Origin of the sequence: Microseira sp. BLCC-F43, from assembly GCF_041929235.1 — a bacterium.
Classification (GTDB): domain Bacteria; phylum Cyanobacteriota; class Cyanobacteriia; order Cyanobacteriales; family Aerosakkonemataceae; genus Microseira.
Genome location: NZ_JBHFNP010000147.1, coordinates 57672 through 102867 on the forward strand (window position 1 = coordinate 57672; position 45196 = coordinate 102867).

Genomic DNA, 45196 nt, shown 5'->3' on the forward strand with positions numbered 1-45196 from the left:
ATCGCCTAACTGGATGGCTTGATTAGTAATATTGCGGTTACCCAATGTTATATTTGCTACAAACTGTGCTTGGGCGCGGTTGAGTTCTTCTGGGGTAACGCCTTTGGTTTGCAGGTCGGCGATCGCTTGTTGCAGGGTTTGGTCTATTTTCCTCAGTTTCTCACCCGGTACTGCCGTAGCATACAATTCATACCAACCCGCACCAATTAAGTTAGAGGTATAGCCTCCGGCGTCGCTAGTTAAACCCGACTCTACCAAAGCTTGGTATAAACGCGAATTGCGCCCCGAGGTCAAAACGTAATCCATTACTTGCAATGCCGGGATATCGGGATGATTTACGGGTGGCAATGGATACACTACATTTAATAGGGGAGCGCTGCCTTCTTCCCGCAATACAATAGGATTTTGGTTGATTGAACTAACCGGGGCGAGTTGAGTTAAATTGTCTGCTTTAGTTCTAAGGTTAACATCAGTAGAACCAGCCTCTGCTCCCCTGCTTACCTTGCTAATATTACCAAAAATTTCTTTAACTGCTTGCAGCGTCGCTGCGGTTTGGAAATCACCTACAACGATTAAAGTAGCATTGTCGGGGCTATAATACTTGCGGTAATATTGCCGCACCTGGTCAACCGTAAACTTTTGCACATCGGCTTTTGTGCCACCGACTGGCAAACCATAAGGACTGTTAGGAAATGCAGCTTGCATCACCCTGCGGCTAAGTCGGTAACCGGGGTCATTTTCGTAACCTTGTAACTCAGAAATAACCACGCGCTTTTCGCTTTCCAGTTGCGCCGGATCGATGAGAGAATTGTGCATCCGGTCGGCTTCTAAAGTTAGTAACGCGCGTAGTTTATGCCGTTCAACGGTGCCGTAATAAGCTGTTTGGTCGTAGCTAGTGAAAGCGTTGGACTCGCTTCCTAAGGCGCTGAACAAACGACCGAATTGGATCGGGCGATCGCTTGTACCCTTAAACAGCATATGTTCAAGTTGGTGGGCGATACCATTAACTCCCGGTTCTTCATTGCGCGACCCTATTTTGTACCACACTTGCACGCTGACTACAGGCGCAGTATGCACTTCTTTGGTAAGAACGGTTAACCCATTATCCAAGACAATTTTACCGACGTTTTCCGTCATTCCACCTGCTGGGATCGCCGATTGCTTTTCGTTAATAGCAGAATTTTCAGCCGCCACTACGGCAGAATTAACCCGATCTGGTTGGGTCGAATTCGCCTCCGGTGCGAATAGCAGCACGGCGATCAAACACAGGCTAAACAACAATGCGGCAAAACGGTATCGACGCCAGAAAGCTAACAAAGACATAACTTTTAGAGACAGGGAGAAGAATTATATCTCACCCAAGTTGCTAATTGCTAATTGCTAATTGCTAATTGGGATAGCTACGTAATATAGCATTTTTCTTCCATGAGCCATTAGCCGCTGTTTGAGAGATAACTAGCAACTTGAGTTATGTAGCGATGGCAAACAAACCGGGTTTCTCTGAAAAATCGTCGATTTACAAACTAGAAATCTAGGTCGAAACCCGGTTTCTGGCAACGCCCTTGCGGAAATCCTGACCCATATTTGACGCAGAAAAAATCCTCAGTCTCAAGCGCAGGTTTGGCAGCTTTGACCCTACCGCTGCGTTGAACCAGGAGTCATAAATATGGCGAACTGGTCAATTAATTGTTTTGACCATATTCTTCGACTAATTTCCTGAACCACAAATAAGCTTGTTCTGGTGTGAGGGGTTCGGATTCGTTTTCCCCCGGAACCAAGAATTGCCTGCTGTCAGGAAATACCCGCACAACCAAACTAGGAATCAGCCCTAATTTCATTGCTTGTTTTCCCAGTGCTTCGGCTGTTTCGGAAAGGGTGTATTGATCGTGGAATTTATACTTAACCATGTCGTTTGCTCTGCCTTTCAAAACTTGTGTAAACCTGTTGATTTCTTGGTTTGACCCAAGCACATCGCATCTCTTACGAGATGTATGCCCCGACGCGGGGAAGAGACCAGTATTACCTGGAGAGAGTCTCAAACAAAGACGGTTTTTCAACCGTTTGGGGCATTTCTGCCTCCACCAACGCCAATCAACGTTTTTTGATTCTATGGTTGTGGCGTCAACCCTTAACTTCCGTAGTTCGTCACGCTACGTTTGTCGGCAACTTGGTAGTGTTTGATGATGTTTGCCGAAAGAAGTGTTGGCGATCGCAATCTCCTTTACTTTAGCCGACTTGAGTTATGAACCCAAAAATCTACTCCCAGTATGCATTGCTGCTGTGGGAATTACCCTCGATCAATACAAATCTTCAGTATGTTTTAATAGGGCAAAACAAGTGCAGGTGTGCAGGTGTGCAGGTGGGCAGAAGGCGCTCCAGGCGCAGAGGGGGATTTGAATTTAAATTCTCCTGTAGCATCCCATCTCCTCTGCTCACCCGCTCACCCGCTCAAAACCCGAATAAATTCCAGGGGTAGTCCGTCGGCGTCGGCGATAAAGGCGACTTCGTAAACCCGCGAACCTATCATTTGTTGCGTCGGTTCTAATAATACTTTCAGCGTTTGAAATTGATCTGGTTGTTCGCGCGCCCTTTCCTCTAATTTTTCTTTTAAATAAGATAACCAGGAGGGCAGATCTGTGGTTGCTTGTGTCAGGTCAAACGATAAATGATAATATCCGACGTAGTGTTCGTCCCCGAAGGCGTCGGGGGCGGGGTGGGGTTCGGGAATTTGGATCAGTTCGATGCGTCCGTTTAACCCTTCCATCCAACAGGCGAGGGTATAGCCAGTAGTGAAGCGATCGCATACTGTAAAACCTAGTTGCTCGTAGAATGCGATCGCCCGATGAATATTTGCCGTGCGGATCGAAGCGTGGTGCATAAATTTGGTCATAGGTCACGGGTACAATTACCCATTACCAATTACCTATTATTCAAACAACCTGAAATAAGGATATCTTACGGGTACTCCCGGCTCTTTTTCCAAGTCAAAATTAATTACTTCCCAGCAAGGTGCTTCCGACGGATCGGGGCTAAATTCTACTGGTAACCCGTAAAGCCTGGGTTTATTGGCATCTGGTTGTCCCCGCCACGGCGTACTGCGTTCCAGGTAGCCGCTGATTAACTCCTGATAGCGTTTGGCGATAATAACGCGGGTTGCCCGGTATCCTTGGGTATAAAGACGATCCAGCGCTTCGTGGATTTCAAACCGAATTCCATCCGGATGGGTATGCTGACGATACCACTCATTGTTCCACCTGCGCCACTGACGACCGGACTGGAGATGGACGAGTTCGCCCGATTTCGGGTTCGCCTCAAATGCACCGTGGCGCGGACACAGATAGGTATCTGTCAGCGTCAAAGCCGGAATCGTTTGCCGACAGTGGGGACACTGTATTTCCGGACCAAAAATTGGGTATTGCAAGCCTGGATTGGTCATGTATTGTGTCACCGCATGTCCTCTCTGTGCCGATCTCAATGCCTTTATTTTGACATTCCTACACTTAAAAGGGTGAGATTCTTAGACTTCTACACAGAATTTATCAGTGTTGAGCTGATATTGATATTGTACCCCAGTCATGGGTTTTCTTTGCGATTCCCATACAATTGAGTACCCCATTCCCCTGCGCTTGCCTATATTCTAGGAAAGATTGTGTTACCGATTCGACATTCACCGTGAGCGATCTCAACCATCCATTCTATTGGCCTACCCCCGATCTTTCTGCTGCTGCTTTTATTGCCCCCACCGCCACGGTGATGGGTTGGGTAAAAGTGGCGACTGGCGTCAGTATCTGGTACGGTGCTGTCCTGCGCGGAGATGTGGAGCGCATTGAAATTGGCGAATACACCAATATTCAAGATGGTGCTATTTTACACGGCGATCCCGGTAAGCCGACGATTCTGGAAGACCACGTTACAGTGGGACATCGCGCGGTGATTCATTCGGCGCATATCGAACGCGGCTGTTTGATCGGCATTGGTGCGGTGATACTAGACGGCGTGCGCGTCGGTGCAGGGAGTATTATCGGCGCGGGGGCGATTGTAACGAAAGATGTACCGCGTTTATCATTAGTTGTCGGAGTTCCTGCCAAACGGTCACGCAATTTATCTGAGGAAGAAGCGGCAGAGTTGATCGAACATGCCCAGAAGTATGAGAAATTGGCACTCGTTCACGCGGGGAAGGGAACGGATCTAGGTTTTACGGGAGCATAGGGAGCAGGTCAGCAGGTGAGCAGGTGAGATGAGGAGAGTATACATTCAAATTCCCCCCTCCGCACCTCTGCCCCACCTGCCCACCTGCCCCCCCTGCCCCCCTGCCCACCTGCAAACTTGCTCAATTATGCCTGGGGGGCTGGAAATTTAGCGCAGTTGGTTGCAAAATATAAGCAAGATGAGAATCGATTCATAAATCTTTAAGAGAGGTAACTACATATGGATTGGCGTTTGTTAATCGTGTTGCTGCCATTGATCGCTGCTGGTGGTTGGGCTTTCTATCAAGTCGGCAAGATAGCGATCGCGCAAGCTCAAGCTTTCTTGAACAAGCAAGCCTAGTTTAGGCGCTTTGTAGCCATTACCCCAACTGCCCCCTACCCTGGGGGCAGTCTTTTTTTGGACAAAAGAAACCCGGTTTCTAGGAAAATCCTGGCTTTGCAACTAAAGAGCGACGCAGAAACCCGGTTTCTAGGAAAAATCGTGGGTTTGTAACTAAAGAGCGACGCAGAAACCCGGTTTCTAGGAAAAATCGTGGGTTTGTAACTAAAGAGCGACGCAGAAACAAAGGTGATGGGTTCGTCGTGGGTAAGTCCTGTAATCAACACCTACTACTAAAGGAGCAAGCCGAGATATTACCTCAGATGGAAGCTGAGCAATTGATAATTTTACAAAATTAAATCTGGAACCCATACATAGTTTTCCAACGCAAAAGTTTTGCGTCGTTCTGAGTTTAGCTGAGGAAAATATCATGTTTCAAGCTATAAGCATTCCCCTGGACTTGTCCAGCGGGAAATTTTGGATTTCTCAGTTCCCAGGTTATTCAGTTACAGACAACCCAGGAGATTTAGCACTAATCTTTTCAAGTCCTCAGTTTTTCGTGGCATTAATTGCGGGCGTGTTAATGGCCTTCGCTTTTCAATTAGTATTAACTAACTTGTCCGTAGCCGCTAAAATTTCAGACAGCGCCGATGTTATAGAACTCGATGCCGATGATGACGAAAGCTGGGGAAAGCAAGTCCGCAGCATTGAATCAAAAATAGGCGTCTGGAGTTTAGTAACGGTCAATATTGCCTTGTTTATCGCTTGTTTTCTGGCGGTAAAACTCAGCTTAACCAACAGCGTAATTTTAGGGGCAATTATTGGCGTTGTCATTTGGTCTGCTTACTTTTTATTGCTAGCTTGGCTAGGTTCTAATGCGATTGGTTCCTTGATCGGTTCGGCAGTAAAAACTGCCACTTCTTCAATGCAAGGGGTGATGGGAACAGCCGCCGCCGCACTGGGTGCAAATGCCGTAAACTCGCAAATTGTTAATACGGTAGAAGCATCAGTTGCGGCGGTGAGAAAAGAATTAACTTCAGCGGTAGATCCCAGCAGCGTAAGGGAAACATTAGAAGAATATTTGGGCGATCTGAAACTACCCAAATTTGATCTAAAAGACATTCGCAGTAACTTTGAAAAGTTGCTCAACGACTCGGACATAAAATCTCTGGCAGATAGCGATGTTTTGAAGAACGTTAATCGCCAGACTTTTATAGACTTGGTTAGCAATCGCACCGATTTATCTAAAAAAGATGTAGAGGGAATTGCCGACCAGTTGCAAGAGGTTTGGCGACAAGTAGTAGGGCGCGAGCAAAAAGATCCGCAAGAGGAATTAGTAAAATTCCTCAAATCTGCCAGTCCAGAAGATTTGAAATCTACCGACATCGCGACTAAGCTGGCTCAAGTAAATGGGGGCACAAGCGAACAGAAACAGTATAGCAACGGGCAGAAAAATAGCCTGTTGCAAATGGGCGTGAGTGCGGTGATGGGTGCAGTATTGGAACGAGTAGACCTCTCGGATTTAGATGTCGAAAGAATTTCCAATCAGTTGCAAAAACTGGCGGGCGAAACAACGGAACAAGCCAAAAAAGTTGGCAGTAAAGTTTCGGAAAATCTGCCGAAGTTGCAATTTAATCCGATTCGCGCTGACGTAGAAAACTACATTCTTAATTCCAAACCTTGGCATCTCAATCGCGAAACGATCAAGCAGGAGTTTCAACAAGTTATTTACGATCCAGAAGCAGCGCCGGGAGCAATTCGACGGCAATTAGAGCAATTGAACCGCGATTTTGTGGTACAATTGTTGAATCAGCGCGGCGATTTTGATGCGGATAAAGTAGCAGAAATTGCCGACCAGTTGGAAGAAATTCGGATGGAAGTTTTGAATACCGTCCAAACTGGGGAAGCTGAAGAACAAGCGCAAGATTTACGCAGTCGGATTGAAAATTATCTGCGTTCAACTGGGAAAGAGGAATTAAATCCAGAAGGAATTGAACGGGATTTCACAGCACTGTTGGAAGATCCGAATGTGGGATTTGAACAACTGCGAGATCGCTTATCCCAATTCGACCGCGATACCCTAGTCCAATTACTCGGACAGCGGGAAGATTTCAGTCCCGAAGAAGCAGATCGATTGATCGGTCAATTGGAAAGTACGCGCGATCGCGTCATCTCCCAAGCGCAAGAAATCCAAGCACAACTCAAATCCAAAGCTGACGAACTTCGCCAACGAGTAGAAGCTTACCTGCGCGATACCCACAAGGAAGAATTAAATCCCGAAGCAATTAAGCGGGATTTCCAAACGCTTCTAGAAGATCCCCAAGCAGGAATTACTGCGTTAAGAATGCGTCTCTCCCAATTCGATCGCGATACCCTCGTGCAATTACTCACCGCGAGGGGAGATCTCAGCGAAGAACAAATCAATCAAACTATCGACCAAATATTGTCGATAAGGGATAGCATTTTAAACGCACCCCAACAAATCAAAGAACAGTACGACGAAGTTAGCGCCAGAATTGCAGATTACCTGCGAAATACTAACCTGGAAGAACTCAATCCAGAAGGTATCAAGCGCGATTTTGCTACACTGTTTGAAAATCCCAAAGAAGGTGCTTTAGCATTGCGCGAAAGACTTTCTCAAGTCGATCGGGAAACATTGGTTAAATTGCTGAGTCAGCGGGGAGATTTGACTGAAGAGCAAGTTAATCGCATCATCGACCAAGTGCAAGAGCAAATTCGCAGCATTATTAAAACACCCCGTCGCTTAGCATCTCGCGCCAAAGAAAGGGTACAAGATTTCCAAGCAAGTTTGGAAACTTACCTGCGGAATACGAACAAGGAAGAACTCAATCCCGATGCGATTAAACGCGACTTGCAATTGTTGTTCAGCGATCCGAAAGCAGGGGTGGAAAGTTTAGGCGATCGCATCAAACATTTCGATCGTTCTACCTTAGTTTCTCTCCTATCCCAACGGGAAGATATTTCCGAAGAAGAAGCAAATCGCATTGCGGATCAAATCATCTCGGTGCGCGAGCAATTTGTCCAACAAGTTCAGCTTGTCCAAACGAAACTTCAATCAGCAATTGACTCGATTTTTGCCATAATTCGGGATTATCTCAACTCGTTAGAACGTCCCGAACTCAATTACGAAGGCATCAAACGCGACTTCCGCAAATTATTTGAATATCCGCAAGCGGGAGTTGACGCATTGAAGGAACGTTTGAGTCAATTTGACCGCGATACTTTAGTTGCAATTCTGAGTTCGCGCCCGGATATTTCCGAAGCAGATGCGAACCGCATTATCAACCAAATTGAAGCCGCACGGGATAGCGTTGTAACGCGCGCCGAACGCCTGCAAGAAGAAGCTAAGAAACGCATCAAAGATTTGAAGCGAAAAGCTAAAGAACAAGGCGAAGAAGCGAGAAAAACTGCTGCAACTGCTGCTTGGTGGTTATTTGGTACGGCGATTACTTCAGTTGCTATATCTGCGTTAGCTGGCGCGATCGCTGTGGCAGGTTTTGATCTGTTTGGTTAAAGGTTTCAGGGGGAGTAATTTAAAAATAGGCTAGGGAAATCTGGCCTATTTTTTTGAGTATTTTACACCTCTGGCAATACCTGGGGCGGGCAGGATGCCCACCCCACAAAACTAGGAACAAACTGGTTGTGGGTTGGGTGTAGCGGGCAGGATGCCCACCCCACAAAACTAGGAACAAACTGGTTGTGGGGTGGATTTAGCAGGCAGGATGCCCACCCCACAAAACTAGGAACAAACTGGTTGTGGGGTGGATTTAGCAGGCAGGATGCCCACCCCACAAAAATAGGAACAAACTGCTTGTGGGGTGGGCGTCCCGCCCGCCCTTCAAATAATCAACAATAGGTCTTTTACTATTTTTCATCCTAATAGCTCATCTACAGAAACGCTAAAACCTGGTAAAACAATTTGAGTGGTAACCGTTTTACCAGAAGTAAACACAAATTGGCGATCTTGAGTGATGACAATAATCCATTTATTTTCAGGGAATACTAACCAAACCTCCTCGCCACCTGACTGTAAATACTCTTGAGATCTGGCAATAACATCTTCAGCTAAATCGGTAGGGGAAACAATTTCCGCACTCAACGGGAAACTCTGAGGTAATACGGCAGCTTCGCCAAATTGTGCCACCAATTCTGGAGTAAGATAAGAAACATCCGGCCTGCGTCCTTGTTTATTAGTGCGACAGGGTGCATCTGTGTAAACTTCTCCTCCCTGTCCACTGGAATCTTTATAATTTCTCCAACCAGTCGCTAATCTGGATTGAACCCGACCATGCTTCAGTGTCATACCGTTTTTCTCCACTAATTGTCCGTCTATCCACTCCTTATTGTCGGGCGGGTTTTGCATCCAGTCTTCTAGTGTAATTTGGCGAGATTGGCTGACTTGATACTCTGTTAATTCTACGACTGAACTTACCATCTGAATTTCTCCTGGTTTTTTTCCAAGATAACTCGAATACTCCCCACTTGCTTTGGTTTTGGTACGTTACTATTGCATAATTCTATTAAAGAGCGATCGCATTCCCCAAAGTGACCATAGATTCTATTCTCCAACCCTTCCAACACTTCGGCGTTCACCTCGGACTCGAACGCATTCACAAGTTATTAGCCAACTTAGGAAACCCCCATCAGCAAGTCCCCGTTATCCACGTCGCGGGAACAAATGGCAAAGGTTCTGTTTGCGCCTATCTTTCTGCCGTATTAACAGCAGCAGGTTATCGCGTCGGACGCTATACTTCTCCCCATTTAATCGATTGGAACGAACGCATTTGCATCAACGAACAGCCTATTTCATTAACAGAATTAGAACAATTATTGCTGCAAGTGCAAGCTGCCATTAATCCGGATGAAGCATCACCGACTCAGTTTGAAGTTATCACCGCCGCCGCTTGGTTGTATTTTGCTCAACAACAAGTGGATATTGCTGTTATAGAAGTAGGTTTGGGGGGACGTTTGGATGCAACAAATGTATGCTCGCGTCCCCTAGTAACGGTGATTACTTCTATCAGTCGGGAACACTGGCAGGTTCTAGGGCCAACTTTAGCAGATATCGCTAACGAAAAAGCGGGTATCCTTAAACCTGGATGTCCTGCTGTGATTGGATTGTTACCGCCGGAAGCTTTAGCTGTGGTAGAAAAGCGGATTCAAGAGTTAGGTTGTCCGGCTATTTTTCCATCTCCAGCTATAGAAATAAAAACCGCAGAGACGCAGAGGACGCAGAGGTGGGTAGAATATGAAGGAATTAGATATCCCTTGGCTTTGTGGGGGGAATTTCAACTGATGAATTCGGCGTTAGCGATCGCATCCCTCCAGCTGCTACAACAACAGGGTTGGAAGATTTTAGAGGAAGCGATCGCATCGGGTATGGCAAACACAAAATGGCCTGGACGTATCCAATGGACGACTTGGAAAAACCATCAATTATTAATCGATGGCGCCCATAACCCCGCCGCCGCACAAGTCCTGCGTCAATATGTCGATTCTTTGGGAAATGGGGAAACTTTGGGAGCAGAGGAGCAGAAGAAAATTACCAATTACCCATTCCCAATTACCCATTACCCATACTCGATTTCCTGGGTGATGGGAATGCTTTCTACTAAAGACCATGCGGATATTTTTAAAGCATTGCTAAAAACGGGCGATCGCCTCTTCCTAGTTCCCGTCCCCGACAATAGTTCCGCCGATCCGCAACACCTGGCAACCCTAGCTCAAAATATATGCCCCGACTTGGCTTTTTGTCATGTCTATCCCAACTTAGAAACCGCCTTAGACGCCGCCTTCACCGACAAAGAAACCTTAACAGTTTTATGCGGTTCCCTCTATCTCATCGGTCACTTTTTAGCTTGTAAGGTGTGCTAACCCAGTCGCTCCCCCCAACTCCCCTTTGCATCCCCCTCCCGTCCCCCTTAAAAAGGGGGATGTGAGGGGGATCGCTTTTTTTCTCCGGGGTTGGGGGGATCGATGCCTAAGTCCTGGCAGTGTAATGCACCCTCTTTAAATCAAAACGGTGCGTGACAACAGTCACGCACCCTACATATCGTCGTTAGCCACAATCTTTCAATTTGAATCGAGCTTATATGGGCGCATCTTTTCCCATTATAAGAATAGCCCAAAAAACCGATAAAATCAAGGGGCAAAGCAAAGTTCGTAGTAAGCACTTAAGTGCTTACTACGAACGTTTATCCCACTCGGTTGCAGCATCTGCTACAGCTTGCTCCACAGTCTTTTCACCCAACATTGCCGCCTGCAAGTTCTCATAAATTGCTTTTTGCAACAAGTTGCGGTCTTTCATTGCCGGAATTAACACTGAAGCAAGCTTTAGTTGATTGGCACTGACAACGCGAGCTTTATCCATTGGTGTAGCATTGCCAGGGAGGGTTTTAAAGTAATTATCTTGCAGCGCTTTAACTGTAGAAGGGAGGACGTTAGCAGCTTTAGCAAAAGTTAGTTGATTTTCGTCGTTGGTAACAAATAAAGCAAACTTGACCGCCCCATCGGGGATATTTGTATCGCGGGGGACGAACAAATTCATTACCGCAACATTTCTTTTACCTGTTTTGCCGGTAACTTGGGGGGAGGTAGCGGAGACTTTGGCGATCGCGGGGGCGTTTTTAGCGATTGCACCCAAAAACTGCACTCCCGAATCTAAGATGGCAATTTCCCCAGCTTGGTATAGCTCAATTGCACGTTGGTGTCCTTGTGTCAAGGCTTCTTTCGGCAATAGCCCATTTTTATACAAATCCACCCAATACTGAAACGCCGCCTTACCTTCGGGAGTATTAAACGCCGCCTTCCCTTGGTCATCGACCAATTTAACCGCCATCTGGACGAAAGATTCCAAGACTTGCGCCGAATCTTCCGGAACAAAGCTAGCAAAAAAAGCGTACTTGCCCGTTTTTTCTTTAACTTGCTGCGCCACTTGCGCCAACTCTGCGTAAGTCGCAGGCGGAGATTTAATCCCAGCTTGCTCCAACAATGCGCTATTGTAAATCGTTATTCCGGAAGCAAGATACCAAGGAATGCCAAAACTTTTACCGTTGAGCGTTGTTGCTTGCCAAATATTGGGTAAATAGGAAGCACGCACCCCAGTTGGTACTTTAGCATCCAAATCTAACCAGGCATTGCGGGACGCCAATTGGGAAGCAAAATCGGGGTTTAAGTTTACCACATCGGGGGCTGTTTTCGCCGAAACCGCCGTCAGAATCTTGCTTTCCATCGCCGACCAAGGGACATCGGTCCAGCGGATCTTGACACCGGGATTTTTAGCTTCAAAACTAGCAATCAGCTGGTTGAAGTAATCGGTAAATTGCGGCTGTAGCTGCATCGTCCAGAACTCGACTTCCTGGGTGCTGGTTGCACCCCTGTTAGACCCAGGCGTACAACCGCCTACGGCTAAAATCCAACTCAGCAATAATCCCAGCAAAGCAAAAACGCTCAATCGCTTCCAGGTTTTAAATTCACGCATGTGAATCCTTGATGGCTTTTTCGATGATTGGGGGTATCCTATGTATGACTCCCAATTGTTTGGTCAAACAACCCAGGTGAGTTGTAGATAAAATTGGGTAGCAGATCCCTGGTTATCGATCTAGAGTACATTTTTTATCATTCTTTATCCTGGAAAAAAACGGGCTACAACAGTGGTTAATGCCTTAAAGAATCTATTTTCCAAGCGCAAACCTGGGGTGGGCATCGAATTAGCCCCAGAACGGATCAATATTGCCCAGTTACGCAAGCAAGGACCGGGTTATAAATTAGTCACCCTGCACTCGGTGGAAGTACCGGAAGGCGTATTTCAAGAAGGTCAAATCGTTGACCCGCCGCAGATGGCAGAACTAATTTCCACAGCAATGGCAGAAAAAAAGATTAAAGCGACCCGGGTCGCCACAGCAGTACCGGGGGCAGCGGGAGCGATCGTGCGGATTATACCAGTTCCGGCAGAACTAAACGAAACAGAACTGCGGGACATGGTGCTAAACCACGAAGCGGGGCTTTACTTGCCATTTCCGCGCGAAGAAGCCGATGTAGATTATCAGAAGCTCGGCTTTTTCACCGATGAAGATGGGATTGAAAAAACGAACGTACTGCTAGCCGCCGTCCGCAAAGAAGTCACCGATACCTACATCGAGACATTTAAGCAGGCGGGATTGCAAATCGACGTGGTGGAAATTAACAGTTTTTCCCTGATTCGGACGATTCGCGAGCAACTGCGGCAATTTTCATCCCAAGAAGCGGCGGTGCTGGTGGATATCGAGTTCGAGAGTACGGAAATTGCGATTGTAGTGGATGGAGTGCCGCAGTTTTCCCGTACCGTCCCCATCGGCATGTTCCAAATTCAAAGCGCCCTCAAGCGGGCGATGAACTTGCCTACGGACCGCAATACCGAAGTGCTAAAAGGAATTACGATTCCCACCGCACCAGTGGATACGGGAGTAAGAAGCGGTGCGACCGGGATTAATCCCGGCATGGCAGCTATGCTGAGAGTATTGGGAGAGCTAGCCGACGAATTGCGTCGCTCGATCGATTTTTATCTGAATCAGAGCAGCAATTTGGAAGTGGCGCAGCTGCTGCTGGCGGGACCCGGAGGCGGAATTGGACAGTTGGATGAATTTTTCACCCAAAGGTTGAGCTTGCCTACAACTCAGGTCGATCCGGTAGCGGCTTTAGGCTTGGAAGTTGGCGAAGATATTACCTCAGTGCAACGACCGGGATTGGGAGTAGTGCTGGGTTTAGGACTTAGAGAGGTTTGACGCGATGTATAACCTGGAAATTAATTTTCTCAATGACCCCCAGCGGAAGCCAGTAAAAGTTGAGACTGGCGGTGGGTCAAGACGACCAACACCCCTGAATGAAAGAATGGTAATGTATGCGGGGGTAGCGGCGGGGTTGCTGCCTTTGGCATTAGTGGGCGGTTTTTGGTTTTACCAGAGTAATGAAACCAATAGGCTGACGGCAGAACGCGACAAACTCAAGCAAGAAAACGCAGCAACACAAGCTCAGCAAAAGCAAATCGATAATGTCAAAAAACAAGTTAAAGACATTAAAGAGGAAACAACAGGCTTAGTGACGGTTTTCGACCAGCTCAAACCTTGGAGTGCAATGTTGCAGGATGTACGCGATCGCTTACCAGCCGGAGTCCAGCTGACCTGCGTAGGCCAAACCGTACCGACTTCATCAGATATCGCCAACTGCCAAAGCGTACAACCCGCATCGGCTGGCACGAGTTCCACCACCACCACCACGGGCGTGCCAGCAACGGACACCATCTTGATTAGCGGGTTGACCTACAACTTCGGCAGCATCAACGATTTCTTGCTGACCCTCCAGCAATCCCCCTTCTTTAAACCAGAAGAAACCAAACTCGTGATCTCCGAATTAAAAGACTACCCCGCTCAGTGGCAACAGAGTCAGTCGAGTAGCACCGCCAGCGGCGGTACTCAGCCAAAACTGAGAAAAGTGGTGGAATTCACGATTAGAACGAGTTTGAGCGATACTCCGGCTTCTAAGTTATTGCGAGAATTAGAGCGTAAGGGTGCATTGGGACTGGTAACTCGAATCGAAAACCTTCAGCAAAAAGGAGTGCTTCAAAATGGCTTACGCTGATGACGCCATGCTCGATGGCGCCGAGCAGAACGGTGGGGCGCAATATCCCAGTGCGTTTGGCATTGAATTCACCCCCAAGGTCACTGGTATCCTAATTGGCGTTGTCGGGTTGGCAGGCGCTGCTTATCTGTTTATGAACTTTGTGCAGCCGGTAATGCAAGCGAATCAAACGCTGATCGATGAAATTAACACAGAGAAAGCCAACGCCAAAAACAAAGAACAACTCCAGCAAGACCTGCAACAAGCGCAGGCAGATCTGGCAATTGCTAAGCAGCAACAAGCATCTGTCTTTACATTGTTTGCCAATCAACCCAGCTTAAAGACGTTGCTACTAGACCTGAACAAGCGCATTGAAAATAGAAATACCAACCTCAAACCCGATGATGTCAAGGCAAGACTGAAAAAGTTTCAGCCAGATCCCAAAGCTTCTGGTCCAGTCACCGACTCTTCTTTAGGTACGGCGGTCAACAACAAACTGTACCGCGAAGTATATATCGTCGAACTGGAAGGCACCTTCGCCCAGACAATGCTGTTCATGCTCGATCTCGAACGCCTCAAACCCCTGCTAGTGGTAAAAAATTTGAAATCCGAGTTGGAGACGACGGATAGATTTTACGTTTACCGCGAGCAAGGGAAACTGGTGCCGGTCAAGGTGAACGAGAGCGGAACCGGACAAGCGATCGCCCAATTCGACGAAAATGGCAAACCCATCGCCAACCCGGTGAGAAAGCTGAAAACATCCTTTCAGTTGCAGGCACTCAGACCCCTCACCGCCGAAGAAAAAGCCAAATTCGCACCCGCAACCCCCCCATCAGGGCAACAACAGCCAGCTAAGTAGTACTGCAACCCTACCTGCTACCCCGGTTTTAGGGGAGCAGGTGGGCAGGGGGGCAGGTGGGCAGCGGGGAAAATTAATTGACAAAAATAAGGATAGATGATATAATAATACGCTTTTTGATTAGCTATCCGAGAGTTAGCTCAACTCGCCGCGGTGCGGGCGATCGCAGGACTTGATCGCGAGGCAGTACCAAACCTGGTTTCAGACCAGTGTACAAGAGAAGATTTTACAATAGCCGTGCTACCAGCTGCCGCAGGATTAGGAGCTGAAGCGAGCGATCGGTTTCCAGTTTCCAATGTGTCCAAGAAAAAATAGAAATGGTATAAATAATCCCATGAAGAGGCGACCGTAAAAATAAAAAATAAATAAACGTATCTTGTAGGGCAACATCGCCCTCAAGTTTCCAGAAGATGCCAACCTGTTGGAGTGAGGAGGGAAAAGGTGAAACAGCATCAAGGACTGGGAGCATTATTGATCGGGGGAGGAGTCCTCCTAGCGACACAGCCAGTTTGGGCAGCAGCAACTCAGGTAACGGGTGTGCGGGTCAATCCCAATGGCAACGGGGTGCAGGTGGTTCTGGAAACGCGAGACGGCGATCGCCCGCAAATCTTTATGATCAATCGCCGCAACGACTTAGTTGCGGATATCACGAATACCCAGTTGCGCTTACCACAAGGCAACACTTTTCGTCAAGATAACCCAGCCCCCGGTATTGCTGCGGTGACGATAACTCAGATGAATGCCAACAGCATCAGGGTGACGGTCAGCGGCACGAATGGCGTCCCCAAAGGAGAGATAGTCGATCGCCCGGGCGGCGGGGGAATAGCCTTGAGCTTCAGCGGCGCCGGTGGAGGAGCGGCAGCTGCCCCTACCCAGACGACCCCGAATCAGGGGAACAGCCCCACAGCGCAAGTACCAACCGCACAGCAGCCTACCGGGCAAACCCCATTAGTTACCAACCCACAAATTACGATCAATGGGCAACCCGCACCGGCATCCGGGACAATTCAACCCGTTAGCCCAGCGCCGCCTTTCTTACCCAGAGCAGTTGCACCCCCAGTGGGCGATATTGCCGTTTCGGAAGCTGATACCTCTGCCAGCACGATCGATCTGGGAACTGCTGAGCGTATTCCTCGCCTGCTACTACGGGACGCTCCGGTGCGAGAAGTTTTATCTCTCCTTGCCCGCGCCGCTAATTTGAACATCGCTTTTGTCAAACCGACGCCAACGGGTGGGCAAGCTCAAGCTCAAGGACAAGGTCAGGGTTTGGGTTTGTTGGACTCTACGATTTCATTGGATATTGAAAATGAGTCAATTCAAGACGTGTTTAATTACGTCCTGCGAATTAGCAGACTGGAAGCTAATCGAGAGGGACGCACAATTTTCGTTGGTACTAGATTACCCGATCAAGCCCGTAATGTTATTAGTCGCACCCTACGTCTGAATCAAATTCTAGCTTTGGATGCAACTCGCTTTCTGATTGAACAGGGGGCAGAAAGGAATGAGGTACGAACTACGACGCAAATAGTAACTATTGGAGAAGGAGCAACTGCGCGAACCGTTACGACCACCCAAACCCAGGTTGAATTAGTGACAGCGGATGAGCTAAACGATCAGGGACAAACCTCTTACAAGGGAAATGCCAACTTACCACTCAGAGGGGTGTTGGTGACGCCTAATGAAAGACTCAATGCGATTACGGTTGTTGGAGATCCCCGCAAAATTGAGCTAGCTTCAGCTTTAATATCTCAGCTAGATGCTAGGCGTCGTCAGGTGGCGGTAAACGTCAAGATTATCGATGTCAACTTGTTAAACACCGATCTGGCGAATACGAGCTTTTCCTTTGGAGTGGGTCGAGCCTTCTTTTCAATTGACGGCGGAGCCGCGTACTTTAACTATGGTGGTTTCAGACCCCCCCAAGCTGCGGAAGCCTCTGGGAGTTTGGTCAGCCCAACGGTCATCCCCAATCCGATTCAAGGATCGCCTTTCTTTGATCCAAACAGCTTTATCAACGTCCCTGGAACCGTTCCGCGTACAATTACTGTCGATCCGAATACCGGGCAAGCTCGCGAAGTTCAAGGAACTGGAGTCGGTCAGTTCTTGGCACCTTCAGCTCCTGTTTCAGGGAATCCGTTAGGAGCTGGCATCACACAAATTCAACCAGCTACCAATACAGTGATCACGTTCCAAAGACAACAGAATCCGGATGGAACTGTAATTTTCACCCCCCAAGTATCGCAGGGTCAGCCCGGTAGTATTACAACTGCTCTGCCGTCTTTGTTCCAGTTCCCCACCCGTTTTCTATCTCTCCTACAAGCTCAAATTACCAATAACAACGCCAAGATTTTGACCGACCCGACTTTGCTCATCCAAGAAGGGGAGACTGCTAGTGTCAACCTCGGTCAAGAAGTGGTAACAAACCGAATCATTCAGCGGGAAAATACTAATGCCGGTCAAACTGTAACCGAAAGGGTAGAAAAAGGAAATGCCGGTTTAACTCTTCAGATTCAGGTGAGCCGGATTGACGATAACGGCTTTGTTACCATGACTGTGAATCCATCAATTACGGCGCCTTCAGGTGTAGCCAATATTGCTGGGGGCAGTCAAATTACATTGTTAGCAAGAAGGGATTTGCAATCCGGACAAATTCGCATACGAGACGGTCAGACGTTAATTCTATCGGGGATTATTCAGGACTCAGACCGCACAAGTATCACTAAAGTACCGATTTTAGGCGATATTCCGATTTTGGGGGCGCTGTTTAGAAGGACAGAGCGGCAAAACGCCCGACAAGAGGTGATTGTATTGCTGACGCCCCAGGTGCTGGATGACTCCTCTGGCGCTCCATTTGGCTATCGCTATCGCCCCAGTCCGGATGTGCAGCAAATGTTGCAACAGCGCGGTGGTATTCCGGGTGTCAACAATCGCTAGCTGGCAAAAAGTAGGTTGGGTGGAATGGGAGTGAAACCCAACCACCTCAGCAGTGACGCGCGACGATCGCAGAAACCGGGTTTCTTTCCTAGAAACCCGGTTTCTGTGGGGAACCGACTGACGCACGAAGCTCACAGAAACCGGGTTTCTTTTTCCTAGAAACCCGGTTTCTGTGGGTAAGTGCTGACTAACGCGGGACGCTGTGAGAAACCGGGTTTCTTTTTCCTAGAAACCCGGTTTCTGTGGGGGACGCTCTGAGAAACCGGGTTTCAAAGCTGGGATCTCTGGCAAGCAAAACGACTATTTTTCCTAGAAACCCGGTTTCTGTGGGGGACGCTGTGAGAAACCGGGTTTCAAAGCTGGCATCTCTGGCAACCAAAGCGACGATTTTTCCTAGAAACCCGGTTTCTGTGGGTAAGTGCTGACTAACGCGGGACGCTGTGAGAAACCGGGTTTCTTTTTCCTAGAAACCCGGTTTCTGTGGGGTAGTAACTGTTGGTTGATTTGTGGACATATCTGGACATTCCTTCCCGTTTGGCTAGTGTTTCACCCATAGCTGTAGCCATCTCTGCGATGAATTGCTTTGCAATATTTCAGGTTGATTGACCTGCGTTTTTTATTGATGACAAACTCACCTCGTCCATCTGACATCGGACAAACACGACCGATGAAAACGCCTTTATATTTGCCTTTGGGGACATCTGCTCTGACAATATCCCCAGTGCAAAACCCATGAATCGGACGCAACGGACGATGCTTGATGGAATAACCGTATTTATCGGTTTGACATCTTTGCCTCCCACCAAAACCTGTAGCTTTTACGTGCAGAATCTTTGTGGTTAAGAGCGAGAGATTATCCACAACTCCAACACAGGCAGCATCGAGCCAATGAGCTTTTGGTAGTCCTAACCTCGTGCGGTTGAACTTAGTCAACCCGCCGGAGCCAGTCAATATTGGTAGTCCTGTAACTTTGAGAATGGAAAGCAATTTCCATCGAGTAGTATTTACCGCAGTTGCATCTAGTAGCGGGTACTTCGCTTGTTTGAGAATTTGTGCTTGCAACTGTGGTTTATGCTTGAGGAACACCTCCAGTTTTTTTGTTCCTTTTTTGAGGTTGCATTTGCAGCAAGCCAGACAGAGATTGGAAATTCTGTCACTTCCTCCCTTTGCCTTGGCTACAATATGCTCAACCTGAAGCGGCACATTTTCTCTATCACAGTAAGCACATTTTCTTTGCCACTTTTCCAGAAGATATTCTCTGACCTCGTAGCCTTGTAAAGAGCCTTGCTGATACTCAATTCCGCTGATTTCAGGATTTTCCAGTTTTTGCAGGTCAAACTTCACCAGTTCAAGTCTGATTTCGGCTACAGGAGAAAATTTAATTAACCGCTTGACCCAGGTGTTAATGTTATGAACGCGACTCATTAGACTAGGTGCAATTTTTCCCGCTCTCATCGAGGAGGAACGATTGAGAAATCTAGCTTGGCGGTAGCGAGTATTGCGGGAACGACGCCCTAATCGCAGAGCAGCACGGGACTGTAGCGCCTGTTTAATCAGCTTCCCTCGGTGTTTTAATTCCATCGCCCAAACAATTTCGTCCCGATTGTTTACCAGGGATATTCCCGTGAATTTAGCCCCAGGGTCAATCCTGAGTGAAAGTGGATAGGTGACAATATTTTCAACGACTCGCTTGAGGATTAAGGTAAAAGGATATCTGCGAAATACAGCAGCTTTTCCTTGTGCTAAAAGTTTTCTTGCTTGGGCTGGATGAATTGGATTTATCGGTCTATGCAGAGTATCAATCAAAAAAACGTAGTTGCTCATTTTTTTGTGGTCGGTTTGACCAGTCCAAGTGTAATGTTTGCCTCGGCAAGGTTGAGGAAGCTTGTGAGGAACTAGGCACCGGCTTATAAACCTTTCGCCACTATTGTTTAACCTAGTTCGACAGAGCAGAGAACTGGCGTTCATTCTCCGGTGTCATGACTTCCCCAACGTAGACAGTGAAGTCTTAGCCTGCACGTTCGTTACTCTGGGGAGCTATTTCGAGCTTTGTACAGATTTGGGTAGGTTTTTCCGAACGGTAGGAGTCATCTGAGAAACCCGGTTTCTCTGGGTCAACCCAACCTACTTATCTCAGGGTTAAATCATAAAATAAATCAAATGTCAACCCGTATTAGAAGGAATTTTAAGGCGGGTTAACCATAAAATTACAGGGTTGAGAGTGGGTAGGGAGAAAAAAATCCCCAAATCCATATAACTTAAAGGTTTCATAGATCCATATTCGGCAAGTACACCTTAGAATAAGGCAGTAAAACTTCGAGCGGATGGGCATTTCAGAGATTTGAAGTTGAAATACCCCCGCTCATATAGCGCGACTGGGCGTTTTTGCCAAGACCCGGAAGCGTTGAAGACGCCCCACGCCCGCATTCGGGATGGGGCTTCCACATCGACAAAGCAGATTTCTCGAAGGAGATCGGAAAACAAAATGAATAAAGGCGAATTAGTGGATGTTGTAGCCGATAAGGCCAATGTCACCAAAAAACAAGCAGATGCAGTGTTGACAGCCGCCCTAGAGGCGATTGTGGAAGCGGTGTCCTCCGGGGATAAAGTGACTCTGGTGGGCTTTGGCTCGTTTGAGCCACGGGAACGTAAAGCGCGCGAAGGTCGCAATCCCAAAACGGGCGACAAAATGGAAATCCCGGCAACGAAAGTGCCTGCCTTTTCTCCTGGCAAGCTGTTTAAAGAAAAAGTCGCGCCCCCAAAATAGGGGACTTCAAAGGAAGAATAGAAGCTTGAATCGACCAAAGCACGGGGGGAACTTAGCTTGGGCAGCCGCAGTTGCAGGCTGTCCCCCCACCGCTATTGTTGATTTTTCTGCGAGTATCAGCCCGTTGGGACCACCGGAATCAGTGCTGGCGGCGATTGTTGCCCACCTACAAGACACTAGGGCATATCCCGATCCAGACTATTCCGAACTGCGGGCAATTCTCGCTGTGGCGCATCATCTACCATCTGACTGGATTTTGCCAGGGAACGGCTCTGCGGAACTGCTGACTTGGGCAGCAAGGGAGTTATCGGAACTCGAAGCCACTTACCTGGTAACGCCAGCCTTTGGCGACTATTTCAGGGCGCTCTTGGCGTTTAAGGCCAAGGTGTTTAAGTGGCCTTTGGCTAATGGATCGTGGGTAATGGGTAATAGGGCAGAAGCTAGCCAATTACCCATTACCAATTCCCGAACGGGTTTACTGCTGAATAACCCCCACAATCCGACGGGTCAGTTATTTTCACGGGAAACGATTCTGCCGTTGTTGGATCAATTCGCGTTGGTGGTGGTGGATGAAGCTTTTATGGACTTTGTACCGCCCCACCAACAGCAAAGCTTGATTCCGTTGGTGCAGGAGTATGGGAATTTGGTGATTCTGAGAAGTCTGACCAAGTTCTACAGCCTTCCAGGACTGCGATTGGGTTATGCGATCGCGCATCCAAATCGACTCCGGCAATGGCAACAGTGGCGCGATCCTTGGCCTGTAAACGTTTTAGCCGCCGCCGCCGCCGTTGCTGCCTTACAAGATCAAGCGTTTGAGCAGCTTTCTTGGGATTGGCTGAGTGGGGCCAGACCCCGGTTATTTCAAGGTCTTGCTGAATTACCGGGGTTACATCCCTACAGGAGTGCTGCCAATTTCTTACTTGTACGGTCGGAACAATCTAGCGTTTTGATTCAGGAGAAGTTACTCCAGCAGAGTCAGATTCTGATCCGCGATTGCGTTAGCTTTCCAGAACTAGGCGATCGCTTTTTCCGGGTAGCCGTTCGTTCCCCAGCCGATAACCAACGCCTGATTGAAGGATTGGCACAAATCCTCAATTAAAATCATTGCCAATTTCAGATTTCAGACTTGCAGATTTAAATATCAATCTGAAACCAAAAAGGGGCGTCATATTATGTTCGGTAGCAACGGTTGTGTAACTGCTAATTGCTAATCGCTAATGGCTGATCTGGAGACAAGCAATTAGCAAGCGAGCAATTCGCCATTTCTAAAAAACCGGGTTTCTGGACAGGTATAATTCTTCAATCCCAAATCTGAAATCTTAAATCTCAAATCTCAAATCCCTATGGTTGACTACGATCTAGTTGTAATTGGCGGTACTCCTGCGGGGATTTATGCTGCGATCAAAGCAACTTATTTGAAAGCCCGCGTTGCTTTGGTAGCTGCGCCGCTTTTAGGTTCAAGTTGGTCGGAATCTTTTGCTAAATACGGCAAAGCTTTAAACCAAGTTGGGCGGGTAGCCCATCAGATGCGGGGCGCGAAAGCGTTTGGCGTAAATTTGGAATTAGATGAAAAAATTGTCCTGCCAAAAGTGGCGGTGCAATTTACCGAAGCGCTGAAATGGGCTAAAGGTTCAGTTGCTGCTTTGGATGAACAACACTCACCAGCAGTTTTAGCGGCATTGGGGGTTGATGTTATTTTTGGGGCGGGGGAATTTTGTCGCCGCCCTTACTTGGGGTTTGTGGTTAACGAGCAAATCTTGCGATCGCGTACTTACCTAATCGCCACCGGATCTCGTCCCATTATTCCAGAAATTGACGGGTTGCAAAGTGCTGGCTATCTCACTCCCGATAGTATCTGGCAGCAAGCTAATATTAAACTCCCCAAAACCATAAGTATCATCGGCGGCGACCCGCAAGCAATTGAATTAGCTCAGACTTTTACCCGATTTGGTTCTAGCGTTACCCTAGTTGTCAGCAGTCCCCAAATTTTGCCTAAAGAAGATGCAGAGGCTAATCTGTTAATTCAAGCGCAATTAGAAGCCGAGGGGGTTCGCGTTCTCACAGATCGCCGAGTGACTCAAGTCAAGTGGATTCAAGATAAAAAGTGGATTCAAGCTGGCGAGCAAGCGATTGAAGCAGATGAAATTTTAGTTGCCATTGGTCAGCAGCCCCACGTCGATAATCTAAATTTAGAAGGGGTAAAAGTTGAGGTAGACGAGCGCGGCATTCGCGTCAACCCAAAATTGCAAACAACTAACTCTCGAATATATGCTTGCGGTGATGTTTTGGGGGGCTATCGGTTCGCCCACGTGGCTACTTATGAAGCAAAAATTGCTTTGAAAAATCTGCTATTTTTCCCTTTTTACAATGTCGATTATCGCTACATTCCCTGGGCAATCTTTTCCGATCCTGAATTGGCACGGGTGGGTTTAACCGAAGAACAAGCAATCCGCCGCTATGGGGATGATGTCATGGTTTTGCGCCGGTATTTTAAAGGTGTGGATCAAGCCCAAATGCGCGGGGAAACAACGGGTTTTTGTAAAATTTTAGTGCTGAAAAACGGTGAAATTATCGGTGCCCATTTGGTGGGACCAGAAGCTAGCGAGTTAATTGGTGCCATCGCTCTGGCTATGCAAAAGCGAATTAAAGTGGAGGCGATCGCTCATCTTCCCACTATTTTTCCCACCCTGGGTGACATTAATGCCCAAACTGCTTCCGACTGGAGTCAACAGCTTTTAAACCAAAATCTCTCAAAACAAAATTTCCTAGAAAGCTTTTTCAACATTCGCCGCTCTTGGTCTGCTTGATTTAACTTAGCTTATCATAGCTATAAATTTTGCTTATATCTTTGGAGAAAGAGGGTAAGTTGCTTTCTCCAGTTACCCATTACCTATTAGCCATTACCCTTCAGCGGCTTTAGCCGTTGTTTTTAGCAATAATTAAATTAACTTAATATTTTGTTAATATTGGTTCAAAGCCTTGATAGGTAAAGGTTTTGTCCTCCCATATCTCATAGTGAGATTAATATAAATTAACATTATGGGCTGATAGGACTGATTGATGTTGTAGTTTTGCAAAGATAGCTGTAAATGATCTCGAAAATGAGGTACAAAACCTCATAGCGAACTTATTCGTTTGTCGTTACAGTGCTTTGCAGCACAGCAAAAACCTAATAGCAAGCAAAAGTCGTAAAGATTAGTTGCAGGCTGTTGGGCTTTGACCAAGATAAAGTTAACCCGCCGCATCTGGCCTGGGAAACCGCTGCGACGGGGAACTTGTACTAACTCCGTAAGGAGCTATTAACTCATGATACACCATGAAGGTGAGATCCAGTCTCCAAAAGGAATTGGGGTATATGTTGATGGCAATTTTCTCCCCTTGGGAAGATGCTTGACAAAACACCCAAATTGGTGGGAAAAATGTTGTCAACAGGTCATCAGTCAGAAAGATGGGCTGAGATTAGGTGAGCGATTAAGAGCGATCGCGTGTGTTAAGGCTCCGATGGATTTACCAGAGGAGTGGGGAGAGTCTGTTTCCAGTTTTTTAGCCAGAAATAACGTAGTTTGTGCCGGAGTAGCGAAATCGATCGGCAGAAATTGGGTTGTTTCCGGGCATGAACGCCGGGGATTTTCCGACCCGACGCGGCGCGATCGCTTTGGCTCGGTCCTCACGTGAGCCTAAACCTTTCCACAGGAAAGCTTGGGTGAGGAAATACCTTCATGGGTTGTTTCATGTGCTTTTGTTATTAGTCAAAAGTTCTGAATTCATCAGTCATTCCCATGACAAAAGAGGAAAGAAAGATGACTAATAACTAATAACCCTCATAAAACGGGAGAGTGTGAATGACCATTAGTCCTCCAGAGCGGGAGGCGAAGGTCAGGGTCGTGGTTGATAAAGATCCGGTGCCAACTTCATTTGAAAAATGGGGACAACCGGGACACTTTGACCGCACTCTGGCACGGGGTCCAAAAACAACAACTTGGATTTGGAACCTGCACGCCAACGCTCACGATTTCGATAGCCACACCAGCGACTTAGAAGATGTTTCGCGCAAAATTTTCAGCGCCCACTTCGGTCACCTGGCAGTTATTTTTATCTGGCTTAGCGGCATGTATTTTCATGGCGCTAAGTTCTCCAACTACGAAGCTTGGCTAGCTAATCCCTTAGGAATTAAGCCTAGCGCGCAAGTAGTGTGGCCCATCGTGGGTCAAGAAATCCTTAACGCCGATGTCGGCGGCGGTTTCCACGGGATTCAGATCACATCGGGTCTGTTTTACTGGTGGCGCGCCAACGGCATCACGAACTCGTTCCAGCTCTATTGCACCGCGATCGGGGCATTAGTGATGGCAGGCTTAATGCTATTCGCTGGTTGGTTCCACTATCACAAACGCGCTCCCAAACTGGAATGGTTCCAGAATGTGGAGTCGATGATGAACCACCACCTGGCAGGATTGCTGGGATGCGGATGCTTGGGTTATGCCGGTCAGCAAATCCACGTCTCGATGCCGATTACGGCTTGCTTGGATGCGATCGATGCTGGAAAACCCTTGACGATTGGCGGTAAACTCATCAAGACGGCGGCAGATATCCCACTCCCCCACGAGTGGATTTTGAATCCCAGCTTGATGACGGATCTTTACCCCAGCTTTGCCAAGGGATTGACGCCGTTCTTCACGTTGAACTGGGGCGCTTATTCAGATTTCCTCACCTTCAAGGGAGGTTTGAACCCAGTTACAGGTAGCTTGTGGCTGTCGGATACGGCACACCACCACCTGGCATTAGCAGTTCTATTCATCATTGCCGGTCACTTCTATCGCACGAACTGGGGCATCGGTCACAGCTTCAAGGAAGTGCTGGAAGCTCACAAAGGTCCCTTTACTGGCGAAGGTCATAAAGGGATGTACGAAATCTTCACGACTTCTTGGCACTGCCAACTGTCGTGGAACCTGCAATGGATGGGTTCGCTGAGCATCATCGTGGCACACCACATGTATGCGATGCCGCCTTATCCGTATCAAGCGATCGATTACGCGACGCAGCTATCTTTATTCACTCACCACATGTGGATCGGCGGCTTCCTGATTGTAGGCGCTGCTGCCCACGCGGCAATCTTCATGGTGCGCGACTACGACCCAGCGGTTCACCAAAATAACCTGCTGGATCGGGTAATCCGTCACCGGGATGCCATTATTTCTCACCTCAACTGGGTATGTATTTTCCTGGGCTTCCACAGCTTTGGTTTATACATCCACAACGATACGATGCGTGCTTGGGGTCGTCCTCAAGACATGTTCTCGGATACGGCAATTCAACTGCAACCCGTATTCGCTCAGTGGGTACAAAATATCCACACCTTGGCTCCCGGAAATACAGCGCCCAATGCGCTGTCTACGGTTAGCTATGCCTTCGGTGGCGGTGTCGTCGCCGTGGGTGGCAAAGTGGCGATGATGCCGATTGCGTTGGGAACGGCGGACTTTATGGTTCACCACATCCACGCTTTCACCATCCACGTCACTGCTTTAATTCTGCTCAAAGGCGTGCTGTTTGCCCGCAGTTCGCGCCTGATTCCAGACAAAGCCAACTTGGGCTTCCGCTTCCCCTGCGATGGTCCGGGACGGGGCGGCACCTGCCAGGTTTCTGGTTGGGACCACGTGTTCCTGGGTCTGTTCTGGATGTATAACTGTCTGTCAGTTGTACTGTTCCACTTCAGCTGGAAGATGCAATCCGATGTGTGGGGAACTGTTGCCAGCGATGGTACAGTGTCTCACGTCACGGGCGGGAATTTCGCGGCTGGTGCCATCACAATTAATGGATGGCTGCGGGACTTCCTGTGGGCGCAAGCTTCTCAGGTAATCAACTCCTACGGCTCAGCTCTATCGGCTTATGGCTTGATGTTCCTGGGAGCGCACTTCGTTTGGGCGTTCAGCTTGATGTTCTTGTTCAGCGGTCGCGGCTACTGGCAAGAATTAATCGAATCCATCGTATGGGCGCACAACAAGCTGAAAGTGGCTCCGGCAATCCAACCTCGCGCTCTGAGCATCATTCAGGGACGTGCGGTGGGTGTAGCTCACTACCTCTTGGGAGGAATTGCCACAACCTGGGCATTCTTCCTAGCTCGCTCGCTGTCAATTGGTTAATAGGTAATGGGTAATGGGTAATGGGTAATGGGTCGTTTTGGATTTTGGATTGAATCGCAATTAGCGGTCTGAAATTTGAAATTCCTATTGCCAATTACCAATTACCAATTACCAACTACCAATTACCAAAAACAAACAAGTTGACAAGACTCAAAACAACATTCGAGTATGGCAACAAAATTCCCCAAGTTTAGCCAAGATTTGGCATCAGACCCGACAACAAGGCGGATCTGGTACGGGATTGCCACGGCTCACGATTTTGAAAGCCATGACGGAATGACGGAAGAAAATCTTTACCAAAAGATCTTCGCTTCCCACTTCGGTCACATCGCAATCATTTTCCTGTGGACCTCCGGTAACCTGTTCCACATCGCTTGGCAAGGTAACTTTGAACAGTGGATCAAAGATCCCCTGAATGTCCGTCCCATTGCTCACGCGATTTGGGACCCCCAATTCGGTCAACCGGCGATTGATGCGTTTACTCAATCAACCGCTTCTTACCCGGTCAATATTACCTACTCTGGTTTGTACCAGTGGTGGTATACCCAAGGGATGCGGACGAATGCCGACCTGTACCAAGGTTCGATATTCCTCCTGATTCTCGCCTCGGTGATGCTGTTTGCGGGTTGGCTGCACTTACAGCCGAAGTTCCGTCCCAGCTTGTCCTGGTTCAAGAATGCCGAGTCTCGCCTGAATCACCACCTGGCTGGTTTGTTCGGTGTTAGCTCTCTCGCTTGGACGGGTCACCTGGTTCACGTTGCTATCCCCGAATCTCGCGGCGTCCATGTGGGTTGGGATAACTTCTTGTCCGTTAAACCTCACCCCGCTGGCTTGGTACCGTTCTTCACCGGGAATTGGGGCGTGTATGCACAAAATCCCGATTCTCTCGACCATGTTTTCGGCACTTCTGAAGGCGCCGGAACAGCAATTCTGACATTCTTGGGTGGTTTCCATCCCCAATCTCAGTCCTTATGGCTGACTGACAACGCGCATCACCACTTGGCGATCGCTGTTCTGTTCATCATTGCTGGACACATGTACCGGACGAACTTCGGTATTGGTCACAGCATCAAAGACATGATGAATGCCAAAACTTTCTTTGGCAAACCCGTTGAAGGTCCGTTCAACATGCCTCACCAAGGCATTTACGAAACCTACAACAACTCGCTGCACTTCCAGTTGGGATGGCACCTCGCTTGTCTGGGTGTAATCACCTCTCTGGTAGCACAGCACATGTACTCGATGCCGCCCTACGCTTTCTTGGCGCAGGATTATACCACAATGGCGGCGCTTTATACCCACCACCAGTACATTGCTGGATTCATCATGGTGGGAGCATTCGCCCACGGCGCTATCTTCCTAGTACGGGATTACGACCCCGAACAGAATAAAGGCAACGTGTTGGATCGGGTACTGCAACACAAAGAAGCCATCATCTCTCACCTGTCTTGGGTGTCGTTATTCCTGGGCTTCCACACCCTCGGTTTGTACGTACACAACGACGTAGTGGTAGCTTTTGGAACACCGGAAAAGCAAATCCTGATTGAGCCGGTATTTGCCCAGTTCATTCAGTCTTCCCACGGCAAAGTGCTGTACGGGATGAATGCTTTGTTGTCCAATCCGGATAGCATCGCCGCCACCGCATGGCCTAACTACGGGAACGTTTGGTTACCTGGTTGGTTGGATGCAATCAATGCTGGTACTAACTCGTTGTTCTTGACGATTGGCCCTGGCGATTTCTTGGTTCACCATGCGATCGCGCTAGGTCTGCACACCACCACCCTGATCCTGGTCAAAGGTGCGTTGGATGCTCGCGGCTCGAAGCTGATGCCCGATAAAAAGGACTTCGGCTATGCCTTCCCTTGCGATGGCCCAGGTCGTGGCGGTACTTGCGACATCTCCGCTTGGGACGCCTTCTACCTGTCGGTATTCTGGATGCTGAACACGATTGCGTGGCTCACATTCTACTGGCACTGGAAGCACCTGTGTGTTTGGCAAGGTAACGTGGCTCAATTCAACGAGTCTTCTACCTACCTCATGGGTTGGTTCCGCGACTACCTCTGGTTGAACTCGTCTCAGTTGATCAACGGGTACAACCCCTACGGCACGAACAACCTGTCCATCTGGTCTTGGATCTTCCTGGGAGCGCACTTCGTGTGGGCACTTGGATTCATGTTCCTGATTAGCTGGCGCGGTTACTGGCAAGAGTTGATCGAAACCCTGGTATGGGCACACGAACGCACTCCTTTGGCAAACCTGGTTCGCTGGAAGGACAAACCCGTTGCTCTGTCCATCGTTCAAGCTCGTTTGGTGGGTCTAGCTCACTTCGCAGTTGGCTACGTCTTCACCTACGGGGCATTCCTAATTGCCTCGACCGCCGGTAAGTTCGGCTAAGGCTTTTGAGATGGGTAATGGGTAATTCTAATTACCCATCTCTTATTCCCCATCAATTATTGAAAAGTTTAAAAGTTTAGACTCTCCTCTCCTGGCCTTACAAGGGGGCCAGGGGTTTTCTTGTGTGGGGGATGCAATCGATCCCCCCCAACCCCCCTTGCCAAGGGGGGCTTCAAGGGGGGCTTTTAGAGTTTTTCTGATGGCTAAATTTAATTTGTGTATTCTAAATATTCTGTTAGTGTTTTGCATCTTGGTTACGGGATGCGTTGATAATACTCAACAGCCATTCTCTAAGGAGGTTTATTCAGAAATGGCTGCCACAAGCACAGCGAAGCAAGAATTAGCAAAAGCTGTTCTGTTAGAAGCTGGAATTGCCAATAATTACAATCTGTACCTCGGTAACATTCTGGATTTTGGATTTTCACCATAAACAGCGAAAAATACCAAATTTATGGCATGGATGCAGAGTTTGTTAGAACGAGAAGCTGGATGGAAATATGTTGAAGCCAAATACATTTCCCAACTAGAAGCTAATTTTTCAGAAACAGAACTAAAAGAATTATTAGATTTAGCCAAGCATCCGCTGATGAAAAAGTTGCTACAGTCTGAAATTCAAGCCTATACTAATACGACTGGAGAAAGGCGTGAATTACTCTTCAAAGTATGGGATGGTTACAACAGGGGTGCGTTCCCTTTACCACCAGACGTACAACCATAATCCAAAATTCCCCAGCAAATTCAGCAATTCTTCTGATTGAGTTCTAGGTAAAATAGAGATTAGCGTTCGGTCTAGCAGACTTGGAGAAAAGCCAAAAATGGTACAAACACAATCCAAAATGCTGACATTGGCGGAGTTTCTGCAATTGCCAGAAACGAAACCTGCTAGTGAGTACATTGATGGTAAAATTATCCAGAAACCGATGCCTCAAGGGAAACATAGCGCAATTCAAGGAGAATTTGTACCGGCAATCAATGGTGTAGTCAAGTCTAAACGCATCGCTCGTGCATTTCCTGAGTTGCGTTGTACCTTTGGCGGTCGTTCAATTGTACCTGACATTGTAGTTTTGATTTGGAGTCGGATTCCCCGCGATGACAATGGGGAAGTTGCCAATATAGTTTCTGTTGCTCCAGATTGGACAATTGAAATTTTGTCTCCAGAGCAAAATCAGACAAAAGTAACGAAAAATATTCTTCATTGTCTCAAACATGGAAGTCAAATGGGTTGGTTAATCGACCCAGATGAGCAAACTGTGTTTGTTTATCGTCCGAAACAAGAAACTGAAGTCTTTGATGCTCCAGACGCTCTCTTACCTGTACCATCATTTGCGCTCGATCTACAACTGACCATTAAGGATTTATTTGCTTGGTTGTTGGAGTGAAAATAAGCTGGCAATAGCCGTAGTCAACCCGTCAGGTTATTAGTTGAAAAATGTTATATCTCCATCTTTTGCCATCCAAAAATCTGCGGTTTCTTATAGTTATTCTGTTGGTGATAGGTATATTTTTTCGGTTTGTCAACCTCGAGCAAAAACTTTTTGATGGAGACGAATGCATTACCTCAGTAAGAGCAGCAGGTTACACAGTCGTCGAAGTAATCAAATCAATTCCTAGGGATACAATAATTGCTCCCGACGAAATAGAAAAATTTCGGCGTATTGAGCGGGGAACAAGTTTACTCGATACATTAAAAGTTACCGCAATTGGAGCGCCGCAACACACGCCGCTTTATTTTGTATTAACTAGATTTTGGATGCAATGGTTTGGCAATTCTGCGGCAGCAATGAGATTTTTTACCGCCTTAACCAGCATACTGGTCTTGCCTGCTATTTATTGGCTGTGCATGGAACTATTTGAATCATCAACAGTAGCTTGGATGTCTGTTGCTTTGATTGCTGTATCGCCTGTTCACATCATTAATGCACAAAACGCCAGACCTCGCTCGCTTTGGATATTGATGATCTTAGTGTCAAGTGCGGCTTTATTGAGAGCGATCCGATCGAACAGGAAGCAGGATTGGTTTATTTACGGAGTAACTTTAGCACTCAATCTTTACACCTTTTTATTTTCTATTTTAGTTGCTATTGCACATGGAATATATATTATTGTCAAAGAGAGATTTTGTAAAACCAAGATTATAATGGCTTATTTATTCACTATAGGTTGCGTTATTTTAAGTTTTATCCCCTGGATCGCTGTAATTATTACCAATCTAAACACTGCTAGGAGAATGACTAATTGGACAAATCAACCAGCCCCCTTTCTTGATTTACTAGGGGGCTGGGTAAAGAACTTATGCGATATATTTATATACTGGCAGGATTGGTATGAAAGAAGACTATTCATTTCTGAAGAAACCTTTGTTATCTACTTTGGTATAGCAAGTTTAGCCCTAGTACTATACGCATTCTATTTTCTTTGCAGAAATGCTCCAAGAGAAGTTTGGTTATTTATTTTGACATTGACTGGTGTAACGGCACTAGCCATTGTCTTACCAGATTTAGTTATTGGGGGAAGACGATCGGCTTTATCTCGATACTTATTTCCTTGTATTTTAGGTATTCAATTGACCATTGCTTATTTACTTGCTACTAAAATTAGGGTATCTTCCAGTGCAGGTTTAAAGGTTTGGCAACTGGTCACAGTTATACTTATTTCCCTTGGAGTCCTATCTTGCACAATTAGTTCTCAAACAGAGAGTTGGAATGGAAAAGCCGACTTTATTATTCAGGCATCTCATATCATTAACCAAGCAACTCGCCCAATTGTAATATCTGATGGCGATATAGTTTATGGCTTAATGCCTTTAAACTACAGGCTCAAGCCACATGTAAGATTGTTTTTAGTGTCTCAGCCAACCAGATTAGCAATCCCTGATGGGTTCAGTGATATGTTTTTATTTTCTACCTCTCAAGAATTGCTCTCCTATCTGAAAGAACAAAGAGAATTGCAGATTATACCTGCTTATCAGGATTCATACTTAAACGTTTTCTTATGGAAAGTTTCATCTCCAAGCACTCTTTGGAAAATCGAAAAATTGCCTTAGGAAAATTCAAATTAGTAGAATATGTATTATCAAGTTCCTTAGGATCGGACTGCTATGATTAATAGCGTCATAGGGGCAGTTACCCCGTGCCTGCCCTGGGTTTTACCCAAAACGTTTGTTCGTAAAGCGTGGCATCATATCGTTGACCGTTGCACCTGAATTACGACCTGTAGGGGCAATTAACAATTAGCAATTAGCAATGAGCAAGAAAGCTAATCGTTCCCATGCAACCGGATTTGATATCACCCGTATCGGTTGGTAAATTGTATTGATAAACCCGCCATGAGTGCGATGCCGATGCAAGTGGAAATGATATTACGCAAAGAAACCCGATTTCTTGTAAAAATCCTGGGTTTGGCAACTGTACATATACCAAGCAACCTGGTTTCTGGCAATGGCGCCTGTAAGTCCTGGGTATAGTTCGATTGGATTAAGAGCGGGTTTTACATTTGATGAGATTAGCTCAAATGTATAATTGAGTTTATAATATAAGTGTGAAAGCTTGCATCTGGTTGCCTAAAGGCTGGTACAAGCTCTTAGTTAAACATCCAAGAGGAATGCTACCGGAATCGCAGATCTAAAACAACCAAAATATGTCAAATATCTTAGTATTGGGTGCAGCAGGCTATATTGGTGGAGTGTTGTGCCGGAAGTTTTTCCAAACGGAAGATTTCAAAGTGTTGGCACTTGTGCGTCCAAGCAGTGAAATTGAGGCTATCAAGCCCTTCTGTAAAGAAATAATCCGCTCCCAAGAACTACAATTATCCGCCAAGGATGTTGAAGCCGTAATTCACAAATATGATGTTAAAACAATAATTAATGTGGCGTGGAATAAGCCTCTGGAATCGACAAAAGAGGCTCAATTCGCGAAAGATCGCATAGCATTGGAAGCGGCTTTATACGGTGCTAGCGCCGTCTCACCAGATATTCATGTAATCACAACGAGTGGGAATTTTTCTCTGATAACTGCCGATGGAGGACGAATAACGGAAACACCTCCGCCGCAAGGTTTCGCGAAGCCCAAGTATTTAGCATGGGCAGAGTCATTATCAGATGTAAATTTGATGAAGGATGCACTGACAGAGGAATACATCAGCAAAGGGGGTAAGGCTTCCATCGTGTATCCTTCATCAGTGTATGGTCGATCGCCAACCCGTGGCGGGTTTTGGGATTTTGCGATTCAGCAGTTGATCGCGGGGAAACCACACTGGGGATATCAGCCATTTCCGCCAGACTTTATGACTGCTTGGATTCACGTTGAAGATCTAGCGGATTGCTATATCGCTGTAGCACGCAGAGGCGAGAAAGGAGGACACTATCTTGCAGCAGGTGAAAATCTGAGTATTAGCCAGATGGCAACTTTGTTTGCGGCAGCTGCTGGGGTGAAATTCCAGGCACCAGTATTTGAAAATAAAGATAACGTGGTGTTTGATGATTCTCATAGCCGAGAAGTACTCCAACTCGAATGGAAGCATAAAGTGGCTGATGAAGTTCAGGCTTGGGTCGAGAGAATTAAAGAGTTGGGAACTCATTTTTTAAGCTAGATATAGCGAAGCTGGTGCTATGAGGTTGTCGGTGGGGCGTGAGGATATCATCAGGTTGTCGATTAGTTGACAACAGTGGCGGGCGATATGCCTCCCTTCCGCACTCGCGTTCGCAAGTTAAACTGATGCCTACGGTTCTTAAGGTTGGTTCCTACAGCTTCATAAGCTGCTACGCATTTAAATCCAATAAAGAGGCGGGCAATACGTCCCACCCCACAAGAAGAAGAGAAAATTTGACTCTCAAATTAGGTGGGTAGCAGCTTATTCTTTAGTTCCGACAGAGGCGAACCTGCTCACATTCACGTTAAGCGAGATCGACAAATTGCCAAGTTCTAGCTTAATCCCGTATCTTTGGAAAACAATCGAGGCTTCAAAGACCATGAGTTAAACCAGATCGCTTGACTTGTGCAGGAACAGGAACAAACCTTGCTGGAGGTTTGGCATGACTACTTTGATACTGGAGACAGAACCCCTTGCTACTAACGTCACGGTGACGGATGACAAATTGATTGTAGACTTAGCTGATGGTCGCAGTTTAATTGTTCCGTTAGCTTGGTATCCCCGTTTATGGCACGCTTCTATCGAGGAGCTTGACTAAATAGCCAAAATCTTCATTAAACTTACTTATAGTTAGCTAGCTTGAGGAAGTTATGTGGAAAGTTTCAGAATTTGGCGACTTGGTTGGGGCTTGCTCCTTGTTCCGACTACAGGTATACTTATTTATCTACAAAAATTTAGATAAGTTTGGCAATGTACGCAATTAAAAGAGAGTTAAAACTAAACAACAAAGAAACCTCTTTGATGCGCGGCATTGCGGGCTTTCGGAGGTTTGTCTACAACTTTGGGTTAGAGATGGTAATCGCTAGTTGGAGCTTTGAGGGTATTAGCCTTAGCGACTCCAAGAGAATTGATACCATCAAGCAATTATTTACCCAAGTAGTCATGAAAATGCCCGAACATGGGTGGATGAAGCGATATCCATCTACGGTTTATCAGTCGGCTTTCATCGACCTAAAAAAAGCCTTCAAGCGATGGCGAGAAGGGTTGAGTAATTTTCCCAAAAAGAAAACAAAAAAGAGAGGTGATTCGTTTACTGTTTATAAAACATCTGGTGTTTATCCCCAAAAAGGTAAGCCAGCTATCCCTTTCACCAAGCGAGTGGTAATTAAAGCGGGTAAGAAAATCCTGCTGACTGGGTTAAAAGAATTCAGGCTCAAGGAAAGGATTAACTTTACTTGCAGCTCTCAGACATTTACAGTTTCTCGCACTGCGGATAAATGGTTTGTTTCTTTTGTTTTAGATGCCGAAAAAGTTCCACCCATTTATCACCCGATTGAACGAGTTGGAGTCGATCTAGGGGTGAAAACTTTAGCTACTGTTTCCGACGGAACTTGTTACGCCATGCCAGTTTCTAATCAGAGGGCGAAAACCAAGCTCAGTAAACTACAATGGCGCAATCGTAACAAGGCTTTGGGTAGCAAGAGGCTAGGGATTAAAGCATCCAATAACGCCAGGGGTTATTACGTCAAATTAGCGAGGTATTATGCAAGGATTGGCAATATTCGCCGCGACACAATTGTGAAAATGACGACTGATTTAAGTCGCAGCGCTTATTGTATCAGGATTGAGGATTTGAATGTTTTGGGGATGATGGGAAACCATAAGCTGGCTGCGGCAGTTAGCGATAATTGCTTTTACGAAGTGCGTCGTCAATTAATTTATAAACAAAGCCATTACGCGACTAAGGTTGAGTTGGTAGACCGATGGTTTCCTTCATCTAAAACTTGTTCTTGCTGCGGTCACGTTCAGGACATGAAGCTCTCAGATAGAGTGTTTGATTGTCAAAAGTGTGACAATGTTATGGACAGGGATTTAAATGCCGCAATAAATTTGGCTAATGCCCCTAAAGAAAAAGTAAGGTTGGCACGGGCGTGAACTTAACGCCTGCGGACAAGAAGGTGCCGTCACCCTTGGTTGAGGCAGGAAGTAAACACCACGTCAAATTAACAAGTTTAGTGAGATTTGGGTAAGTTTTTCGGAGCAGATGGTTATGCAATTGAATGGACTGATATAGATGAACATATTGGCGTTGAAGGTTTGCTAGCTGGCAGACAAAGCAGTGAAAGTCAACAATCATTTGAACGTTGGTTGATGGCACGCACTACTCCTGGGAAGTCGTAATTGCAGGCAGGCAAGGTATTTCATCCCGTTAGATAGGGTTTGGCTGTCCATTCCTGCTGCAAAATCCCATACCAGTACTCGCTTATCCATTCACCTTTAAAGTAAATATTCTCAATAAATTCACCCTCGCGCCGCATTCCCAATCGCTCCAGCAATTTAGCCGCAGCGAGATTATCTACATGGCAGATAGCGCGCACGCGATGCAGCTTCAATTCCCCAAAAAGATAATCTAAAAGCCGCCTCACCGCCTCAGTCCCATAACCTTTCCCTTGATATTGACGCGCTAAAGTGAAACCAATTTCCGCTTGCTGGGAATCTTCCGTAAGAACACAAAAGGCACAATCCCCTATTAATTGATGCATCGTTTTGAGTTCGATAGCAATTTGATACCACTCGCCTTGCGTTCCTGGCTGAATGCCCTTCATCTCTTCAATCAATTTAGCTGCCTTTTCCTCGGTAAATGGTATATCCCAATACTGAAATTTGGCAATTTCTGGGTCTGAGCGATATGCCGCCAAAGGTTGAACGTCTATATCTTCAAAGGCACGTAAGATTAGTCGATCTGTTGCCCAAATCATTCGAGACATTGCATCAGCAGAATATACTCTAATATATCTAAATCAGTTACCTTTTCATGATATAATTACTAGCTTTTTTCCTATAGATTAATCTATAGGAAACTAAGATAAAGATCTATGAAAAAGATTGGAACAAAACTTTACAAAGTTTAGTAGAATGACATCATACACAAATAAGTATTTTTGCTTAACGCCATGATGGATCGATTTCCCTGGCTCACCGCTATCATCCTGCTCCCGCTCGTTGCTTCGATGCTTATCCCCTTCCTCCCGGATAAAGAAGGCAAGCAAGTGCGGTGGTATGCCCTGGGTGTAGGTATCGCCGACTTTTTCTTGATGTGCTACGCCTTTTGGAAGCATTACGATGCGAGCAGCGCTACTTTTCAACTCGTAGAAAAGTATGCCTGGGTGCCTCAGATAGGTCTGAACTGGACAGTTTCAGTCGATGGAGTGTCTGTTCCCCTCGTACTGCTAGCTGGACTGGTGACGACGCTTTCGATGTTTGCAGCTTGGCAAGTCGATCGCAAACCCCGGCTATTCTATTTCTTGATGCTGGTGCTGTATTCGGCACAGATTGGGGTGTTCGTCGCGCAAGACATATTGCTGCTATTTATTGCGTGGGAAGTCGAGCTAATTCCCGTTTACTTGCTAGTCTCGATTTGGGGCGGTAAAAATCGTCGCTATGCGGCAACCAAATTCTTACTGTACACCGCTGCTGCTTCTATATTTATTCTGGTCGCCGGTCTGGCAATGGCGTTTTACGGTAATAATGTCACCTTCGACATGGTGGAATTGGGTCTGAAAAATTACCCGCTTGGTTTAGAACTGCTGCTTTATGCCGGATTGCTGGTTGCCTTTGGCGTCAAACTAGCTATCTTCCCGATGCATACGTGGCTACCTGATGCCCACGGCGAAGCTTCTGCTCCCGTGTCGATGATTCTGGCTGGTGTATTGCTGAAAATGGGCGGATACGGACTGATTCGCCTGAATATGGAACTACTGTCCGACGCACATGTTTACTTTGCACCGATTCTGGCAATGCTGGGTGTTATCAACATTATCTACGGTGCGTTTAACTCGTTTGCCCAGACGAACATGAAGCGCCGCCTTGCATTTTCGTCGATTTCCCACATGGGATTTGTGCTGCTGGGAATTGCTTCCTATACAGACTTGGGAATTAGCGGTGCGATGCTGCAAATGATTTCCCACGGTTTAATCGCCGCTGTCTTGTTCTTCCTCGCAGGCGTAACTTACGATCGCACCCATACAATGGCAATGAACGAGATGGGCAATATCGGTCAAACAATGCCCAAAGTATTCGCCCTGTTTACCGTTGGTGCGATGGCGTCCCTAGCACTTCCTGGAATGAGCGGTTTTGTCAGCGAACTTGCAGTCTTCGTAGGCGTAACAACTAGCGATATCTACAGTTCCCCATTCCGCATCGTCACAGTCTTCCTCGCCGCAGTTGGACTGATACTGACCCCGGTGTATCTGCTATCGATGCTGCGACAAGTATTTTACAACCCTGGTGCAGCGCCCGCTTGCGTTCTCGGTGGTGCAACCAATAGCAAAAATGGCGATGACGAAGCAGTTTGTTTCGGTACGAGTTGCGTCCTTCCTGGGAATGCAGTTTATAACGATGCTAAACCTCGCGAACTGTTTATCGCTGCTTGCTTCTTCGTGCTGATTATCGGGATTGGGGTATATCCCAAACTGGCTACCCAGATTTACGACGTGAAGACGGTTGCAGTCAACGCTCAAATGCGTCAATCCTATACCCAAGTCGCGCAAAAGAATCCTCAGTACTATGCTAAGCGGGTTTTGACTCCTAGCATTGCGGAGTCTAAAGTAGCGCCTGTTCTGGGAATTATCGAGTAATCCGAGCGAACTATATTTGAGTTGGAAAAGAAGCGATCGCTTGATTGTAGAGCGATCGCTTTTTTTGGCATAAAATAATTCCGTCAGACTGAAGTCTGCCGCTACACAAACAAAGCCTGCCTACGCAGGCTCATCGTTGCATCAGAATATGGAAAATTTTTTTGCGGTTGCTAACCAATTCGCTCAATCTAGGAAGCTGATAGACATTCAAGCTTTTGGAAATGGCAATATTAATGACACCTTCTTGGTAACGGTGGATGGGAGTGGGGAACGGCACTTTATCCTACAACGCATCAATACGCAAGTATTTCGTCAACCCAAATTGGTGATGCAGAATATGCGTACCTTCACCGAACACGTTCAAAACCGCCTATTGAACGCACCCCTCGATCGTCCTTGGGAAGTACCCCGCGTATTGTTAACTAAAGATGGTCAAGATTGTTGCACAGATGGGGACGGTTCCTTTTGGCGCGCGATTAGTTTTATTGAAGGTTGCCAATCTTTCGATAGGATGCAGGATACAGAACAAGCTAGAGAAGTAGGCTATGCACTGGGGATGTTTCATAATTTGATCGGCGACTTACCTGCGGAAAAACTTGCCGATACTCTCGAAGGGTTTCACATTACACCGCGTTACCTTCAGTACTACGAAGAAGTTTTGGCGAAAACTAGCGCCAGGGTATCGCCGGAAGTGAATTATTGCTTGCAGTTTGTGAGCGATCGCACTCCTTTCGCCCATATCCTAGAAAATGCCAAAACTGAAGGCAAGCTGCCTTTACGCTTGATGCACGGCGATCCAAAGGTCAATAACGTCATGTTTAATATTGCTACCCAGAAAGCCGTCAGCGTGGTAGACCTCGACACGGTTAAACCCGGTTTGGTACATTACGACATCGGCGACTGTTTGCGCTCCGGTTGCAATCTTGCCGGAGAAGAAACCGCAGATTGGCAGCTCGTTCGTTTTGATACTGACCTTGCTCAGGGAATCTTACAGGGTTACCTCTCGGTTGCCAAAGCATTTCTCACCGAGAATGATTATGCTTACATGTACGACGCAATTCGTCTGATTGCATTTGAATTAGGATTGAGGTTTTTTGCCGATCATTTGGCAGGAAATGTTTATTTTAAAGTGAAGCATCCAGAACACAATCTGGCGAGGGCGCTTGTACAATTTAAACTTACCGAAAGCATTGAATCCCAGGAAACAACGATTCGTAGTATTATCGAGGATATGAAATAAGTTAACCAGAAAGAAACCGGGTTTTTTAGACAATACCTTCGCGATTTTGGTCAAACGCCCTCACCCTGAAGGGTGGGGCTACACAAACAAAGCCTGCCTACGCAGGCTAAAATAAAATTCAGGCTGCTTTGGCAGCCTTTGTTTGTATAGCGATACCCTTTAGGGTGTCGGATTTTGGCGAATGTATTGTCTAAAAAACCCGGTTTCTAATACCAAAAACTATGATGTTTTCTTTGCAACCATTTCCTTCTAACAAACCGCTGCCGAATTTAATTATTGCTGGCGATATTGCTCGAAATAGTAATAAAATTGCCATCCGCTATGAGGTTACAGGTGAGTTAAAAGAAATTGCAATTTCTCCCCCCTCAAACACACCCGCACGCCAGCAGCAATTGTGGGAAGAAACCTGCTTCGAGTTCTTCCTTGGTATCAAGAATTCCGAGGAATATTGGGAATTTAACCTTTCCCCCGCCGGACACTGGAATGTCTATCATTTTGATGCATATCGTCAAGGGATGGAAGAGGAAGTAGCTTTTAAGACACTCCCATTTACCTTTGAGAATCAAGCAGATAGATTAACGCTTGCCCTGGATGTGGATTTGGATAAAATTGTGGCAGAAGAAGAATTACTTGATGTGGCGATTACTACAGTAATTAAACAGAAAAATGGTGAAATTACTTACTGGGCGTTGACGCATCGAGGTGCGGAGGCGGACTTTCATTTGCGGGAGAGTTTTGTGATGGAGTTGTGAGGTGCGATCGCTTTAATCGAAGTTCCTAATTTAAAAAGGCAAGTATTCAACTATATTTTGCCATTCTTCAGGTTCAGAAGCTAGAGCAATTATTTCTAAATCTCTGACAAATTGCCCAAAAGTACCGCCTAATTGATGTCCAAAAATTAAACCAGCAAATCCCCGTCCCTGACGCTGCCAATCTTCAGCCATTGCCTTGAAACGAATATCTTGAGTAAAGATAACTCTACCAAGGAGCGTGGTGCGTTCTAAAAGTTGATCGTCGGGTAATTCTGCTGCATCGTCTTCAATTGCGGTAATAACATCTACCCCACGACGACGTAACTGTTCCGTAATCGCTTGTGGTACGTGAACATCCATGTACAGTTGAATCGCCACTTAAAGCAATCCTTTTGCTTTCATACGCACAACGAATGGTGAGGCAGATGCTTGGGATTTTTCTCGTTCTGCTTGCTCCCATTCTAGGCGAATTTCGCGGTCAATCTCATCTTGGCAATCGAAGTAATACGCCATTGCTGCATGAGTTTCTGCCAACATCAAATAAGGGTGCTGACGGCACATTTCTTCCACTGACCAACCATAAGCAAGGTAGTCCATTACAATCTGAGCCACCCGCACGCGAGGTATCCTTTGTAACCGTGCTGGTTGACCTTCTAATTTCTCAATGTGAGGATAAGTTACTTGTGATGTCATGGGATTTGATCGTCTCAAGTTACATTATAAGTACTCGCTGGGAGCGATCGCATTGCCTAATGCACGTTAGTTAATCTACCAGATCGTCTAAAGAAAGCTTCAGCAAGTCACACAAAGCTTTAGTCTGTTCTAGATAGAGCTTTGGAATATATCTGCCAGCTTCGGAGTTTTTCACAGTAGTTACAGTCACACCCAATTGATCGGCGACTTGCTGCTGCGTCAAACAAAGCGATTGGCGTCGTTGTTTAAGCTTTTCTCCCACACTGGTCATTAACTTTCTGATTTTCGCATTAGTATGATTAATTTGACTTAACGATAAAATTACAGTCAAAGCGGGGCGCGATCGCATCTCAAATCGATGATGCGATCGCCCTATAACCCAGACCTCACACCTTGACGCTCGTTGCCCTTTACCGCTATCCTCACAGCTGAGGGTTGCTTTGGTTGAACGCCAGCAACCAATGTCGCCCAAAAATTTAGTTTTGCTACCCAAAGCTGTTACCAGCAGCGATGGATAGCTGACCCCCCAAACTGTTTGCGTCAGTCGGGAGGCTAAATGAGGATTTTAACATTCTCAACAGCCACCCTGCTTTAACCTGCGTGCGGGGTGGCTAAATTTTTGGGTTTTTCGCGAAACCCAAAAACAAGGACAAAATCTCGATGTTGGGAATATTTGGTAGCAATCGCAACGATGACGACAAGGAAGACAATAAAGAAGAGGAAAACAGAGACGAGGTTACCTCTCCTGAAAATTGCGACAAAATGGCTAAAAAGTATGGCTGGGAACTAGATCGAGTCGAGAAAACTGGGCGCGATCCGCTCCGCTATGACTGGGTTTTCAAACGTAAGCAAACCAGTTTTTGGGATATGTGGCAGGAGCATCAAGATGCGGAGGAATAATATGGAAGAGCAAGAAATATATGACCCACTTGCCAATAAATCAACTCTGGTCATTTATATGATCCAGTCAGGCGACAAGTGGGTAGAAATTAACAGCGATGAATTGGCGATCGGAAATCAAATGGTGAGAAACCTGCGACTATCTTATGACCATCGCCCAATCCACAAGCGCGGGGTCAAAATAGGAGAGCGCCTAACGTATCATGTCAGACAAGAAGGTAGTCCTTGGAATACTTATAAAGTTGTTCCTTCTGAGTGGGCGATCGCAAGGGTTACTCATTACGAACCTTCCGATTTAGAGGAATTACCAGAGTTTCGAGGAATTACAATCGCATACTGCGTGCGCCAACCTCTGTCCCCAGAAGAAGTTGATGCAATGTCCTACGAAATCGTTTCTAAAGTATCGGTTGACTCGTTTGGAGGTGATGAGGAAGCTTATCAAAAGTTTCTCACCAGCGAGCAATCGAAAGGGTATGTCCGGGGTTAATCTGTGATGTGGAAGCGATCGCATTTCACAAAAAGAATAGCGATCGCACTACTAGATACCAAAATCAGCAATTGCTTCTTATCCCAGGGATTCCAGCTTACCCTGTGCAATGTCTTGTTCTAACTGTCGATCCCAACGGAACCAGACACAAACTGCCCAGACCAAACTGGATGTGTTTGCTTCCTACCCCAAGAATCTACATATTCCAAACCAGTGATGCGGGTTCCGTTACTTAGATTTGCAGATATGATGCCCTCATGATACCCGTTTGTAGCTCTATATAGCCTGACACCGTAGTCGTCATACCAGTTTTGTTGTAACGATGGGAAACTTAAGTTTCTCGACATCAGGTTAGAGAAAACATCAACAACTGCGTTGTGATAGTCTGCTTTTTTATCACTCCCTCCGTAACCATAAAAGCTGATTATGTAGGAATTATGGGCAGTGCTAGCTTGGACATTATCACCTGCAATACCACCGAAATAATCGCTATCTGAAGCAACAAATGCAGTGGATTTAGTTGCAGCATTACTAAACTTGATGGGCGTTTGGCTATTTGGTGTATTGCCATCAATATCGTAACTACCTATGTAAGGGTTAAAGCTAGCAGGATAAGCTGGATCTAGTGCAACAAGCTCTTTAACTTTTCCTAGTATCCCTCCCATTTCAGAAGCAACATAAGACCCTAGACTATGGCCTAAAAGAATAGTCCGTTGAGGATCAATCCCTAATTCTTTCAACTTATTCACAGCCCATTGAGCAACTGGTCTGATATTCTTGGCAGCAGTCCGAGGAGGTTGACCATTATCTATTGCTGCATCACGCCAGTCCAGGGAAAGCACTTGAGAATTTGGGTAATACTGAGTAGCAGCAGCTGTCATTGCTAGACGTTTGATATTATCACCTTCACTGCTGTCACCACGACCATGAATAACCACAACGGTATCTTTGTTGGTATCAAGGCCGCTGTAGTCAAGCTTACCATCCTTGCTATAAGGGCGGATATCTACTGTATACTGAGTGTTTCCAACAGAGACTGTTCCACTGAGGGGAGAGGTTAGCGAACCAGGAGCCAAATTAACAAAATTGCCATTTAAGGAACCCATATCGGGTACGTTTCCTTTCCTGACGAAGTTGCCTTGAGAGAACGTATAGAATTGGACATCATTCCAACCATCCACCTTTGAACCTTTTTCTTGAAGAATGATGTCGTCAGCCCCACCGCCAGTGAAATCCCCGACAATCAGATTGACATAGTTACCATTCATGGCATCCATATCGTTTATTTGTACCGGAGCTTTAAAAGTTCCATCCCCATTAGAGATGTATATTTGAGCGTCATTAATACGATCTACCCACAAATCTTTCTCTTGACGAATGAAGTCCGTTTTGCGATCGCCGTTGAAGTCCCCTGTAATTAAATTGACATAATTTCCATCTAAAGAAAACGGACTATTGATTGTGATGGGATTTTTAAAAGTCCAATTTCCATTAGATAAAAGAACTTGAGCATCATTCACACCATTTACCCAAGCTCCTTTCTCTTGGCGGATGATGTCAGCTTTGCCGTCTCCATCGAAATCTCCAGAAAGCAAGTTGACATAGTTCCCATCCAGGGAACTCATATTAGGTACATTTCCTATCTTGGCAAAGTTACCCTGAGAAAACGTATAAAATTCAACATCATTGACACCATTGACCCAGGTTCCTTTTTCTTGGCGAACGATGTCGTCAGTCCCGTCACCGTTAAAATCCCCCACAATCAAATTGACATAGTTACCGTTCATGGCAGCCATGTTATTCATTGGTGTTCCACCGCTAAAAGTTCCATTACCATTGGAAAGATGAATTTGTACATCATTTACACCATTTGCCCACGCACCTTTTTCCTGGCGAATGAAGTCGGCTTTAGCGTCGTTGTTAAAGTCCCCGGTAATTAAATTGACATAATCGCCATTCAAAGGATGCGAGTTGTTAATTGTGATTGGACTCTGAAAACTCCAGAACCAACTATTAGCATTATTGGGATTAGCTAAAAGAACTTGAGCGTCATTAACGCCATCTACCCACGTCCCTTTTTCTTGACGGATGAGGTCACTTATACCGTCGCCGTTGAAGTCACCTTTCTTACCTCTCTGCTCTATCAGAATGGATTTCCCATCTAGCGTGATAGTCGCTGTATCATCCTCAGCTTTTAACCCCACAATTTCATCTGCACTTATCGTTTTTCCTTGAACGAGTCTGGAAAAAATATCTCCCTCATCTCCCGCTGCATCCAAGGTATTTATCTTTGAATCGATGTAATGCCCGATTTCTTCCAACACCACACTCGTAATTGCTTCTGGATTCCCTGCATTTTGGGCAATGAATTCCTCAGATAAATAAACCGTATTCGTCAAACTAGCAAAAGCGCCATTCGCCCCATTTATCGCCGCAGATGGCAGAATCTCAATCCCTGGCAGCGCCGTAAAATTACCTTGACCAAAGTCTTGAACTAACTTACTAGCAACCTCGTTATTCCAATTATTGCCAAAAGCCAGATTCATCTTGTTGCTAAAATCTGCATCGGTCGCCAATCCCTTGAGATAACCGTAAGCCGATTGCAGCGCTAGCTCTACAATTGGGTTAGCTAAGCCATTCGATAAAACCTGCCCCGTTAGGGAATCTACA

General features: G+C 46.5%; 41 protein-coding genes (1 of these 41 running past the window's edge). 27 read left to right on the forward strand and 14 right to left on the reverse strand.

Annotated elements, in window-relative coordinates; all coding sequences use genetic code 11:
- Both ACE1CM_RS20760 and ACE1CM_RS20765 read right to left on the reverse strand, forming a co-directional pair.
- Positions 1-1323: the 5' end (the start) of a M16 family metallopeptidase gene (locus tag ACE1CM_RS20760; RefSeq protein ID WP_374879941.1), read on the reverse strand. The gene continues 1524 nt to the left of window position 1, outside the view; 1323 of the gene's 2847 nt are visible here — the first part of the coding sequence; its start codon is at positions 1321-1323; the stop codon falls past the left edge of the window.
- A 359-nt stretch (positions 1324-1682) separates the two neighbouring features.
- Positions 1683-1907: a hypothetical protein gene (locus ACE1CM_RS20765; RefSeq protein ID WP_374879943.1), complete on the reverse strand. Its 225-nt coding sequence runs from the start codon at positions 1905-1907 to the stop codon at positions 1683-1685.
- 50 nt (positions 1908-1957) lie between these two features.
- Here ACE1CM_RS20765 and ACE1CM_RS20770 point away from each other — a divergent pair, with 50 nt between their 5' ends.
- Complete coding sequence (locus tag ACE1CM_RS20770; protein WP_374879944.1) at positions 1958-2230, forward strand: hypothetical protein; 273 nt, start codon at positions 1958-1960, stop codon at positions 2228-2230.
- 210 nt (positions 2231-2440) lie between these two features.
- Here ACE1CM_RS20770 and ACE1CM_RS20775 read toward each other — a convergent pair whose 3' ends face one another.
- Complete coding sequence (locus tag ACE1CM_RS20775; RefSeq protein WP_374880015.1) at positions 2441-2878, reverse strand: VOC family protein; 438 nt, start codon at positions 2876-2878, stop codon at positions 2441-2443.
- Between the two features lie 48 nt (positions 2879-2926).
- A complete protein-coding gene (locus ACE1CM_RS20780) occupies positions 2927-3436 on the reverse strand; it encodes a TIGR02652 family protein (protein WP_374880017.1) in 510 nt (169 codons plus the stop codon).
- A gap of 236 nt (positions 3437-3672) precedes the next feature.
- Between ACE1CM_RS20780 and ACE1CM_RS20785 the strand changes: the two genes are divergently transcribed.
- From ACE1CM_RS20785 to ACE1CM_RS20795, 3 genes are all read left to right on the forward strand, one after another.
- Entirely contained in the window at positions 3673-4209 is a 537-nt protein-coding gene (locus ACE1CM_RS20785) for a gamma carbonic anhydrase family protein (protein ID WP_374879946.1), read from the forward strand.
- A gap of 219 nt (positions 4210-4428) precedes the next feature.
- Complete coding sequence (locus ACE1CM_RS20790) at positions 4429-4548, forward strand: photosystem II protein Y (RefSeq protein ID WP_374879948.1); 120 nt, start codon at positions 4429-4431, stop codon at positions 4546-4548.
- A 409-nt stretch (positions 4549-4957) separates the two neighbouring features.
- Positions 4958-8062: an MFS transporter gene (locus ACE1CM_RS20795; protein WP_374879950.1), complete on the forward strand. Its 3105-nt coding sequence runs from the start codon at positions 4958-4960 to the stop codon at positions 8060-8062.
- Positions 8063-8419: 357 nt separating this feature from the next.
- Here ACE1CM_RS20795 and ACE1CM_RS20800 read toward each other — a convergent pair whose 3' ends face one another.
- Positions 8420-8983 carry a Uma2 family endonuclease gene (locus tag ACE1CM_RS20800; protein ID WP_374879952.1) on the reverse strand — a complete coding sequence of 188 codons (564 nt, stop codon included), beginning with the start codon at positions 8981-8983 and terminating at the stop codon, positions 8420-8422.
- A 110-nt stretch (positions 8984-9093) separates the two neighbouring features.
- Between ACE1CM_RS20800 and ACE1CM_RS20805 the strand changes: the two genes are divergently transcribed.
- A complete protein-coding gene (locus ACE1CM_RS20805; RefSeq protein WP_374879954.1) occupies positions 9094-10422 on the forward strand; it encodes a bifunctional folylpolyglutamate synthase/dihydrofolate synthase in 1329 nt (442 codons plus the stop codon).
- A 310-nt stretch (positions 10423-10732) separates the two neighbouring features.
- Here ACE1CM_RS20805 and ACE1CM_RS20810 read toward each other — a convergent pair whose 3' ends face one another.
- A complete protein-coding gene (locus tag ACE1CM_RS20810) occupies positions 10733-12028 on the reverse strand; it encodes an ABC transporter substrate-binding protein (protein ID WP_374879956.1) in 1296 nt (431 codons plus the stop codon).
- 172 nt (positions 12029-12200) lie between these two features.
- Between ACE1CM_RS20810 and pilM the strand changes: the two genes are divergently transcribed.
- The 4 genes from pilM to ACE1CM_RS20830 all read left to right on the forward strand — a co-directional run bounded on the left by pilM (position 12201) and on the right by ACE1CM_RS20830 (position 17932).
- On the forward strand, positions 12201-13310 hold the full coding sequence (pilM, locus tag ACE1CM_RS20815; RefSeq protein ID WP_374879958.1) for a type IV pilus assembly protein PilM: 1110 nt from the start codon (positions 12201-12203) through the stop codon (positions 13308-13310).
- A 4-nt stretch (positions 13311-13314) separates the two neighbouring features.
- Complete coding sequence (locus ACE1CM_RS20820; protein ID WP_374879960.1) at positions 13315-14163, forward strand: PilN domain-containing protein; 849 nt, start codon at positions 13315-13317, stop codon at positions 14161-14163.
- Complete coding sequence (locus ACE1CM_RS20825) at positions 14150-15001, forward strand: hypothetical protein (RefSeq protein ID WP_374879962.1); 852 nt, start codon at positions 14150-14152, stop codon at positions 14999-15001. Before ACE1CM_RS20820 ends, ACE1CM_RS20825 begins: the two co-directional genes overlap by 14 nt.
- A gap of 441 nt (positions 15002-15442) precedes the next feature.
- Positions 15443-17932 carry an AMIN domain-containing protein gene (locus tag ACE1CM_RS20830; protein ID WP_374879963.1) on the forward strand — a complete coding sequence of 830 codons (2490 nt, stop codon included), beginning with the start codon at positions 15443-15445 and terminating at the stop codon, positions 17930-17932.
- Positions 17933-18119: 187 nt separating this feature from the next.
- Here the strand turns inward: ACE1CM_RS20830 and ACE1CM_RS20835 are convergent, their stop codons facing one another.
- Genes ACE1CM_RS20835 through iscB form a run of 3 tightly spaced genes read right to left on the reverse strand, consistent with a single transcriptional unit; the run spans position 18120 to position 19756 of the window.
- Positions 18120-18311, reverse strand: a complete 192-nt coding sequence (locus ACE1CM_RS20835) for a hypothetical protein (protein ID WP_374879965.1) — start codon at positions 18309-18311, stop codon at positions 18120-18122.
- A gap of 46 nt (positions 18312-18357) precedes the next feature.
- Positions 18358-18486: a hypothetical protein gene (locus ACE1CM_RS20840; protein ID WP_374879967.1), complete on the reverse strand. Its 129-nt coding sequence runs from the start codon at positions 18484-18486 to the stop codon at positions 18358-18360.
- On the reverse strand, positions 18479-19756 hold the full coding sequence (gene iscB, locus ACE1CM_RS20845) for an RNA-guided endonuclease IscB (RefSeq protein WP_374879968.1): 1278 nt from the start codon (positions 19754-19756) through the stop codon (positions 18479-18481). The genes ACE1CM_RS20840 and iscB overlap by 8 nt, the downstream gene beginning before the upstream one ends.
- 601 nt (positions 19757-20357) lie before the next feature.
- On the opposite strand from iscB, the gene ACE1CM_RS20850 reads away from it, so the two are divergent.
- The 13 genes from ACE1CM_RS20850 to ACE1CM_RS20910 all read left to right on the forward strand — a co-directional run bounded on the left by ACE1CM_RS20850 (position 20358) and on the right by ACE1CM_RS20910 (position 35998).
- Positions 20358-20699, forward strand: a complete 342-nt coding sequence (locus tag ACE1CM_RS20850) for an HU family DNA-binding protein (RefSeq protein WP_374880018.1) — start codon at positions 20358-20360, stop codon at positions 20697-20699.
- A 25-nt stretch (positions 20700-20724) separates the two neighbouring features.
- On the forward strand, positions 20725-21798 hold the full coding sequence (cobD, locus tag ACE1CM_RS20855) for a threonine-phosphate decarboxylase CobD (protein WP_374879970.1): 1074 nt from the start codon (positions 20725-20727) through the stop codon (positions 21796-21798).
- A 244-nt stretch (positions 21799-22042) separates the two neighbouring features.
- Entirely contained in the window at positions 22043-23506 is a 1464-nt protein-coding gene (locus ACE1CM_RS20860) for a dihydrolipoyl dehydrogenase family protein (protein WP_374879972.1), read from the forward strand.
- Between the two features lie 499 nt (positions 23507-24005).
- Positions 24006-24374 carry a hypothetical protein gene (locus ACE1CM_RS20865; RefSeq protein WP_374879974.1) on the forward strand — a complete coding sequence of 123 codons (369 nt, stop codon included), beginning with the start codon at positions 24006-24008 and terminating at the stop codon, positions 24372-24374.
- 167 nt (positions 24375-24541) lie between these two features.
- Positions 24542-26836, forward strand: a complete 2295-nt coding sequence (psaA, locus tag ACE1CM_RS20870) for a photosystem I core protein PsaA (protein WP_374879976.1) — start codon at positions 24542-24544, stop codon at positions 26834-26836.
- A 168-nt stretch (positions 26837-27004) separates the two neighbouring features.
- On the forward strand, positions 27005-29230 hold the full coding sequence (gene psaB / locus ACE1CM_RS20875) for a photosystem I core protein PsaB (protein ID WP_374879978.1): 2226 nt from the start codon (positions 27005-27007) through the stop codon (positions 29228-29230).
- Positions 29231-29681: 451 nt separating this feature from the next.
- Positions 29682-29948, forward strand: a complete 267-nt coding sequence (locus ACE1CM_RS20880) for a hypothetical protein (RefSeq protein WP_374879980.1) — start codon at positions 29682-29684, stop codon at positions 29946-29948.
- A 97-nt stretch (positions 29949-30045) separates the two neighbouring features.
- Entirely contained in the window at positions 30046-30609 is a 564-nt protein-coding gene (locus tag ACE1CM_RS20885; RefSeq protein WP_374879982.1) for a Uma2 family endonuclease, read from the forward strand.
- Between the two features lie 50 nt (positions 30610-30659).
- On the forward strand, positions 30660-32273 hold the full coding sequence (locus ACE1CM_RS20890; RefSeq protein WP_374879984.1) for a glycosyltransferase family 39 protein: 1614 nt from the start codon (positions 30660-30662) through the stop codon (positions 32271-32273).
- Between the two features lie 593 nt (positions 32274-32866).
- Positions 32867-33817, forward strand: a complete 951-nt coding sequence (locus ACE1CM_RS20895) for an NAD-dependent epimerase/dehydratase family protein (protein ID WP_374879986.1) — start codon at positions 32867-32869, stop codon at positions 33815-33817.
- 442 nt (positions 33818-34259) lie between these two features.
- Positions 34260-34415 (forward strand): DUF2442 domain-containing protein, encoded by a 156-nt coding sequence (locus tag ACE1CM_RS20900; protein ID WP_374879988.1) that lies wholly within the window; start codon positions 34260-34262, stop codon positions 34413-34415.
- 152 nt (positions 34416-34567) lie between these two features.
- Positions 34568-35752 (forward strand): RNA-guided endonuclease InsQ/TnpB family protein, encoded by a 1185-nt coding sequence (locus tag ACE1CM_RS20905; RefSeq protein ID WP_374879990.1) that lies wholly within the window; start codon positions 34568-34570, stop codon positions 35750-35752.
- 87 nt (positions 35753-35839) lie between these two features.
- Positions 35840-35998, forward strand: coding sequence for a hypothetical protein (locus tag ACE1CM_RS20910; RefSeq protein ID WP_374879992.1), 159 nt, complete (start codon positions 35840-35842; stop codon positions 35996-35998).
- A gap of 20 nt (positions 35999-36018) precedes the next feature.
- Here ACE1CM_RS20910 and ACE1CM_RS20915 read toward each other — a convergent pair whose 3' ends face one another.
- Entirely contained in the window at positions 36019-36585 is a 567-nt protein-coding gene (locus ACE1CM_RS20915) for a GNAT family N-acetyltransferase (protein WP_374879994.1), read from the reverse strand.
- Positions 36586-36771: 186 nt separating this feature from the next.
- Between ACE1CM_RS20915 and ACE1CM_RS20920 the strand changes: the two genes are divergently transcribed.
- The 3 genes from ACE1CM_RS20920 to ACE1CM_RS20930 all read left to right on the forward strand — a co-directional run bounded on the left by ACE1CM_RS20920 (position 36772) and on the right by ACE1CM_RS20930 (position 40446).
- Entirely contained in the window at positions 36772-38454 is a 1683-nt protein-coding gene (locus ACE1CM_RS20920) for an NAD(P)H-quinone oxidoreductase subunit 4 (RefSeq protein ID WP_374879996.1), read from the forward strand.
- Positions 38455-38602: 148 nt separating this feature from the next.
- Positions 38603-39694: a phosphotransferase enzyme family protein gene (locus ACE1CM_RS20925; RefSeq protein ID WP_374879998.1), complete on the forward strand. Its 1092-nt coding sequence runs from the start codon at positions 38603-38605 to the stop codon at positions 39692-39694.
- 221 nt (positions 39695-39915) lie between these two features.
- Positions 39916-40446 carry a DOMON-like domain-containing protein gene (locus ACE1CM_RS20930; RefSeq protein WP_374880000.1) on the forward strand — a complete coding sequence of 177 codons (531 nt, stop codon included), beginning with the start codon at positions 39916-39918 and terminating at the stop codon, positions 40444-40446.
- A 30-nt stretch (positions 40447-40476) separates the two neighbouring features.
- On the opposite strand, the gene ACE1CM_RS20935 is transcribed toward ACE1CM_RS20930, so the two are convergent.
- The 3 genes from ACE1CM_RS20935 to ACE1CM_RS20945 all read right to left on the reverse strand — a co-directional run bounded on the left by ACE1CM_RS20935 (position 40477) and on the right by ACE1CM_RS20945 (position 41611).
- Positions 40477-40824, reverse strand: a complete 348-nt coding sequence (locus ACE1CM_RS20935) for a DUF5615 family PIN-like protein (RefSeq protein WP_374880001.1) — start codon at positions 40822-40824, stop codon at positions 40477-40479.
- Positions 40825-41139, reverse strand: a complete 315-nt coding sequence (locus tag ACE1CM_RS20940) for a DUF433 domain-containing protein (RefSeq protein ID WP_374880003.1) — start codon at positions 41137-41139, stop codon at positions 40825-40827. It lies immediately after the preceding gene.
- 70 nt (positions 41140-41209) lie between these two features.
- Positions 41210-41611 (reverse strand): helix-turn-helix transcriptional regulator, encoded by a 402-nt coding sequence (locus tag ACE1CM_RS20945; protein ID WP_374880005.1) that lies wholly within the window; start codon positions 41609-41611, stop codon positions 41210-41212.
- Positions 41612-41799: 188 nt separating this feature from the next.
- On the opposite strand from ACE1CM_RS20945, the gene ACE1CM_RS20950 reads away from it, so the two are divergent.
- Positions 41800-42039 (forward strand): hypothetical protein, encoded by a 240-nt coding sequence (locus tag ACE1CM_RS20950; RefSeq protein ID WP_374880007.1) that lies wholly within the window; start codon positions 41800-41802, stop codon positions 42037-42039.
- 1 nt (position 42040) lies between these two features.
- On the forward strand, positions 42041-42526 hold the full coding sequence (locus tag ACE1CM_RS20955; protein ID WP_374880009.1) for a hypothetical protein: 486 nt from the start codon (positions 42041-42043) through the stop codon (positions 42524-42526).
- 119 nt (positions 42527-42645) lie between these two features.
- On the opposite strand, the gene ACE1CM_RS20960 is transcribed toward ACE1CM_RS20955, so the two are convergent.
- On the reverse strand, positions 42646-45196 hold a 2551-nt coding region (locus ACE1CM_RS20960), incomplete at its 5' end, for an alpha/beta fold hydrolase (protein WP_374880011.1).

What these genes read in the sequence shown, in the direction of transcription:
- ACE1CM_RS20765 (WP_374879943.1), bottom strand. Translation starts at nt 1,907, where the DNA reads ATGGTTAAGTATAAATTCCACGATCAATACACCCTTTCCGAAACAGCC.
- ACE1CM_RS20775 (WP_374880015.1), bottom strand. Translation starts at nt 2,878, where the DNA reads ATGCACCACGCTTCGATCCGCACGGCAAATATTCATCGGGCGATCGCA.
- ACE1CM_RS20780 (WP_374880017.1), bottom strand. Translation starts at nt 3,436, where the DNA reads ATGACCAATCCAGGCTTGCAATACCCAATTTTTGGTCCGGAAATACAG.
- ACE1CM_RS20790 (WP_374879948.1), top strand. Translation starts at nt 4,429, where the DNA reads ATGGATTGGCGTTTGTTAATCGTGTTGCTGCCATTGATCGCTGCTGGT.
- ACE1CM_RS20795 (WP_374879950.1), top strand. Translation starts at nt 4,958, where the DNA reads ATGTTTCAAGCTATAAGCATTCCCCTGGACTTGTCCAGCGGGAAATTT.
- ACE1CM_RS20800 (WP_374879952.1), bottom strand. Translation starts at nt 8,983, where the DNA reads ATGGTAAGTTCAGTCGTAGAATTAACAGAGTATCAAGTCAGCCAATCT.
- ACE1CM_RS20810 (WP_374879956.1), bottom strand. Translation starts at nt 12,028, where the DNA reads ATGCGTGAATTTAAAACCTGGAAGCGATTGAGCGTTTTTGCTTTGCTG.
- ACE1CM_RS20820 (WP_374879960.1), top strand. Translation starts at nt 13,315, where the DNA reads ATGTATAACCTGGAAATTAATTTTCTCAATGACCCCCAGCGGAAGCCA.
- ACE1CM_RS20825 (WP_374879962.1), top strand. Translation starts at nt 14,150, where the DNA reads ATGGCTTACGCTGATGACGCCATGCTCGATGGCGCCGAGCAGAACGGT.
- ACE1CM_RS20840 (WP_374879967.1), bottom strand. Translation starts at nt 18,486, where the DNA reads ATGGGTGAAACACTAGCCAAACGGGAAGGAATGTCCAGATATGTCCAC.
- iscB (WP_374879968.1), bottom strand. Translation starts at nt 19,756, where the DNA reads ATGAGCAACTACGTTTTTTTGATTGATACTCTGCATAGACCGATAAAT.
- ACE1CM_RS20860 (WP_374879972.1), top strand. Translation starts at nt 22,043, where the DNA reads ATGGTTGACTACGATCTAGTTGTAATTGGCGGTACTCCTGCGGGGATT.
- ACE1CM_RS20865 (WP_374879974.1), top strand. Translation starts at nt 24,006, where the DNA reads ATGATACACCATGAAGGTGAGATCCAGTCTCCAAAAGGAATTGGGGTA.
- psaA (WP_374879976.1), top strand. Translation starts at nt 24,542, where the DNA reads ATGACCATTAGTCCTCCAGAGCGGGAGGCGAAGGTCAGGGTCGTGGTT.
- psaB (WP_374879978.1), top strand. Translation starts at nt 27,005, where the DNA reads ATGGCAACAAAATTCCCCAAGTTTAGCCAAGATTTGGCATCAGACCCG.
- ACE1CM_RS20880 (WP_374879980.1), top strand. Translation starts at nt 29,682, where the DNA reads ATGGCATGGATGCAGAGTTTGTTAGAACGAGAAGCTGGATGGAAATAT.
- ACE1CM_RS20885 (WP_374879982.1), top strand. Translation starts at nt 30,046, where the DNA reads ATGGTACAAACACAATCCAAAATGCTGACATTGGCGGAGTTTCTGCAA.
- ACE1CM_RS20890 (WP_374879984.1), top strand. Translation starts at nt 30,660, where the DNA reads ATGTTATATCTCCATCTTTTGCCATCCAAAAATCTGCGGTTTCTTATA.
- ACE1CM_RS20895 (WP_374879986.1), top strand. Translation starts at nt 32,867, where the DNA reads ATGTCAAATATCTTAGTATTGGGTGCAGCAGGCTATATTGGTGGAGTG.
- ACE1CM_RS20900 (WP_374879988.1), top strand. Translation starts at nt 34,260, where the DNA reads ATGACTACTTTGATACTGGAGACAGAACCCCTTGCTACTAACGTCACG.
- ACE1CM_RS20905 (WP_374879990.1), top strand. Translation starts at nt 34,568, where the DNA reads ATGTACGCAATTAAAAGAGAGTTAAAACTAAACAACAAAGAAACCTCT.
- ACE1CM_RS20915 (WP_374879994.1), bottom strand. Translation starts at nt 36,585, where the DNA reads ATGTCTCGAATGATTTGGGCAACAGATCGACTAATCTTACGTGCCTTT.
- ACE1CM_RS20920 (WP_374879996.1), top strand. Translation starts at nt 36,772, where the DNA reads ATGATGGATCGATTTCCCTGGCTCACCGCTATCATCCTGCTCCCGCTC.
- ACE1CM_RS20925 (WP_374879998.1), top strand. Translation starts at nt 38,603, where the DNA reads ATGGAAAATTTTTTTGCGGTTGCTAACCAATTCGCTCAATCTAGGAAG.
- ACE1CM_RS20930 (WP_374880000.1), top strand. Translation starts at nt 39,916, where the DNA reads ATGATGTTTTCTTTGCAACCATTTCCTTCTAACAAACCGCTGCCGAAT.
- ACE1CM_RS20940 (WP_374880003.1), bottom strand. Translation starts at nt 41,139, where the DNA reads ATGACATCACAAGTAACTTATCCTCACATTGAGAAATTAGAAGGTCAA.
- ACE1CM_RS20950 (WP_374880007.1), top strand. Translation starts at nt 41,800, where the DNA reads ATGTTGGGAATATTTGGTAGCAATCGCAACGATGACGACAAGGAAGAC.
- ACE1CM_RS20955 (WP_374880009.1), top strand. Translation starts at nt 42,041, where the DNA reads ATGGAAGAGCAAGAAATATATGACCCACTTGCCAATAAATCAACTCTG.